The 51,133-nt window shown below is 73.1% G+C and carries 41 protein-coding genes and 2 pseudogenes; 16 read left to right on the forward strand and 27 right to left on the reverse strand.

The window, feature by feature from the left end; genetic code table 11:
* The 5 genes and pseudogenes from AB0F18_RS19125 to AB0F18_RS19145 all read right to left on the reverse strand — a co-directional run.
* Positions 1 to 506: pseudogene (locus tag AB0F18_RS19125) on the reverse strand (hypothetical protein); the annotation flags it as partial.
* Positions 507 to 635: 129 nt separating this feature from the next.
* Entirely contained in the window at positions 636 to 962 is a 327-nt protein-coding gene (locus AB0F18_RS19130; RefSeq protein ID WP_362061942.1) for a putative quinol monooxygenase, read from the reverse strand.
* 118 nt (positions 963 to 1,080) lie between these two features.
* Positions 1,081 to 1,827, reverse strand: coding sequence for an IclR family transcriptional regulator C-terminal domain-containing protein (locus tag AB0F18_RS19135; protein WP_362061945.1), 747 nt, complete (start codon positions 1,825 to 1,827; stop codon positions 1,081 to 1,083).
* A gap of 79 nt (positions 1,828 to 1,906) precedes the next feature.
* Positions 1,907 to 2,224, reverse strand: a complete 318-nt coding sequence (locus AB0F18_RS19140) for a hypothetical protein (RefSeq protein ID WP_362061948.1) — start codon at positions 2,222 to 2,224, stop codon at positions 1,907 to 1,909.
* Positions 2,225 to 2,407: 183 nt separating this feature from the next.
* Positions 2,408 to 4,843 (reverse strand): SpoIIE family protein phosphatase, encoded by a 2,436-nt coding sequence (locus tag AB0F18_RS19145; protein WP_362061951.1) that lies wholly within the window; start codon positions 4,841 to 4,843, stop codon positions 2,408 to 2,410.
* A gap of 202 nt (positions 4,844 to 5,045) precedes the next feature.
* Between AB0F18_RS19145 and AB0F18_RS19150 the strand changes: the two genes are divergently transcribed.
* Genes AB0F18_RS19150 through AB0F18_RS19160 form a run of 3 tightly spaced genes read left to right on the forward strand, consistent with a single transcriptional unit; the run spans position 5,046 to position 8,630 of the window.
* Positions 5,046 to 6,410, forward strand: coding sequence for a uracil-xanthine permease family protein (locus AB0F18_RS19150; RefSeq protein ID WP_362061954.1), 1,365 nt, complete (start codon positions 5,046 to 5,048; stop codon positions 6,408 to 6,410).
* A gap of 55 nt (positions 6,411 to 6,465) precedes the next feature.
* Entirely contained in the window at positions 6,466 to 7,923 is a 1,458-nt protein-coding gene (locus AB0F18_RS19155) for an amidohydrolase family protein (RefSeq protein ID WP_362061957.1), read from the forward strand.
* Positions 7,920 to 8,630 carry a sulfite exporter TauE/SafE family protein gene (locus AB0F18_RS19160; RefSeq protein ID WP_362061960.1) on the forward strand — a complete coding sequence of 237 codons (711 nt, stop codon included), beginning with the start codon at positions 7,920 to 7,922 and terminating at the stop codon, positions 8,628 to 8,630. The genes AB0F18_RS19155 and AB0F18_RS19160 overlap by 4 nt, the downstream gene beginning before the upstream one ends.
* Here AB0F18_RS19160 and AB0F18_RS19165 read toward each other — a convergent pair.
* Entirely contained in the window at positions 8,614 to 9,693 is a 1,080-nt protein-coding gene (locus tag AB0F18_RS19165) for a LacI family DNA-binding transcriptional regulator (protein WP_362061963.1), read from the reverse strand. The genes AB0F18_RS19160 and AB0F18_RS19165 overlap by 17 nt on opposite strands.
* A gap of 258 nt (positions 9,694 to 9,951) precedes the next feature.
* On the opposite strand from AB0F18_RS19165, the gene AB0F18_RS19170 reads away from it, so the two are divergent.
* The 3 genes from AB0F18_RS19170 (at position 9,952) to AB0F18_RS19180 (ending at position 12,408) form a co-directional block, all read left to right on the forward strand.
* Positions 9,952 to 11,382, forward strand: a complete 1,431-nt coding sequence (locus AB0F18_RS19170) for an amidohydrolase family protein (RefSeq protein ID WP_362061966.1) — start codon at positions 9,952 to 9,954, stop codon at positions 11,380 to 11,382.
* Between the two features lie 156 nt (positions 11,383 to 11,538).
* Positions 11,539 to 11,793, forward strand: coding sequence for a hypothetical protein (locus AB0F18_RS19175; RefSeq protein ID WP_362061969.1), 255 nt, complete (start codon positions 11,539 to 11,541; stop codon positions 11,791 to 11,793).
* Positions 11,794 to 11,997: 204 nt separating this feature from the next.
* A complete protein-coding gene (locus AB0F18_RS19180) occupies positions 11,998 to 12,408 on the forward strand; it encodes a hypothetical protein (RefSeq protein ID WP_362061971.1) in 411 nt (136 codons plus the stop codon).
* A gap of 94 nt (positions 12,409 to 12,502) precedes the next feature.
* Here AB0F18_RS19180 and AB0F18_RS19185 read toward each other — a convergent pair whose 3' ends face one another.
* Positions 12,503 to 13,243 carry a class I SAM-dependent methyltransferase gene (locus AB0F18_RS19185; protein ID WP_362061974.1) on the reverse strand — a complete coding sequence of 247 codons (741 nt, stop codon included), beginning with the start codon at positions 13,241 to 13,243 and terminating at the stop codon, positions 12,503 to 12,505.
* Positions 13,244 to 13,537: 294 nt separating this feature from the next.
* Between AB0F18_RS19185 and AB0F18_RS19190 the strand changes: the two genes are divergently transcribed.
* Together AB0F18_RS19190 and glpK are read left to right on the forward strand one after the other, a co-directional pair.
* Positions 13,538 to 14,386: an MIP/aquaporin family protein gene (locus tag AB0F18_RS19190; protein ID WP_362061977.1), complete on the forward strand. Its 849-nt coding sequence runs from the start codon at positions 13,538 to 13,540 to the stop codon at positions 14,384 to 14,386.
* Positions 14,387 to 14,424: 38 nt separating this feature from the next.
* A complete protein-coding gene (gene glpK, locus AB0F18_RS19195) occupies positions 14,425 to 15,942 on the forward strand; it encodes a glycerol kinase GlpK (RefSeq protein ID WP_362061979.1) in 1,518 nt (505 codons plus the stop codon).
* Positions 15,943 to 15,965: 23 nt separating this feature from the next.
* On the opposite strand, the gene AB0F18_RS19200 is transcribed toward glpK, so the two are convergent.
* From AB0F18_RS19200 to AB0F18_RS19260, 13 genes are all read right to left on the reverse strand, one after another.
* Positions 15,966 to 17,582 (reverse strand): metallophosphoesterase family protein, encoded by a 1,617-nt coding sequence (locus tag AB0F18_RS19200; protein ID WP_362061982.1) that lies wholly within the window; start codon positions 17,580 to 17,582, stop codon positions 15,966 to 15,968.
* 58 nt (positions 17,583 to 17,640) lie between these two features.
* Positions 17,641 to 18,858, reverse strand: a complete 1,218-nt coding sequence (locus AB0F18_RS19205; RefSeq protein WP_362061985.1) for an MFS transporter — start codon at positions 18,856 to 18,858, stop codon at positions 17,641 to 17,643.
* Positions 18,818 to 19,369, reverse strand: a complete 552-nt coding sequence (locus AB0F18_RS19210) for a GNAT family N-acetyltransferase (protein WP_362061988.1) — start codon at positions 19,367 to 19,369, stop codon at positions 18,818 to 18,820. The genes AB0F18_RS19205 and AB0F18_RS19210 overlap by 41 nt, the downstream gene beginning before the upstream one ends.
* A 3-nt stretch (positions 19,370 to 19,372) precedes the next feature.
* Positions 19,373 to 20,695, reverse strand: coding sequence for a DUF6271 family protein (locus AB0F18_RS19215; RefSeq protein WP_362062057.1), 1,323 nt, complete (start codon positions 20,693 to 20,695; stop codon positions 19,373 to 19,375).
* 14 nt (positions 20,696 to 20,709) lie between these two features.
* Complete coding sequence (locus AB0F18_RS19220) at positions 20,710 to 21,789, reverse strand: phytanoyl-CoA dioxygenase family protein (protein ID WP_362061991.1); 1,080 nt, start codon at positions 21,787 to 21,789, stop codon at positions 20,710 to 20,712.
* A gap of 96 nt (positions 21,790 to 21,885) precedes the next feature.
* Positions 21,886 to 23,397, reverse strand: coding sequence for a glycoside hydrolase family 3 protein (locus AB0F18_RS19225; RefSeq protein ID WP_362061994.1), 1,512 nt, complete (start codon positions 23,395 to 23,397; stop codon positions 21,886 to 21,888).
* A 133-nt stretch (positions 23,398 to 23,530) separates the two neighbouring features.
* Positions 23,531 to 24,835 carry an extracellular solute-binding protein gene (locus AB0F18_RS19230; RefSeq protein ID WP_362061997.1) on the reverse strand — a complete coding sequence of 435 codons (1,305 nt, stop codon included), beginning with the start codon at positions 24,833 to 24,835 and terminating at the stop codon, positions 23,531 to 23,533.
* An 18-nt stretch (positions 24,836 to 24,853) separates the two neighbouring features.
* Positions 24,854 to 25,609 (reverse strand): methyltransferase domain-containing protein, encoded by a 756-nt coding sequence (locus AB0F18_RS19235; RefSeq protein WP_362062000.1) that lies wholly within the window; start codon positions 25,607 to 25,609, stop codon positions 24,854 to 24,856.
* A 27-nt stretch (positions 25,610 to 25,636) separates the two neighbouring features.
* Positions 25,637 to 27,313, reverse strand: a complete 1,677-nt coding sequence (locus AB0F18_RS19240) for a WD40 repeat domain-containing protein (RefSeq protein WP_362062003.1) — start codon at positions 27,311 to 27,313, stop codon at positions 25,637 to 25,639.
* An 84-nt stretch (positions 27,314 to 27,397) separates the two neighbouring features.
* Entirely contained in the window at positions 27,398 to 28,738 is a 1,341-nt protein-coding gene (locus AB0F18_RS19245) for an MFS transporter (RefSeq protein WP_362062006.1), read from the reverse strand.
* Positions 28,735 to 29,385, reverse strand: coding sequence for a GTP cyclohydrolase II (gene ribA, locus AB0F18_RS19250; protein ID WP_362062009.1), 651 nt, complete (start codon positions 29,383 to 29,385; stop codon positions 28,735 to 28,737). Before ribA ends, AB0F18_RS19245 begins: the two co-directional genes overlap by 4 nt.
* A 129-nt stretch (positions 29,386 to 29,514) precedes the next feature.
* Positions 29,515 to 30,708 carry a hypothetical protein gene (locus tag AB0F18_RS19255; RefSeq protein WP_362062012.1) on the reverse strand — a complete coding sequence of 398 codons (1,194 nt, stop codon included), beginning with the start codon at positions 30,706 to 30,708 and terminating at the stop codon, positions 29,515 to 29,517.
* Positions 30,705 to 31,862: a glycosyltransferase family 2 protein gene (locus tag AB0F18_RS19260; RefSeq protein ID WP_362062015.1), complete on the reverse strand. Its 1,158-nt coding sequence runs from the start codon at positions 31,860 to 31,862 to the stop codon at positions 30,705 to 30,707. Before AB0F18_RS19260 ends, AB0F18_RS19255 begins: the two co-directional genes overlap by 4 nt.
* A gap of 323 nt (positions 31,863 to 32,185) precedes the next feature.
* On the opposite strand from AB0F18_RS19260, the gene AB0F18_RS19265 reads away from it, so the two are divergent.
* Positions 32,186 to 33,337, forward strand: coding sequence for a dihydrofolate reductase family protein (locus tag AB0F18_RS19265; protein ID WP_362062018.1), 1,152 nt, complete (start codon positions 32,186 to 32,188; stop codon positions 33,335 to 33,337).
* Positions 33,338 to 33,355: 18 nt separating this feature from the next.
* Here AB0F18_RS19265 and AB0F18_RS19270 read toward each other — a convergent pair.
* The 7 genes and pseudogenes from AB0F18_RS19270 to AB0F18_RS19300 all read right to left on the reverse strand — a co-directional run.
* Positions 33,356 to 33,469: pseudogene (locus AB0F18_RS19270) on the reverse strand (GNAT family N-acetyltransferase); the annotation flags it as partial.
* A gap of 11 nt (positions 33,470 to 33,480) precedes the next feature.
* On the reverse strand, positions 33,481 to 36,291 hold the full coding sequence (locus AB0F18_RS19275; protein WP_362062059.1) for an NHLP bacteriocin export ABC transporter permease/ATPase subunit: 2,811 nt from the start codon (positions 36,289 to 36,291) through the stop codon (positions 33,481 to 33,483).
* A gap of 73 nt (positions 36,292 to 36,364) precedes the next feature.
* Positions 36,365 to 38,482, reverse strand: a complete 2,118-nt coding sequence (locus AB0F18_RS19280) for an NHLP family bacteriocin export ABC transporter peptidase/permease/ATPase subunit (protein WP_362062021.1) — start codon at positions 38,480 to 38,482, stop codon at positions 36,365 to 36,367.
* A gap of 110 nt (positions 38,483 to 38,592) precedes the next feature.
* A complete protein-coding gene (locus AB0F18_RS19285; RefSeq protein ID WP_362062024.1) occupies positions 38,593 to 39,399 on the reverse strand; it encodes an HlyD family efflux transporter periplasmic adaptor subunit in 807 nt (268 codons plus the stop codon).
* 81 nt (positions 39,400 to 39,480) lie between these two features.
* Entirely contained in the window at positions 39,481 to 39,699 is a 219-nt protein-coding gene (locus AB0F18_RS19290; RefSeq protein WP_362062027.1) for a hypothetical protein, read from the reverse strand.
* A gap of 710 nt (positions 39,700 to 40,409) precedes the next feature.
* Positions 40,410 to 41,702 carry a serine/threonine-protein kinase gene (locus AB0F18_RS19295; RefSeq protein ID WP_362062030.1) on the reverse strand — a complete coding sequence of 431 codons (1,293 nt, stop codon included), beginning with the start codon at positions 41,700 to 41,702 and terminating at the stop codon, positions 40,410 to 40,412.
* Between the two features lie 75 nt (positions 41,703 to 41,777).
* Positions 41,778 to 42,209, reverse strand: coding sequence for a hypothetical protein (locus AB0F18_RS19300; protein WP_362062033.1), 432 nt, complete (start codon positions 42,207 to 42,209; stop codon positions 41,778 to 41,780).
* A gap of 306 nt (positions 42,210 to 42,515) precedes the next feature.
* Here AB0F18_RS19300 and AB0F18_RS19305 point away from each other — a divergent pair, with 306 nt between their 5' ends.
* The 7 genes from AB0F18_RS19305 (at position 42,516) to AB0F18_RS19335 (ending at position 51,129) form a co-directional block, all read left to right on the forward strand.
* The gene (locus AB0F18_RS19305) at positions 42,516 to 42,878 is read left to right on the forward strand and encodes a DUF1304 domain-containing protein (RefSeq protein WP_362062036.1); all 363 of its coding nucleotides are present in this window, start codon (positions 42,516 to 42,518) and stop codon (positions 42,876 to 42,878) included.
* A gap of 5 nt (positions 42,879 to 42,883) precedes the next feature.
* Positions 42,884 to 43,441 carry a TetR/AcrR family transcriptional regulator gene (locus AB0F18_RS19310; RefSeq protein ID WP_362062039.1) on the forward strand — a complete coding sequence of 186 codons (558 nt, stop codon included), beginning with the start codon at positions 42,884 to 42,886 and terminating at the stop codon, positions 43,439 to 43,441.
* Between the two features lie 953 nt (positions 43,442 to 44,394).
* Positions 44,395 to 45,774: a CHAT domain-containing protein gene (locus AB0F18_RS19315; protein WP_362062042.1), complete on the forward strand. Its 1,380-nt coding sequence runs from the start codon at positions 44,395 to 44,397 to the stop codon at positions 45,772 to 45,774.
* Positions 45,775 to 45,791: 17 nt separating this feature from the next.
* Positions 45,792 to 46,154: a hypothetical protein gene (locus tag AB0F18_RS19320; protein ID WP_362062045.1), complete on the forward strand. Its 363-nt coding sequence runs from the start codon at positions 45,792 to 45,794 to the stop codon at positions 46,152 to 46,154.
* Positions 46,155 to 46,156: 2 nt separating this feature from the next.
* Positions 46,157 to 47,158 carry a hypothetical protein gene (locus tag AB0F18_RS19325; RefSeq protein WP_362062048.1) on the forward strand — a complete coding sequence of 334 codons (1,002 nt, stop codon included), beginning with the start codon at positions 46,157 to 46,159 and terminating at the stop codon, positions 47,156 to 47,158.
* A 48-nt stretch (positions 47,159 to 47,206) separates the two neighbouring features.
* The gene (locus AB0F18_RS19330) at positions 47,207 to 49,546 is read left to right on the forward strand and encodes a hypothetical protein (protein ID WP_362062051.1); all 2,340 of its coding nucleotides are present in this window, start codon (positions 47,207 to 47,209) and stop codon (positions 49,544 to 49,546) included.
* 140 nt (positions 49,547 to 49,686) lie between these two features.
* A complete protein-coding gene (locus AB0F18_RS19335; protein ID WP_362062054.1) occupies positions 49,687 to 51,129 on the forward strand; it encodes a hypothetical protein in 1,443 nt (480 codons plus the stop codon).
* Positions 51,130 to 51,133 lie beyond the last annotated feature (4 nt).

Genomic DNA, 51,133 nt, shown 5'->3' on the forward strand with positions numbered 1-51,133 from the left:
GTGGGGGCCGCGGGGGCGCCGGGCGACGCGGGGGCGGTGGGGCTCGCGGCGGCCTGCGGCTGGAGGGTGGCCGGGTCATGACCCAGCTGCCGGCCCACGACGACCCCGCCGACGGCGACCACCAGAACGCCGCCGATGACCAGGGCCATGGTCTTCATCTTCTTCTTGGCGCGCTTCTGACGCGCCTTCGTGCCCGGATGTCCGGTGCGCCCGCCCTGAACGATGATGCCCTTGCCGATGGCGCGCGGGTCGTCCTGCTTCGGGCCGATCGCCCGGGGGTCGTCCTGCTTCGGGCCGATCGCCCGGGGGTCGTCCTGCTTCGGGCCGATCGTCTGCGCCGAGTCGTGCGAGCCGGGAGCCGTGCGGCCGCCCTGGACGATGATGCCGTCCCCGCCCGGGGTCGGGTCGGTGAAGCCTCCGCCGGGGTCCGGGGTGGTCCCGTGGGCCGTGCTCGACGCTTCGTTCTCCGGACGGGGCACGTCCGGTCCACCTCTGCCGTCACTCATGGCGCGCAATCCCCCTGTGGTCAGGTGCTGGACGACGGGAACGGCCTCGCGCCGCGGGCGTGTCCCGCGACGGCGAGGCTGCTCCTACTGAGCCACTTTTCGGCCACGGGGTCCATCCCCGTGCGGGGGTCAGTCGCGGGGCGACAGTTCGGCCATGGCGCTCCAGCCCTGGCCGGGCACCTCGACGTGGATGATCTCCGGGGTCTTGGCGATCGCTCCGGCGAGGGTCTCCATGCCGGCCTTGAAGTGGTCCGAGGCGACGTGCGCGGCGCCGGCCTCGGCGTCGGTGAACGCCTCCAGCAGGGTGTACTTGTTCGGGTCGTCCACGCTGCGGGACCAGTCATAGAAGAGGTTGCCCGGCTCGGACCGGGTGGCGCGGGTGAAGTCGTCGACGAGGGTGAGCCAGTTGTCGCTGTGCTCCGGGCGGACGTCGAACCTGACGGCGATGAAGATCATGCGACCACCCTGGCACGGGGGAAGGGCCGGCCGCACGCCCGACGCCCGCGATTCCGACAGGGCCGGAATCCCCGCGCGGCGCCTGACAGTCGGGGACCCGCCCTCCGCCTCCCCCGCCTCAGATCCGGCCGGCGGCCGCCTCCGCCAGTGCGGCGCGGATCGCCTCCGGGCGCCGGCGGAACTCCCGCGTCGGCACCGACACGGACAGCGCGTGCACCGCCTCCCCGTCCTCCGGCTCTCCCGCCCGGGGCAGGGAGACCCCGACGCACGTCCACGCCGGATCGGCCTCCCCCACGGACACCGCGAAGCCCGTGGCGCGTACCCGCAGCAGCTCCGCCTCCAGCGCCTCCGCGCTCGTGATGGTCGCCGTGGTCAGCCGGGCCATCCCGTGCTCGGCGAGGTAGCGCCGCCGCGCCCGCGGGGTCAGCCGGGCGAGCAGCGCCTTGCCGTGTGCGGTGGCGTGCGCGCGGGTCTCGCGGCCGGGCGCGAACGGGTTCGCCGTGTCCGTCACGGGGGCCGTGGTGTCCACGACCGTGATCACCCCGCCCCGGTACGCCGTGTAGTACGTCTCGCCGCCGGTCGCCCGCCGCAGCCGGGCGAGCAGCTCGGCCATCCCGGGCGCCGGGGCCAGCTGGTGCAGGAAGCTGCGGTGCAGCCGGGGCAGCGCGGGCCCCAGCACGTAGCCCCGTGCCGTCCGCGCCAGGTAGCCGCGCTCGGTGAGCGGGCCCAGGAGGTGGTAGGCGGTCGACAGGGAGCAGCCCGCCAGGCGGGCCAGGGCCTTGGCGCTCACCGGGCCGGGTGCTCCGGCCACGGCGTCGACGAGGGCGAGCGCGCGGTCGAGGGACTGTGGACCGGTGGACGGCATGGTGCTGGTGGTTCCCGGTGGTGGGCGGCAGGACGTGCTCCAGCCTACGCCGGGCGCGCCCGGCCCCGTCGACGGGCCGTCAGGTCCGGCGGCGGCGGGAGCGGGCGATCATGACGACGACCGCGGCCACGACCAGCAGCAGGACCAGGACGCCGACCACCAGGGCGGCGGTGCCCAGCTTGCCGAAGAGGCCCTTCTTCTTTTTCTTGGGCTTCTTCTTCACGTCCTTCGACGCGGGCGCCGCGACCTGGTGGCCGGAGGCCTGGCCGTGCGCGGCCGCCTCCCGGACGGATCCGGCCGGCGCGGCCGCCGCGGCCTGTCCGGCCCGGTGGGCCGTGAGGGGCTCCGCGGCGTTCGCGGGCAGGGGGGCCAGGAACAGCCCTGCCAGGAGGAACATGGGTACCACTCTGGCGATCACACTCGTCTTCACATGCTCTCCCTGTTCTCGACGGCCGGTACGGGCGCTGTCCGTGCCAGGGCTCTCGTACCCCCGGGCGCCACGCATACGCGCGATCCGGCCATCCGTACCGGCCGGGCCGCAGGAGCCTACCCCGAACTTCCCGCAGCTCGGTCGCCGGCGTTACGTGGAGCGTGCAGGCTCCGGGGGCAGGTGGATGTCCAGGACGCAGATGTCGTCGCGGTGGGGTGCGCGGCCCGCCGCCAGGGTGCGTGCGAGGGTTTCGTCCCCCTCGCGCGCGAGGCGGGCCGCGGTCGCGGCGAGGGCGGTGAGGCCCTCCTCGATGTCCACCCCCGGGTCTTCGACGAGGCCGTCGGTGTAGAGCAGGAGGTGGTCCCCCGGCAGGAGGTCGATCACCTCCTGCCCGTACTTCACGTCGGCGCAGGCGCCGAGGAGGCTGCCCTCGGGCTGCGGGAGGAAGCGCGCTTCGCCGGCGCGGATCAGCAGGGGCGGCAGGTGTCCCGCCCGTACCCAGCTCAGCCGGTGGCCGGCGGGCCGGTAGCGGGCCATCACCATGGTCGCGGTGGCGCCGGCCGGGTCCGCGGCCGTGTGCAGCAGGAGCGTGTTGAGGCGGCTCAGCACATCGGGGAGCGCCGATCCGGTGACCGCCATGCCCTTGGCGGTGAAACGGAGTTGGGCCATGGTGCCGACGGCGGCCAGGCCGTGGCCGGCGACGTCCCCGACGACGAAGAGGGCGCCCCCGTCGGGGAGCGGGATGGCGCTGTACCAGTCCCCGCCCACGTTCACCCCGGCGTCGGCGGGCAGGTACGCGAGGTCGATGCGCAGGCCGGCGAGCTCCAGGGACTGTTCGGGGATGGGCAGGAGGGTTTCCTGGAGCCTTGCGGCCAGGGAGCGTTCGGCTTTGAGCATGCCCCGCTGGAGGATGTTCGCACGTTCGCTCTCGCGCAGGGCGGTCTCGATGTCGCGCTGCGTGGTGAGGTCCTGGACGAAGCCGTGCACCTCAACCGGTGTGGCGTCCGCGTCGACCTGGGCCTCGGCGACGATCCGCAGGTGCCGCACCCCCTGGGCGGTGGCGATGCGGAAGGGCTGGTCGATGGCCGTACCGCCGTCGAGCAGCCGCCGGACGGCCCGGCCGAGCACGGGCTGATCGTCCGGCACCACATGGCCGGGGAGTTCCTCCAGGGTCACGGGCCCCTTCGCGGGATCGCGCCGGAAAACGGCGTAGACCTGGTCGGACCAGGTGATGGTGCCGGTGACGAGGTTCCAGCTGGCCCACCCGAGGTTGCCGAGGCGCTGCAGGTCCTCCAGGCGGCGGGCCTCCAGGTCGCTGGTGTCGCGGCGGATCCAGGAGACCACCAGCCGTTCCCCCAGGCGGGAGGCCCGGACGGAGTAGACGGACTGGTGCGGGACCCGTGCGGTGACCTCCTCGTAGGTGAAGGGAAGCCCTTCGTAGACGGCCCCGGTCGCGAGGGTGTCCAGATAGCCCTTCCACAGGGCGGTTCCGGCCACCGTCGGATAGGTCTCCAGGACCATGCGGCCGACCAGTTCCCTGCCGCGCCGGCCCGCCACGTCGACCGACTCCGCGGCGGCCGCGTCGATCCGGAAGTCCTCCACCGACCCGTCCGCCGAGCGCACGGGGGTGAGCAGCACGGCGGGCCCGGGCAGGGTGTCGAAGACCTGCTGGACCGCCGTGGCCTGCTCGTCCGCCGGCTCGGCGGTCTCCGGGGCCCCGGGCGCCCGCAGCGCCCCGCCGCACAGCCGGACCGCCCGGCGCAGCAGGCGCCGCGTATCCGTGCCGAAGGCGCCCGGCCGGGTGCGGAAGAACCCGACGGCGGTGGTCGGGGGCTCGCCCGGTGCCGGGATCCAGGCGCGTGACGGCCACCGTCCGGGGTCGTCCCCGATGAGCAGGTAGCCGTCCGCGTCCCGCTCCGGGCTCTCCAGCCACACCGGCCGCTCCTCGGTCAGGGCCTCCAGCGCCGCGACGCCGGCCAGCGGCGGGACGTGGCTCCACCGCTCGGCCGTGGCGCCGTCGATCCCCGCGTGTCCGGTCAGCTCCAGGCTTCCGGCGGCCGTCCGGGTGTAGATCATGACGGCCTCCACCTGCTCGGATTCGCCCAGGACCGACCGCAGCAGCTCCGCGACCCCGCCCGGGCCGCTCGTGGTCGCCAGGGCCCGTGCCAGGCGGGCCAGGAGCGCACGCCGGCCCTCGTCGGACGCGCCCTCCCCCGCGTCGCCGCCGGTACGGGACACCGCCATTGCCGGCGCATCCCCGGGCGGCGCCACCGCCGGCGTCTCCCCGGGCGGCGCCACCGTGCGGACCGGCGTCGGGTCCACGGCGCCCAGGGCGAGCCAGCACTCCTCGGCCAGCGTGCACCCGTGCCCCTCGGCGCGGCGCCGCAGCAGCTCGTACGCCCCTTGCTCGGGCAGGCCTTCCTGTGCCATGAGGACGCCCTTGGCCCGCTCCAGGACCGCCGACATCGCGGCTCCGGCCTCCAGGTCGTCGACCTCGGCCCGCAGCCTGGCCACCACTTTGGCCAGGGCCAGCACCTCGGGGGCCGTCCCGTCGGCGGCGGCCGGGAGTACGGGTTCATCCTCCATGCATCGAGAATGCCACTCCCCCGCCGCGCGCGGCCGTCTCCCCCTGCCGGTCAGAGCGAGTGGAAGCGATGCGTCCGCAGCCCTTGACGGGCCCTCAAGGCCCTCACATACTGGCGGCCAAATCGATTTGGCCACCATGATGCGGATCCTGCCCGGAGCCGTATCGAGGCCGAAGCCGGAGCGAGCCGAACGGAGCTCGAACGTGTCCAGTCCCCGCACTCTCCCCCACCCCGTGGACCAGTCCCGCCCACTGAGCCGGATCCTCCTGTTCGGTGTCCAGCACGTCCTCGTCATGGCGGCCACCCCCGTCTCGGCGATCTTCCTGATGAGCGCGACCCTGCACCTCGATCCCGGACTCACCGTGGACCTGCTCTCGGCGGCCTTCGTGCTCTCCGGGATCGGTTCCCTGATCCAGTCGCTGGGCCCCTGGAAGTTCGGGCCCCGGCTGCCGTTCGTCATGCTGCCCGGAGGGGCCCCGCTGGTCCTCTTCCTGGCGATCGCCGAACAGCACGGGGTACGCACGGCCACCGGCGCCGTGATCATCAGCGCGGCCTTCTACTTCGTCGTCCTGCCCGTCTTCTCCCGCCTGCTGAAGTTCTTCCCCGCCCTGGTCATCGGCACGATGATCGTCATCGTCGGGGTCAACCTCGTGAAGGTCGGCGCCCTGCTCGTCACCGGCCGCCCCGGCCAGCCGGGCTTCGCCGACCCCGCCAACCTGGCGCTCGGCCTCGCGACCATCGGCTTCACCGTCGCCCTCTACTGGCTGTCCAGCGGCGTCGTACGGCAACTCGCCGTGATGCTGGGCCTGATCGCCGGAACCGTCCTGGCCTTCGCCCTCGGCCGGGTCGATTTCGGCGGCATCACCGAGGGCGGGCTCCTGAGCGCCCCCCAGCTCATGCCGTTCGGCACGCCCGAGTTCCACCTGGCCGCCGCGCTGCCCCTGATGCTGTACGGGCTGGCCTCGATGGCGGAGGCCACGGGACAGACCGTCATCAACGCCGAGACCGTCGGCAAGGAGATCGACCCGCGCACCGAGGTCCCCCGGACCATCCGCGGCGACGCCCTCGTGTCCGTCCTGGCCGGCTTCCTCGGGCTGCCGCTGATGGTGACCAGCGGCGAGAACATCGGCATCGTCCGCGTCACGGGCGTACGCAGCCGGTTCGTCACGGCGGCCGCCGGCGTGGTCCTCATCGCCGTCGGCTTCCTCGCGCCCGTCATCCGCGCCATCAGCGTGATCCCGTCCGCCGTCGTCGGCGGCACCGCCATGCTGGTCTTCGCGGTCATCACGGTGCTCGGCGTCCAGATGCTGGGCAGGGCCGGACTCGACCAGCACTCGCACGCTTTCATCTGCGCCGTCGCCATCGCGCTGGGGCTCCTGCCGATCCTCGTTCCCGGCGTCTACGCGGGACTGCCGTCCGGTGCGCGGATCCTGCTCGAAAGCGGCGTGGCCGTCGGCGCGTTCACCGCCGCCATCCTCAACGTCCTCTTCCACCACGTCCGGCCCCGCCTGGCCCGCGGCGGCGCCGCGCGGCCCACCCCCGCCACCGCCTCCGCCGACGCGGGCTGAAACCGCACCCCGCCCCACGCAAGTCCCGTACACGAAGGACGAGATGACCCACCCGATGAGACACGACGCCACCGCCGGCGACGGCCCCGCCCCGAACCGCCCGCTGGACGCACGGCAGCTGACCGGCGAGGTCCGACTCCTCGCCCCCGACCTCGTGATGACCCCCGAGGGGCCGATGGAAGGCCACGCGGCCGTCGTCGCCGACGGCGTCTTCCGGGCCGTCGGGCCGGCCGCCCGGCTGGAACGCGAACACCCCCACCTGACCCCCGTCCGGCTGCCCGGGCACATCCTGATGCCGGGGTTCGTCGACGCGCACCACCACCTGACGCAGAGCTTCGGCTCGGCCCTGGCCTTCGGCGAGCCCTCCGAGATCTTCCGCCGCGTGTGGGTCCCCCTGGAGGGGGCCCTGGACGAGGAATCCGCCTACGTCGCCGCCAAACTGGCGGCACTGGAATCGCTGCGGGGCGGGTTCACCACCGTCGCGGACGCCGGGACCCGGGCCCCGGTGGACGTGGACGTCGTGGCCGCCGCCACCCGCGACGCCGGGATCCGCTGCGTGCTCGGGCTCGTCTGCAACGACGCCGCCGACCCTGGAAGCACCGGCGGCGGCACGGACGACGCGGCCGGCGCCGCCACCCTGGCCGCCGCCGAGAAGCACCTCGCCCGGTACTCCGGCGCCGAACTGGTCCACCCGTCCCTGGCGGTCTCCGTCCCCGAGGCCGCGACGGCGCGGACCCTGCGGGACACCGCCCGGCTCGCCGCCGAAGCGGGCGCCGTCGTCCAGATCCACGTCAACGAACACCTCGCCGCCGTGGAACGCTCCCTGGTCCGGCACGGTCTGCGCCCGCTGGAGTACCTGCGCGAAGTCGGCGCCCTGGGGCCCCAGTTGCTGGCCGCCCACGCCACCCTGGTCACCCCCGCCGAGCTGACGCTGCTCGCCGACACGGGCACCGCCGTGAGCTACAACCCCGTGGCCAGCGCCTGGAAGGGCAACGCCGTGGCCCCGGCCACCGCCATGGCCGAACGCGGGATCCGCTTCGGCCTGGGCACGGACGGCACCCGCGGCGACGCGCTGCGCCTCGTGGAGGCGGCCGAGTTCGCCCAGCGCCTCGCCCACGGCCTGGCCACCGGGGACTCCTCCTGCGGCGCGGGCTGGACCTGGCTGGACCGCGGGGCCGCGGGCGGCGCCGACGCCGTCGGCCTCGGTGCGCTCACCGGCCGGATCGCCCCGGGGGCGGCCGCCGACTTCCTGCTCGTCGACGTCGGCGGCCCCGAGATGCGCCTGTCCTGGGACCTGCCGTGGGAGCTGGTGCGGCGCGGCAACCGGGACCAGATCACCGCCGTGTTCGTGGCCGGCCGGATGCGGATGTGGCGGGGCCGGCCCGTCGGCTGGGACGATACCGCGCTCGTCGACCGGGCCGCCGAGCTGTCCCGCGAGGTGGTCGCCCGGGCCGGGGTGACCCGCGTGCACCCCACCTCCACGCAGGCCCGGGCCGGGAGCGCCGTACGGTGAGCGCCACGACGGTGGCGGTCCTGGCCCTGGTCGTGGCCGCCGCCGCGTTCGTCCAGGGCACCAGCGGCCTCGGGTTCGCGCTGGTCGTCGCGCCGGTGGCCGGGCTGCTCGAACCCGCGCTGCTGCCGGTGTTCGTCCTCGCGTCGATGATCCCGCTGAACGTCTACGTGGCCTGGCGCGAGCGGCACTCCCTGGACCTGCGGGGCGCCGGCTGGATCACGGCGGCCCGGCTCGCGGCGACCCCCGGCGGGCTGCTGCTGCTCTGGGCGGTGCCCGAGCAGCGGCTCGGCGTGGTCGTCGGCGCGGCGACCGTACTGGCGGCGGCGGTGAGCCTGGCGGCGCCGGCCTTCGTGCCCGGCCGGGCCGCCTACCTGGGGGCGGGGGTGGTCACGGGGCTGACCGAGACCGCGACCGGGGTGGGCGGTCCGCCGCTGGCCCTGGTCTACCAGCACCGGCCGCCGGCGGAACTGCGGTCCACGGTCGCCCTGTGCTTCCTGGTCGGCGAGGTCGTCTCGCTCGCGCTGCTCCTCGCGACCGGCCGGGGCACCCCGGCCCAACTGGGCTGGGCGGTCCTGCTGCTGCCCGCGCTGGCCGTCGGGGCGTGGCTGAGCCGGCTGGCGCACCACCGCGTCGACGCCGCGCGGATGCGCCCCCTGGTCCTGGCCTTCGCACTCGTGTCCGGTGCGGTGCTCATCCTGGCGCCGTGACGCGCAGCGACGAGGCCCGCGCGACGAGGCGGGGCTCGGGCGCCGGCACCGCCGCCGCGGACGTTCCCGGGGCGGCGGAGCCGGTGCCCAGGCGGGAGAGGAGCAGCTCCACGGCGTCGGTGGCGGCCCGGTCCAGCTGGAGGTCGACCGCCGTGAGCGGGGGCTCGCAGGTGCGGGCGCGCGGGCCGTCGTAGCGGGTCACCACCATCACGTCCCCGGGCACGCTCCGGCCGGCGTCCCGCACCGCGCGGACGGCGCCGACGGCGAACACGTCGACGAGCGCGCAGACGGCGTCGATCTGCGGGTGTTCGGCCAGCAGGGCGGTGCAGCGCTCGTAGCCGGCCTCCTCGCCGCCCTCCTCGGGCGCCGTGGCGACCAGGGGCGTCCAGCCGTGTTCGGCGGCGGCCCGTTCGTAGGCGGCGCGGGCGTCGACGGAGGAGTGGCGGGTGCCCGCGCCGATGATCAGGGCCGGATGCCGGGCGCCCTGCTCGCGCAGGTGCTCCAGCAGCAGTTCAGTGACCCTGCCCGCGCGGAGGTCGACGTACGGGGCGTCCGTGCGCGGCGACACCTCGCGGCCGAGCGCCACGTACGGCAGACCCCGCTCGCGCAGCTGCGCGACGGCCGGGTCGTCCTCACCGGGCTCGACGACGATCGCGCCGTCGATGTCGAGGGAGAGCAGCGCCGCTCCGGACCGCACGGGCGGCACCAGGACCAGCGCATAGCCGTGGACCATGGCCCGCTCGGCCGCGGCGGCGGCGACCTCCATGTAGAAGCCGAGCCGGGAGGGGCCGCCGGCCACCGCGAGGGGCATGGAGGAGGCGAGGGCGATGGTCTTGGCCTGTCCCTGACGGAGGCGCTGCGCGCGGAGGTTGGGCCGGTATCCGAGCTCGGCGGCGATCTGCTTGATCCGCTCGCGGGTCCGGGGGTCGACCTTGCCCAGCCCGTTCAGGGAGTGGGACACGGTCGTCGGCGACACCGAGGCGGCCCGGGCGACGTCGGCAATCGTCGGCGGCCGCCGGCGGGGCCCGTCGGCGGAGCCGGACGCGGAACCGGAACTGGACATCGGGGCGGACGCTCCTCGCTCGCTCGGTCGGGACGCTGCCATCTTCGCCGACCCGGCGCCCGTCCTCCAGCCCCGCCCCGTCCGGTGACGAGCGCCGGCTCGACCTCCCGGCTGCGCGGAAAAAGTTTTCCACTGCCGTCTATCGAATGGTCATGCGATGGGAATGCTGAGTGCAGTTCTCCCGCCCCGGCCCGACGCCCCGTCCCGTCGTCCCGCCCGGGCGGGCCTTCCGTTCTGAGCCTCGGGAGGTAACACGCCATGCAGTCGCTCCCCACTCCGCCGGCGGCCCCCAGCCGCCGTGAGCTCCTCGCCGGCCTCGGTCTGGCCGCCGCCACCCCGCTCGTCCTCGGCGCCACCGCCCGCCCCGCCCGCCACGACACCCCCTCCCGCCCGCCCCTCGAAGCCGGCCGGCCGGTCCTGCTCCGCCGGGCCTCCCTGGTCCTCACCATGGACCCCGCCCTCGGCAGCGGCCCGCTCGGCGCCGTCGAGGACGCCGACCTGCTGATGCGCGGCGGCGCCGTCGCCGCCGTCGGCAGGGGCTTACCGACGCCGCCCGGCACCCGGGTGCTGGACGCCTCGGGCAAGCTGGTCATGCCGGGGTTCGTCGACACCCACAACCACCTCTGGCAGGCGATGATCCGCGGCGGGTGCACCGACCGCGACCTGTTCGGCTGGTTCCGGGGGTGTACCGCCCCCCAGCGCGGCCGCCTGACGCCGGAGGCCCTCCACAGCTTCGTACGGCTCGCGGCCCTCGACGCCGTACAGTCGGGCGTGACCACGCTGGTCGACTGGGTGGACATCTTCTCGTACGACCTCGTCGAGAGCTACGTACGGGCGCTGGCCGGCACCGGGCTGCGGTTCACGTACGCCATGTACCCTCCGGCGCCCGACGGAGCGCTGGCCGTGAAGGTGAAGAAGGAACTCGTCGACCCGGTGCCGCTCGGCTCGTTCCAGATCGCCACGCACGCGGCCCGGGCCGCCGCGTCCGACAACCGCGCCCACTGGGAGACCGCCCGGGAGCTGGGGGTCATGCTCAACTCCCATGTCCTGGAACGCCCCGAGCAGCGCGCCGACGACCCCGTCGGCGTCCTCGCCGACATCGGCGCGCTGGGCCCCCGGCTCCTGATGAACCACGCGGTCCACCTGACGGACGCCGAGATCGCCGCCGTCGCCGAGCACGACGTGCGCGTGGCCCACTGCCCGCTCAGCAACATGCGGCTGGCCTCCGGCATCATGCGGCTGTCCGAACTCGGGCGCAGGGGCGTCAAGGTGGGGCTCGGCCTGGACGGCGGAACCAACGACACCTCGGACTTCCACGCCCTGATGAAGACGGCCATCGGCCTGCAACGCGCCCGCACGACCGAGGCCGACGTCTTCCCGCAGGTGAGCGACGTCCTGCGGATGGCCACGCTGGGCGGCGCCGAGGTCCTCGGCCTCTCGGACCGGATCGGCTCCCTCACCCCCGGCATGCGGGCCGACGTGGTGGTCGTCGACCCGGCCGCCCTGAACTTCGCCCCGCGCTTCGACTGGACCGGCCAGATCGTCTTCAACGGGCGGCCGGAGAACGTCGACGCCGTGTTCGTGGACGGGCGGGCCCTGAAGCTCGACGGCCGGCTGGTCGGCGTCGACACCGACCGCGTCGTACGCGAGGCCGAGTCGGCCGCCACCCGCCTGCGCACGGCCGGCTAGCCCGTCAAGGGGTCCGGGCCGGACGGGGCAGAGCCCGGAACTGGACACTCCGGCACACGTCCGGTGCGCGCGGCCGCCGGGATCCGGCAGGATCCCCGCCGCCAGATCGTTCCGCGCGTCCGCACGCACCCACGTACCGGGAAGGAACCCCACCCCATGAGCAGCAAGCTCGGCAAGCGCGTCGCCCGATTGGCCGCCACAGCCGCCACGGCCGTGGCGCTCCTCGCCTTCGGCACCGCCGGCGAGGCGTCCGCAGCGGCCCTCTCGGGCCCGTACCTGATCTTCAACAACTGGACCGGCAAATGCGTCGACATCCCCGGCTACGGCAAGGGCACCGTCGACGGCGGGGTCTACGAGTACACCTGCGACGGCAGCGACAACGACGACCACCACCACTGGTCCCTGGCCTGACACCCGCCGGGCGTTCGTCGGTGCGGGATTGCAACATGCAGATCCACTGGATGCGAGCGTCGAGGAGCGCGCTTGAACGCGTTCAAACTCTGTGCCAGGGTTCGGCATGAGTTCCTGAGCCCATCGGTCGCGCCCGCGGCCCGCGGAACCCGCTAGGGGTGGAGTCTGTTGCGTTCCCGTCGTACTGCGCTGATCATGCTCGGCATGTCCCTCGCCCTGACGGCCTGCGGCAGGCTCACCGTCATGCCGCCGCCCGAGGGCGAACCGGTCGCTCTGACGTCTGCCGAACTTGCGGCCACGTGGACCGATGCCGAGGGCGGCACCCTCACGCTGAAGCAGGACGGGACGTTCATCGCCGACAAAGTCTGCGTCGCCGCCGGTTGGTACGAAGGCCTGGCCTGGTCCGGAACAGGCACCTGGAAACAAGGCTCCAACAAGAAGCAGAGCTTCGTTCGCGTGACCTTCGACGCCGATCACCCCGAAGTGCGAGGGCGGAAGCCCGACGCCTACGGCGCCTTGAGGCGGGGCAAGACCCTGAAGCTCTGGGCCGCCGTCGGCGATCCGGACAACGACTATCCGAACTGCGTCCTGACCCACCCGGCGAACTCGGAGTAGGGGGCGGTAGGCGGACATGCGGGCGGGCGGGGTCTCCCGGTGGTCGGCCTGTGGCCGGCCGGGAGGCCCCGCCCGTGTTGTTCGCGGACAGCCGTCAGGCGGTGCAGCGGAGCATGGTCAGCGGCGGGTTGCCGTTGTAGTCCGCCCAGTACTCCTCGCCGAACTCCTCCACGCCCGCGGCCGAGACCTCCAGCGGGACCCAGTCGATGCCGGTGAATCCGGCCGCCTTCAGGGTCTGCTCGTACGTCTGCTTCGACGGCACGGTCGCCTCGAAGGAGACCGGCGGGTCGAGCAGCGCGGTGAGCCGGATTCCCGGGCCGATCTCGTTGTCCTTGCCGGTGGACTCGCACAGGAACCCGTACTTGTCGAGCGACGGCCCGCCGAAGTCGAAGGCCGGGTTCTGCACGAACAGGAAGAACTCGCCGCCGGCTACGAGGCTGCGCCGGATGTTGCGCATCATCTGCTCGATCTCGGCGACTTCACCCGCGTAGTTGAACGCCTGCACGGCGATGGCGACGTCGAACGGCTCGTCGAAGTCCCGCAGGCTGGCCGTGTCGGCGACCTCGTACGTGACGCCCAGGGACTCCGACCGCTCGCGCGCGGCCGCCGCGTCGATCATCGCGCTGGAGATGTCGAACCCCAACACCCGGGAGGCGCCCCGGCGCTTGAGCTCCCGGCTGTAGAAGCCGGTACCACAGGCGATGTCGAGTACGGATTTGCCCGTGACGTCGCCGACCAGGGCGAGAAAGCCCGGCACTTCGGCGTAACGGATGATGGGCAGGGTCTTGAAGCCTTCGAACGCTTCGCCGATCCCGTCGTACAGCTGACCACTCATCGTGGTGTTCCCCCTCGATTTGTGGCGTCGGCTCCCTGAACGAGCCGCGGCCCTCGGTGGAGAGTCTCCTGCCTCGTCCGCGGCGCTTCGTACTGGCGGAAACCACGAAGATCTTCAGGGTTTCCCCGAGATGAATCCAACAGTCGCCCCCCGGCCACCTCCGGTTCGTTTCGATTCGCAAGTCGAAACCAGGCGCCGTGTGCCCGCGCCCGATGCCCCTGCCGGACTTACGATGTCGCTAGAGGACTCGGGGCAGTCGACGGCCGGTCCATGGCCGGCGGGAAGCGGGCACCCATGGCTCAGCGGCTCAAAAGGTCGGGACTGATCGGCGAGCTCTCGGCGGAGTTCGCCGGGACCATGATCCTCATTCTTTTCGGCTGCGGCGTGGTGGCCCAAGTGGTCGCCGGCGGCGGTCTCACCAACCCGCCGGGCGGCCTGGGGAACCATGACAGCATCGCCTGGGCCTGGGGCCTCGGCGTCACCCTCGGCGTCTACGTCGCCGCCAGGCTGAGCGGTGCGCACCTGAACCCCGCGGTGACGGTGGCCCTGGCGGCGTTCAAGGGCTTCCCGTGGAAGCGCGTGGCCCCGTACGCGCTGGCCCAGACGGCCGGCGCCTTCGTGGCGGCCCTCATCGTGCGCTGGAACTACAGCGAGGCACTGGCGAAGGCGGACCCCACCCACACCATCAAGACGCAGGGCGTCTTCTCCACCCTGCCGGCCAACGGCAACACGAACCTGCCGGTCACCGAGTGGGGCGCGCTGCGCGACCAGGTCATCGGCACGGCGCTCCTGCTCCTGCTGATCCTCGCCGTCACGGACCTGTTCAACACACCCCCCGGCGCCAACCTCGGCCCGTTCATCGTCGGCCTCATCGTGGTGGCGATCGGCATGGCCTGGGGCACCGACGCGGGCTACGCCATCAACCCGGCACGTGACTTCGGCCCGCGGCTGGCCAGCTTCCTCACCGGATACGGCGGGGCGTGGCGTGATCAGTACGGGCACTTCTACTTCTGGGTGCCGATCGTCGGTCCGCTGATCGGCGGGCTGCTGGGAGCGGCTCTGTACAAGTTCCTCATCAGCCGGTATCTGCCGACCGCCGAGCCGGAGCCGCCCGGACAGGTTGCGACACCGGACGAGAGCTGATCCGACCCGCAGAACGGGACCAAGAGAGGCGGCAACCCATGGCTGACTTCGTCGGCGCAGTGGACCAGGGAACCACCAGTACCCGTTTCATGATCTTCGACCATGCGGGCAGCGAAGTGGCCAGGCACCAGCTGGAGCACTCCCAGATCCTCCCCCGCTCGGGATGGGTCGAGCACGACCCGGTCGAGATCTGGGAGCGCACCAACTCCGTGATCCAGAACGCCCTGCGGCACGGAAACCTCTCCGCGACCGACCTGGCAGCCATCGGCATCACCAACCAGCGGGAGACGACCGTCGTCTGGGACCCGCGCACCGGCCGCCCCTACTACAACGCCATCGTCTGGCAGGACACCCGTACCGACTCCATCGCCGCCGCGCTGGAGCGCTCGGGCCGGGGTGACGTGATCCGGCGCAAGGCGGGGCTGCCGCCGGCGACCTACTTCTCCGGCGGGAAGATCCAGTGGATCCTGGAGAACGTCGACGGGGTCCGCGAGGCCGCCGAGCAGGGCCACGCCCTCTTCGGCAACACCGACTGCTGGGTGCTGTGGAACCTCACCGGCGGCCCCGACGGCGGCATCCACGCCACCGACGTCACCAACGCCAGCCGCACGATGCTCATGGACCTGGAGACCCTCGACTGGGACGACGAGCTCCTGGGCTTCTTCGGCGTGCCGCGGTCGATGCTGCCGGCCATCAACCCCTCCTCCCACCCCGAGGCGTACGGGCAGGCCCGCACGTCCCGGCCCCTGCGGGCCGCCATCCCCATCACCGGGGTGCTCGGCGACCAGCAGGCGGCCACCGTCGGCCAGGTCTGCTTCGCCCCGGGAGAGGCCAAGAACACCTACGGCACCGGCAACTTCCTGGTGCTCAACACCGGCACGGAACTGGTCCGGTCCCGGCACGGCCTGCTGACCACCGTGGCGTACCAGTTCGCGGGCCAGCCGGCGGTCTACGCCCTCGAAGGCTCCATCGCGGTCACCGGCTCCGCGGTCCAATGGCTGCGCGACCAGCTGAAGATCATCAACGACGCCGCCGAGACCGAACGCCTGGCCGCTACCGTCGAGGACAGCGGCGGCATCTACTTCGTGCCCGCCTTCTCCGGCCTGTTCGCCCCGTACTGGCGCTCCGACGCCCGCGGCGCGATCGTCGGCCTGGCCCGCTACCACGACAACGGCCACCTGGCCCGGGCCACCCTGGAAGCCATCTGCTACCAGAGCCGCGACGTGGTGGAGGCCATGGAGCAGGACTCCGGGGTCCACCTCGACGTGCTCAAGGTGGACGGCGGCGTGACGGCCAACGACCTGTGCATGCAGATCCAGGCCGACGTCCTCGGCGTACCGGTCAGCCGTCCGGTGGTCGCCGAGACGACCGCGCTCGGCGCCGCCTACGCCGCCGGCCTGGCGACGGGCTTCTGGCGGGACACGGACGAACTGCGCACCCACTGGCAGGAGTCCAAGCGCTGGGAGCCCCGGTGGTCCGAGGAGCAGCGGGCCGAAGGCTACGCGGGCTGGAAGAAGGCCGTGGAGCGCACCCTCGACTGGGCCACGGTCGAGTAGCCGCCACGGGTCACCGCCCGGCGTCAGTGCCGGGCGTCCGCGCGGGGGCGTTCCAGGGTGAAGGTGTCCACTGGGGTCAGTTCTCCGTAGGGGCCGTCGAAGGTGTAGTACGTGACGTGCATCCGGGTGCGCCCCGTGCCGCGGGTGCCCGGGTCGACGTCGAAGGCGGCGAAGCCGTGGGCGTGGACGCGGTCCTGGACGGCGCGCCAGGGGGCGTCCTCGGTGAGGTAGACCGGCTTGCGGTGGCGGCCCTCGGGTTCCTTGCTCACGTCGACCACCACGCGGCCCTTGGGTTCCTCGAACAGGTCGTCCTGGGTGGTGGCGAAGTTGCCGCCGCCACCGATGATCATGTGCACGGTGCCCTTGCCGGTGTCGGCGACGTCGGTCGCGCTGGAGACCGGGACCGGGGTGCGGGTGTCGTTCGGCAGGGTGCCGCGGACCGGGAGCGAGCGCTCGTAGTAGTGCTCGTGGCCGCAGAGCACCAGGTCGACCCCGTACGCGTCGAAGAGAGGGCCCCAGGCCTCGCGGACCCCGAGGTCACTGCCGCCGCTGCGGTGGCTGGAGATCATCGGATGGTGCATGAAGACGACGATCCAGTCGACACTTCGGTCGGCGCGCGCCGCCTTCAGCTCCCGTTCCAGCCAGCGGCGTTGGGCACCGTCGGAGTATCCGCGCAGATAGAGGTCGCCGGTGTCCACGATGGCCACGTCGTCGTTGGCGAGGCTGATGAAGCGGACCGCGCCGACGGTGAAGGCGTACCACAGGCCGCGGGTCTCGGGGTCGGTGGCGTTCGTCGCGCCCGGCAGGGTGAAGTAGGTCTGGTAACCCGTCAGGCCCAGGGGGCCGTTGCCCTTCTCGGTCTCGCCGTTGCCGACGCAGGGCATCCAGGGGCGCAGTCGCGCCGAGCGGCTGTTGCCGATGAACCAGTCGGCCCAGGTCGCCACGCGGTCCTCGCCGATGGCGCCGGCCACGCCCGCGTAGCACAGGTCGCCGTTGACCAGGTTGAACAGCGGGCCGACCCGTTCCACCGCGGCCACGATGTCGGCGGAGGCCTCGGTGCCGCCCTGGGTGCTGGTGTGGAGCAGGAAGGGGCCCAGGGGCGGCGGGGTGTCCTTCGTGGGCCACTTGAGGGTCCGGCGCAGGTTGGGCGTGCCCTGGTCGCCGAAGCTGGTGAAGGTGAACGCGGCACGTCCGCGGGGCGCCGTGGTGAACGACCCGGTCTCCTGGGCGGCGCCGTCGTGCCCGGCCGAGTACAGGTAGGTGGTGTCCGGCCGCAGCCCGGTGAGGCGGGCGTGGTGGACGTACACCTCGTGCTGGGAGAGCCCGTCACGGTAGGTACGGGTCTCGGCGTCCACTGCCCTCCCGGCGCCGCCGTCCGGTGACCCGAGGTGCACCCGGGGGCGCCGGACGGACTGGGGGCTGATCCAGGAGACGGTCATCTCGGTGGCGGGATCGGACCCGAACTGCAGGTGCAGCCCGGCCACACCGGGCACCCCGATGCGGCTGGGCGTGCGCTGCAGCAACGGCGACCCCGCGCCCGCCGCCGGCCCGGCGGCCTCGGCACTCCCCGCACCCCCGACGGCGGCGGCCGCCGCACCGGCCGTCGAGCCGGTCAACAAGGTCCTGCGCGCAATGGACATGCAACGCCCGCTCTCTCGTTGGAAGTTGATCGCGTGAACCCTAAGCGCAGCCGGCCGCTCATTCGCCTGCGGGCACCACTTTTGAACGAAAGTTTTCCGGCGCGGGCCGCTGCCATGTGATGCGGGTGGCGCACAGGGTCACGAGGAGGGCCGAGGCGGCGACCGCCGCCATGCCCCAGACGAGGTTGCCGGCGCTCGCGATGAAGCCGATCAGCGCCGGTCCGGCCAGCAGGCCGGTGGTTCCCATGGCGGCGACCAGGGCGAGGGCGTCCGGGCCGCGGCGCGCGGCGGCCACGTAGACGCACGGGGTCACGGCGGCGGCTCCGAGGCCGACGCAGGCGAATCCGATCAGGGTCGCCGTGATCCCGCCCGTCAGCAGCGCGAGCGCCAGCCCCGTGCCGGCGAGGGCGCTTCCGACGCGCACGACGCGTCCGTCGCCCCAGCGGCTGCGCAGGCCGTCCGCGAAGAGGCGGGCGGTCACCATCGTCACGGAGACGACGGCGATGCCCAGCGGTGCGACCTGCTCGGAGGCTCCGGCCACCGAGTCCAGATAGAGCGCCGACCAGTCGTTCATGGCTCCCTCGGTGATGGTCGCGAAGGCCATCGCGGCTCCCATCCACAGGGCCGCGGCGGATGCCACGGCCCTGGACCTGCGGGTCTTCTCCCCGCCGCGGTGGGATTCGTCCGGCAGCAGCCGGGGCCGCGCCCAGGCCAGTGACAGCAGGAGCAGGACGCAGGCGAGCCCGAAGTGGGCCGGCAGGTCCGACGTGAAGGTGGTGACGCCGGAGGCCAGGAGCGAGGCGAGGAGGGCTCCGCCGCTGAACGCCGCGTGCAGGCGTGCCATGGCGGTGCGGCCGTGGGCCGCTTCCAGGGCGGCTCCCTGCGCGTTCATGGCGACGTTCAGACAGCCCACCGCGATCCCGTCGCAGCAGATGACCACCAGAGCGGCGGGGTAGTTCGGGGCCAGCGCGAGGGCGGGCAGGAGCAGCGCCAGGACCGGGGCCGACAGGAGCAGGAGGCGCCGGGAGCCGAGACGTTCCATCAGGACGGTCACGAGCGGGAAGGAGGCCGCCGCGCTCGCCCCGCAGGCCATGAGCAGCAGGCCGAGCCGTGCCTCGGACAGGTCGAGCCGCGCGGTGAGGGCGGGAAGCCGGGACGCCCAGGTGGCGTACTGGAATCCGAGGAGGCAGAACACCGCCGCGATGCCCAGCTGGGCGCGGTGGAACGGGATCGGGTCAGGCGTGGCTGTCGTGTGGGGCTGCGGGCTGCTTCGCACCGTGGTGTCGACCCTCCTTGAGCGTCCTGGACATGTAGACGGCGTTCCCGCCGTAGTGCGGTGGTGGTGTGACCTCGTCGTGGGGGCGATATCCGCGGGCGGCCCAGAAGGTCTCCATGCCGGAGACGGCGACCAGGGAGATCCTCCGGTATCCGGCCGCCCGCGCCGTGCCCGAGAGGTGGTGCAGGAGGGTCCTGCCGTACCCCCTGCCGCGGAGGTCCTCGGCGACGACGATGTCGTGCAGGTGCAGGTTGTGCGAGCGGTGGACGGTACGCTCCGGCCGCAGGAGGTCCGGGCAGCGGTCCGCCGGGTAGGGGAAGGCGAGGACGTATCCGGCCAGTCCCCGGGCGTGGTGGAGGGCGAAGCAGGTGGCCGGCGAGACCCTGCCCCTGGTTTCCAGGGCGGCCCGCCCCTCCGAGAGGCCCCGGGGTCCGTACACCGCGGCCTCCAGCGTCGCGACGGCGTCCCAGTCGGCCGTGGCGATGCCGCGTATCCATGTCTCGGCAGCCATGGGCTACGCCTCCCGGTGGTGCGGGGGGTGGAGCGGTGTGGCCCGGCACGCGTGCACCAGGGCCGCCCACGAGTCGACGAGGTACGCGAAGTCCTCCATGTCCGCGCGCGCCTCGTCCAGGAGGCGCGGGCCTCGCAGCCGCAGGTGTGCGGCGAACTCCGCGTAGGCTCCGCCCACGGTGCCGTAGGAGCGGGTGAGGGTCTCCAGACGCCAGAGGTTCTCCGCGTCGTCGAGGCCGGTGCTCTCCCGGACGAGTCCGGCGACCCGGTCCGCCCGGATCCGGTGGTGCGCGTCGAGGAGCGAGGTGCCCGCCTGCGCCATGCGCTCGTACAGGAACCGGAAGTGGAGCATGGACAGCAGGAACTTGGCGTACCGGGTCTGGTAGGCCGTGAAGCCCGGGCCGGTCTTCCGTTCGTCGGTGTGGTAGTTCACTATGTGCCGGTTGTGCAGGACGCCGGGCAGGCCGGCGTGGTACAGCAGGTGGAAGAGGAAGTAGTCGCTGCCGATGGTGTCGGTTGCCGGGGGCAGCGGGACCCGCTCGTGGACCTCGCGGTGGAAGGCGATGTTGCACATGTCGACCCGCATGGGGTCGACGGGGGCGAGCACCGTGTGGTCATGGGTGAACGGCTCGGTGCCGGCGCCCTTGAACGACTCCTCCACCAGTGCGGCCCGCTCCCGGTCCGACCAGGCGGAGGGCGCCCACAGGCCGACGACCTCGCGGTGGACTTCGGGGGCGCGGCGCTGGAGGTCGGCGAGGTCGACGGACGGTACGCCCACGAAGGAGCCCCCGACCATGGCCACCGGCCGGCCGGCCTGCTCCGCGGTGAGCACGTTCTCGGTGACGGAGGCGGTGGCCTCGCCCGCCCGCTTCCCCAGGAAGGCCAGTTCGTGGCGGATGGGGAAGACGGGCTCGCCGTCGTGCTCCTGGTAGCGGCTGTCGGAGTCCCGGCGGTGCACCGAACGGCAGCCCAGCGCGGCGGCGATGAGGAAGGCGCGGTTGGTGCAGGCACCGTAGGACACCGCGGACGGCAGCATGAGGCCGAGCATCCGGTCGGGCTCGGCGAGGCCGGCCCGGTCGATCGCCGCGCGCAGGAAGGCCTCTTGATCCTCCTCGCCCAGGTGGTGGGCGACCACGCCCGGTGCGTGCCCGGCCGTGCGGACGGCCCGTGCGTGGGCTGCGAACTCGGGCCGGGGGGCGGAGTCGAGGACCAGCAGGTGGACCTCGGCTCCGAAGTGGCGTGCTGCGTGGGCGGCCTCGCGGCCGACGGCCTCGATCGTCTCGGCGCAGGCCCGGTTGGTGGGGAGGGTCAGGCAGATCTTGTCCACGTCGTTCCTTGCGTTCACCGCGCCGGCGTCCGTGCGGCGTCGTTCCAGGACCGGAGCCCCAGCAGCCTGCTGCCGAGGTCGTTCAGGGCGGCCCTGCCGTAGCGGAGGGATTCGTGCCGTGTGGCGTCGCCGACCAGGGTCCCGTTCCAGTCGGGGGTGGCGAGCCGGCGCCAGGACTCGATGCGGGAGTGCCGCAGCCGGGCGTGTTCCTCCAGTGCGGGCATCATGGAGAGGTACTGGACGGCCCTGGCCCGGTCCGCCGAGGTGTTGGGTGCGACGCCGTGTGCCAGGTGTCCGTTGAAGATGAGCAGGTCGCCGGCGGCGAGTTCGGGCCGGATCACGGGGAACTCGGCGCGGTCGATGGCGGGCCTGATCGGATCCCGGTCGGCCGGCTGGGTCGCCCGCCACTGGTCGAACCGTCGGAACAGCTCCGGCGCGCACTGGAAACCTCCGGTCTCCGGGTGCGTGTCGTCGAGCGCGATGATTCCCTGGACCCGCTGGGGCGGCACGCCGAGCGTGCTGTCCACGTCCCAGTGGAGGTCGATGTCGAAGCCCCGGTCGGTCGGTTCGATGAGGGCGCGGTCGCGGTTCTTGACGTTGGGCGGGTTGAGGTTGAGGCGGTCGAGGGTCACCCACAGCTCCTCGCAGTCCCAGACGTCGACGAAGGCGTCGTAGACGCGCTGTGTCTGCCGGCTGTCCCAGATGAACTGGTGGTGGTAGGCCTCGACGAATCCGTAGATGTAGAGGTGCCGGTCCAGTTCCGAACGGAACTCGCGCTCCGGGTACCACCCGTCCGGCCGGCCGGGGTCCAGTCCCTGGAACTCCCACGCGAATTCCAGGAGGCGTCGCGCGGCGTCGGGGGATATGGCGTTCCTGACGATCACGTAGCCGTCGGTCTGCCACGCGGCGAAGTCCTCCTCGGACAGCACCCGTAAGGGGCGGGTCTTGCGCAGGTCCCGCAGCCGGACGGGCGAGAGGTAGGTCTCGCCGTCCGCGCTGAAGTACGGGAGGTCCGAGACGGCGCGGTACAGGTGGCCGGGACGTTCGGGAGGCTCGGGATGGACGGGGTGTTCGAGGGTGTCGGGGGTCGTCATGCCAGGCTCCAGGGTGCGCACGGTCCGGGGTGAGCGGACGGGCCGCTCCCCCGGGGTTCCTCGTGTTCGTTGTCGGTCGCTTCTCGCGGGTGCGGCTCAGACGGCGCCGAGCAGCACCTCGGCCGCGGCGATCCCGGAGACGCGCGTGGCGCCGTGCGTGTGCAGCAGCACGGCCGCGGGTGCGGCGTCCGACGGGACGCCCATCTCGACGACCACCGCGTCGGGGCGGCTGCGCACCAGTCCGTCCAGGGCCCGCTCCATCCAGGAGTGCCGGGCCGCGTCGCGCACCACGACGACCAGGGCGCGTCCCTCGGCGGGGGCCAGCGCCGCCCGGTCGAGGGCGTCACCGTGCGCCAGGTCCGCTTCCCCGAGGCGTACGGAGGTGGTGTCCGGGCGCAGGGCGCGCAGCGGGTCGGCCACGCCCCAGGGGGTGCCGCCGTCGATGGCGAGGTGGGTCGCAGGCGCCAGCTCGACGACGTGGGCGGCACCGGTCAGCGGCAGCGGAGTGCGGGCGCCGGGCCGCTGGTGCACCCGGACCGCGCGGCGGGCCGCCGCCAGTCCGGTGTCGCGGTCCGCGTCCCCCTCCGACGCGGCCTGCGGGAGCCGCCTCGACCAGGCGGCGAACTCGGTGACGCGTCCGGAGGCTTCGCGCAGCCGCTCCTCCGGCAGGACGCCGTCCTGCACGGCACGCGCCAGGGCGTCCGCGAGTGCGGCGGTGGTGGCCTCGTCGGCGCTCTCGCCCCCGACGCAGACCGCGTCCGCTCCGGCGGCGACGGCCTTGACCGTGGCGCCGGTGATTCCGTAGAGGTCGGATACGGCGCCCATCTCGATGCCGTCGGTGATGACCAGGCCGGTGAACCCGAGTTCGTCGCGGAGGAGGCCGCCCACGATCCGGGGGCTGAGGGTGGCGGGCAGCACCTCGTCGTAGGCCGGAATGAGCATGTGGGCGGTCATCACGCTGCGCACGCCCGCCTCGACGGCCGCCCGGAACGGCGGCAGGGCGACGCGGGCGATCGTCTGGGCGTCGGCGTCGAGGCGCGGCAGGCCGTGGTGGGAGTCGACGCTGGTGTCGCCGTGGCCGGGGAAGTGCTTGGCGCAGGCGGCGACGCCGGCGGACTGCAGTCCTTGGATCCAGGCGGCGGTGTGGCGGGCCACGGTCTCGGTGTCCGCGCCGAAGGAACGGACACCGATCACCGGGTTGAGCGGGTTGGAGTTCACGTCGGCGCTCGGCGCGTAGTTCAAGGAGACGCCGGCCGCGCGCAGTTCGCGTCCGAGCCCGTGGGCGACCCGGAAGGTCAGGGCGGGGTCGTCGACGGTGCCCAGGGCGAGGTTGCCGGGCCGGGAGGATCCGGTGTGCCGCTCCAGGCGGGTGACGTCGCCGGCCTCCTCGTCGACGGCGACGATGAGGTCCGGGTTCTCGGCGCGCAACGAGGCGGTGAGCTCGGCGACTTGTTCCAGGCTGTGGATGTTGCGTCCGAACAGGACGACGGAGCTCAGGCCGTCGGCGATCCTGCGGAGCACCCAGTCGGGTGCGGAGGTGCCCACGAAGCCCGGCTGGAGCACGGAGTTGGCGAGGCGGGTGAGTTCGGGGTGGCGGTGGTCCGGCATGGAGGTCCTTGCGGGGAGGGGGGTGGGGAGGTGGTGCGCGCCGGTGCGGCCGGCGGTCCCGCGGGGCGGGTGGTGGGTGGTGGGGGCCCGGAGGACCGGGCCCCCGCGCGGTGCCGGGTGGTGGCGGTCCGCGCTACGGACGCGTGGCCCGTGCGGCGGTGTTCCCGTCCGGCGCCGGGCCGGCGTTGAGGCGTTCCTCCAGCACGGTGTCGGCCCGGCGGCCGGCGACCCGGGCCGGTGTGCCCGTCAGGACGTCGGTGAGCAGGGTCTTGACGGGGTTGGGTGCGGCCTCGACGGTGGGCCAGCGGGGGTCGACCGGGGTGGTGTGCCCGTTGGCCGCGGCCTGCGCCTGTACCCGGACCCCGGGGTCGTCGATCGTCCGGGCGAGGGCGAGCCGGTTGGGGAGCACCCCGTTCGCGGTCGCCAGGCGCTCCTGGCAGGCGGGGCCGGTCAGCAGGGCGACCCAGTCGGCCGCGAGGCCGGGCTGTCGGCCGCGCTGGGCGACGGCCAGGTGCGATCCACCGAGGAAGACGCTGCCGGGGCGGTCCGCCGAGGTGCCGGGGACGGGGAACATGCCCAGCTTGCCGCGCAGTTCGGGGTTGATGCGTTCGGCGTCGGCGAGTTCCCAGGGCAGGCCGATCATCTGGGCGGTCTGCCCCTTCGCCAGCACCTCGTACTGGAAGGGGTGGGCTTCGTCCTGGTCCTTGGGGGCCAGGGAGAACGACTGGAGGGCGCCGTAGTACCTCAGGGCCTCCGCGGCGGGCCGCGTGCTCAGGCCGCCCCGCCACCGGGTGCCGTCGTACTCCGCGATGCGCCCGCCGCGGTCGTGGAGGAGTCCGGAGAGCACGTACCAGTTCTGGCCCGGGAGGTGGATCGCCTGGAACCCGGGCTCCGCCCGGTGGGCGCGTGCGAGGCGTTGGGTGGTGCGCAGCCATTCCTGCTGGTCGCGCGGCTGTGTGAGGCCGGCTTCCGCGAAGAGGTCCTTGCGGTAGATCACCACGCGTGAGGCGGCGTACAGCGGGACGCCGTACTGGCGCCCCTGCCAGTTCCCCGACTCGCGCAGGGAGGGGATCCATTCCCCCGCGCCGAGCCGGTCGGACTGGTCGGAGAGGTCCTTCAGCAGTCCCTTGGCGGCGAAGTAGGGGGTGGTCGTGGTCCCGGTCTCCACGACGTCCGGTGCCTCGTCGGAGTTCAGGGCCGTTTCCAGGCGTTCGTCGATCCCCGGCCATCCCTGCATCCGCACGTTCACGGTGACGCCGGGGTGGTCCTTCTCGAACTCGCCGGTGAGCCACTCCAGTTCCGGCTGGGGGACGGATCCCCACATCAGCCAGACGGTGAGTTCCCGGGCCGGGGAGGGCGCGGCGTTCGCCGCGGCCGCCGGGCTCAGCAGGAGCAGGCCGGCGAGGAGGGCCGCGGCGTGTCGCAGACGTCGTCGCATGTCGTTCCTCTCTTGGGTTCAGGCGGTCGGTTTGCGGGCTTGGAGCACGAGGTACGTCGGGACGGCCCGGCGGGCCGCGCTGGTCCGCCGGTCGCGGAAGTTCTCCGGCCGGGGACGGCCTTCCGACAGTCCGGTCAGCGGCAGCCCGGCCTCGCCGAGGGCCCGCACGTACGTCTCCACGGTGCGGTGGACCTTGCGCACGGAGGCGCCGAGCCACGCGCAGTCGCGCGGGCCCTCGTCGAAGTAGCCGCGCACGCGCATCTCGGACGGCACCCCGTCCTGCCAGTCCCCGTCGTAGGCGCAGGTGACCACGGGGTGTTCCACCGAGATCACCAGGGTTCCGCCGGGGACGAGGCAGCGGTGGACCTCGCGGAGCAGCGCGGGCAGGTCGTCGAGGTAGTGCACGACCATGCGGGCGGTGACGACGTCCCAGACGCCGGGTTCCGCGGACGTCCAGGTGGTGAGGTCGGCCTTCTCCAGCGTGCCCGGGTCCAGGCGGGTGGCCGCCAGGGCGAGCATCCGGGTGCTGCCGTCGACGCCCCGGTACCGGCGTGCCCCGGCGGCCAGGGCGGACGCGCCGAACCGTCCGTCGCCGCAGCCCAGGTCCAGCACGGCCTTGCCGCGCAGGTCCCCGGCGAAGTCCGCGACGTAGGGCTCCTCCAGGGTGGCGTTCCCCTCGTCGGTGGCCGCCCGGGCTTCCTGGTAGCGGGGGAAGACCTGCTCGTCGTCGTAGAAGTCGGGGCCGTAGCCGTAGGTGTCGGGCGTCGTGGACACGCGTCCTCCGTGGCGTCGGGGTGGGCGTCAGTGGGAGACGGGGTGGACGCGGCCGTCGTAGGAGCCGGCGAGGAAGCGACCCGTTCCGGTGTCGTAGGTGAGGGAGGAGATGCCGGCGGTGGTCACCCGGGTCGCGGTCCAGGTGCCGAGGGTCACGTCGTACACGGCGACCAGGCCGTGGTAGGAGCCGGTGGCGACGAACCGCCCGTCGGGGGTCGCGGCGACGGACTTGATCGAGTGGTCGTGCGGCGTGGTGACGACGGTGGGTTCGAAGCCGCGCCACAGCCGCAGCTTGTAGTCACGGCTGACGCTGGCGAAGTCGCCGTCGGGAAGGGCCGCGCAGCCGTTGGCGATGCGGTCGTGGGCGTCGTCGACGTGGTGGAGTTCGGTGAGGGTCTCGACGGAGAACCAGGTGGCGCTGCCGTCGGCGCAGACGGAGAAGATCCGGTCGCCCGACACGGCGACGCCCTTGACGGCGTTGCCGTGGAGCTTGAGGGTCGTCTCGTGCCGGAAGGTGCCGTCCGCCGCCACGGAGAAGACGAGGCCCTCGCCGGTGTAGGCCCCGACGATGACGTGCGGGACGCCGTCGCGTTCGAAGGCGGCGCCGCAGTTGAGGGGCGAGCGGTGCTGGTGGAGCACCTCGCCGGTCATGGCGTCGAAGACCTTGCCCATCTGGCCGCCGGTGACGACGCGGCCGCCGACGGGGGTGAGGAAGTTGCACAGGCTGCCGGTCTCGCTGTGCGGGGTGCCGTCGACCCACAGCACTCCGGCGTCGCCGATGGTCAGGGTGCGGCCCCCGTCCACGTGCACCGCGTTCACGCACGGGGTGCCTTCGATGCCGTCGAGGTCCCATTCCTCCGCCGCGATGCGGTAGGTGGCGTAGGAGGACCCGAAGGTGGCGAAGGCCAGGGTGTCGCTGTCGAGGAAGGCGCAGGACCGCGGCCAGACCTCCGGCGGCAGCGAGGACGTGGCCACGGGGGCGAGCTGTCCGGAGGTGTCCCAGACGCGCAGCGTGCGGTCGTAGCTGAGGCTGACCAGCAGTTCCCGGTCGGCGTTGTACACGAGCCGCTTGATGCCCGCCTCGTGGGCCGGGTGGGTGGTCGTGGTGCCGTCGGTGATGGCGATGATCTCGCCCTCGTCGTTGCCCGCGTAGATGGCGCCGGAGCGGGTGATGGCGACCGTGTCGGTCTCCACTCCGTCGAGGTCGATCTCGGCGAGCATGCCGCCCGTCTCCAGGGACCACCGCTTGATGGTGCCGTCGTCGCTGGAGGAGACCAGCTCGTCCGTGCCGGTGACCCACTCCACGGAGATGACGTCCGCCGTGTGGCCGGTGAAGGTGGCCCGGAGCACGCCGGCGAAGTCGAAGACCCGCACGTGGTGGTCGCGTGAGGCGGTGGCGATCAGCTGCTTGGAGGGGTGGAAGACGGACATCTCGACGTCGTCCTTGTGGTCGGCGAGTACGGCGACCAGCCGGAGGTCGGGGACCGACCACAGGCGGGCCGAGTAGTCGCTGGAGGAGCTGACCAGGTGGCGGCCGTCGGGGCTGAACGCCGTCTGGTTGCTCAGGTGGTCGTGGGTGGCCCGGGCGAGGGCCTGCTTGCCGGCGGCGTCCCAGAGGATGAGCTGGTTGTCGTAGCCGGCGGTGGCGACGTACCGGGTGCCGTAGGCGGCGACGCCGCTGATGGGGCCGTAGTGACGGATCACGTGAATGTCTCCCTCGGTATGCGGAGTTGGACTGATGAAGGCAGAAGGGTGCTCGGAGGGTGTCCGGTGCGTGGGCGCCGGCGGTCAGGCGTCGGCGGACCGGGGGCGCGGACTGCCGAGCCGGTGGGGCGCCAGGCCGCCGGTGAACCGATAGCCGAGGCCGCCCAGGGCCACGAGGCAGGCGAGCACCGCCCACAGGAGCGCGGCCTGCCGCTCGATCAGCGCCCCGACGAGCGCGGGCCCGGTCGTCGCGGACACCGTCCAGGTGAGGTTGAACAGGGACAGGAAGCGGCCGCGGGCCCCTGGCGGGCCGAGGGTCGCGGAGAGCGCCACGATCGCCGGAGTGGCGGTCATCTGCCCGGTGGTGAAGAGGAGCACGGCGCCCAGCACGAGTGCGATGGAGACCGCTCCGCCGGTGAGCGGAAGGAGGGCGAGCAGGCCCACGGCGGCGAGTATCAGCACCGCCGCCCGGGAGATCACGCGGCTGCGGGCGATGGTCCCGAGCCGGGCGGTCAGGGTGGACTGCGCGGCGACGATGAGGAGCGCGTTGACGGTGAGCGCGGTCGACGGCAGCCACGCCGGCAGGTCCTGCACCTCGACGAGGTAGACCGGGAGGATGAGGGTGGGAATGAGCCAGCCGAAGGCGAGCGCGGTCTGGGAGGCGAGGACGCAGAGCAGGATCCGGTCGGCGAAGACGGCCCTCCAGCCGGACCGGCCCGGTGCCGGCTGCGGCTCCGGAGCCTGCGCCCGGTCCGGTCCCGGTGGCGCCGCCGCCTCGTCGTCCGGTGCCGGCCGCATCGGCTTCGCCGGTCGTACGGGCTTCCAGAACAGCAGGGCGGTCAGCACGCTGGTGGAGGCGTTGATGACGACGATCAGCACCGCGGCGCCGGACCAGCCGCCGGCCAGCAGCAGGCCGCCGGCGACCCCGCCGACGGCCACGCTGGCGTTCTTGCCCGCCGCCGTGAACGCGTACCACCGGTCGAGCTCGGCGCCCTCGGCGAGGTCGGCGACGAAGGCCGGCCAGGCGGCCCAGTACATGCGGTCCGCGCTCAGGACCACGAGCATGCTCGCCACCAGGGCGGGGAGCGAGTCGACCAGGAGGTAGCAGAGGTAACCCGCGGCGGCGAGCAGGTTGTTGGAGATCAGCGACACCCGGGGGCCCCACCGGTCGACCGCCATGCCCGCGACCGGGGTCAACGGTATGGACAGCAGCGTCGCCACGCTGGTCCCCAGCCCCACCTGTGCCACCGTCAGGTCGGTGGTCATCAGGAAGAACAGGAAGGACAGCGGGGTGAACATGCCCGCGCCGAAGGTGTCCAGCGCCGTGGCGGCGACGATCCTGCCCTGGCCCGACAGGTCGGGAACCCCCAGGGCGCGGCGCCACCGCGCGGGCGCGGCGGGCGCCGCCGGCGTCGGCCGGCTCACGCCGGTGCCACCTCGGTCAGGGCGATGCGGTGGCCGGCGTGCAGGACCTTGGCCTCGATGTACCGCCGGTTTCCGGAACCGAGGAACACGCCGGTGCTCACCGATTCGTGGACCGTGATGCCGGAGGCCGCCAACTGGGCCGCCTTGTCGGGGTTGTTGCTGAGGAGGCGGATGCCGTCGACGCCGAGCGCCCGGAGCATCTGCGCGGCGACCCGGTAGTCGCGCTCGTCGTCCGCGAAGCTCAGCCGGCGGTTGGCCTCGAAGGTGTCGAGCCCCTGGTCCTGGAGGACGTAGGCGTCCAGCTTGTTGTAGAGGCCGATGCCGCGCCCCTCCTGCCGGAGGTAGAGCAGGATGCCGCCCTCGGCCAGCCGGTCGGTGGCTTCCCGGAGTTGGGGTCCGCAGTCGCAGCGGCCCGAGCCGAACACGTCGCCGGTGAGGCACTCGGAGTGCAGGCGCACCAGGGGCACGGGGGCCGGCTCCTCGCCGAAGACGAGCGCGAGGTGTTCGCGGCCGTCGACCAGCCCGGAGAAGGTGATCATGCGGGCCGTCAGCGTACGTCCGCCCGCCTCGATCGGGACGGGGACCTCCGCGCGGATCTCGCAGCGGGGGACGTCGGATTCGGGGGTTTCGTCAAAGGCGATGGCCATCAGTGTTCAACACCCTTCATGCGGTTCGTGCGGTGTGGTTCCGTGGGGGTATGCGGCGGCCGGGCCGCGCCTCGGGCACGGGGACGGGACCCGTGACCGGGGCCGGGTGGCGGGCTCGGCGCGGTGGGTTCAGGTGGAGAGGGCGAGTTGGGGCTGTCGCCAGATGTGCCGGGCCGCGGGCAGGCCGGCCAGCCGCTCGCCCGGGAGGGCGGGCACCGGCCCGTGGGTGCGCCGGTCGTCCCGTCCGGCCGCGAAGGCCTGCTCGGCGAGGCCGGTGAGGCGGGCCACCCGCTGTTCGATCCACAGCCGGTGGTCGGGGTTGCCGGCCGTGCCGCCGAGGATCCAGCTGCGCAGGGAGACGCGGATCAGGGCGGGAGACGGCGGCCGGCCGGCGGGCGGGGTGTGCAGGCCCAGCAGGTAGCCGCCGTGCCAGATCTCCTCGCACAGCCACAGCAGTCCGTCCGGTACGCGCAGTCCCGACAGGCCGGCCCGGGCCCGCGTCCACAGCTCCTGTGCGCGCTCGGCGGCGGGTGTGCCGCGCAGGTACGCCTCGCGGGAGAGGAACAGCGGCTCGGCGTCCGGGCCGTCCGGTGCGGTGAGGACCACGTGGGCGTGGCCGTGCGGGCGGTGGACGAGCACCGGCGGGGGTTCCGCCAGGGTGCCGCCGGCGTCCGGACGGCCGCCGGCCGCGTCCTGGACGTCGTCGGCGAAGCAGGCCGAATGCCGGGGCCCGAAGCGGTCGTTGCCCATGATGCTGGGTGCTCCGACGTGCTCCACCAGGTGCGGGACCGAGATCAGCACCCCGCGGCCCCGTGCGGCCAGCTCGCGGGCCACCACCACGTCGTCGGGTTCCGGCTCGGCGTCCTCCTCGGGCACCGCGGAGAGCAGCGCCGCCACGTCGTGCCGGGGCAGGAGCAGCGCCAGGGTGGGGACCCACTCCCCGGGTACGGCGGGCACCCAGGAGGCGCCCTGGAGGGCGGCGGCACGGGTCGCGGCCCCGTTCCACGAGTTCCAGTTCGCGTAGAAGGCGAGCGGCGCGTCCGGGTGCTCCGCGACGGCCGCCTCCACGCGTCGGACGAAGTCCCGGCAGGGCTCGACGTCGTCCTGGAGGACGAGGTGGTGGGTGGCTCCGGCGCCGATCCGGGCCCAGGCCGCGCGGGCGGTGCGCAGGGTGGTCGGCGGCCCGTGCGGGTCGGGGTCGACCGCGATCGCGGCCTCCCAGGGGCGCAGGGCGTCCGCGAGCCGGCCGGCCTCGGCCAGGCGCCGGGGATGGGCCATGATCGCGGCGCTGATCACGGGCGCGCGCCCGGTGCCGGGGCTCATCGGGACGCCCCTTCCCCATGTTCCGGGGCGGTGGGCGCGGCGTCGGCGGTCTCGCGGACGCTGTGCCAGCCCCGGTCGCCCCGCGCCCATTCCCACCCGGCGCGGTAGACGGCCAGGGCGCCGACCAGATGCCAGGGCACGACCAGGGCCCAGGCCAGGCCGTCGACCCGGTCGCGGTACTCGGGGCTGCGGCGGGCTCCCAGGACGCAGGCCACGTCCGCCAGCACCACGGCGGCGGCCGCCTTGCGCGCCCGGGGCGAGACGACGGCGGCGGCGAGGAGGGCGGGCATCACGGCCCTGGCCGCCATGCTGCCCACCGTGACCGCCCCCAGCAGGCGCCCGCGCGGGGAGAGTTCGGGCCAGTTCACCGCCACGGCCCGCAGCTGTCCGCGGGCCCACCGGGCGCGCTGGCGCAGGGCCGCTGCGGGCCGGTCGGTCGAGCTGACGCGCGACGGCTGCCGCAGGAAGCCGGTGGCGGCGCCCTCGCTCATCAGCCGCAGGGACCAGTGGTAGGACTCCTCGACGTCGTCCTCGCGGATGGGGCGCACCCGGTCCCAGGTGGCGCTCCAGGCGTAGACCGAACTCCCCGCGACGACGTGGACGCCGGCGGCCCGGGCCAGTCCCCGCACCGAGGCGTGCCACACGGTGTCCTCGGCGGTCTTCACGCGTGAGGTCAGCCGAGGGCCGGGCTCGCCGACCTCCTCGGCCTGGACGAGCGCGTAGCCCTGCTCCAGGGCCCACACGGCTTCCGTGGGCTGGCCGGGATCGGGTACGACGTCGGCGTCGACGACGGCGACGACCTCGCCCTCCGCGTGCGGGAAGGCGTGGTTCAGGGCGGCACCCTTGGGCCGCATGCCCGGCAGGCGCAGGATCCGCCAGTCCAGTTCCGGGCGGCCTGCGGCGGCCCGCGCGTTCTCGGCCTGCTCCGCCTCCCGTGCGTGCTCCGGGCCGTCGGCGACGAGCCACAGCACCTGGAGCAGTTCCGCGGGGTAATCCAGTGCGGCCACGGCCCGCGCCGAGCGGGCCAGCGTCGCCTCCGTCTCACGGTGGAACGGCATCAGGAGGGTGAGGCGGCGGGTGGGCCGCCAGTCACGCGGGGGCGGGGGCGCGGCGTACGGGCGTAACGGCCAGGTGGGGACCAGGATGTCGGTCATCGGAGCCTCGACACGGACAGCGGCGAGGATAAACGTTTACTCTTGTTCGCTCTTGACCGAGACAAGATGATTCCTCCGTAAATGACTGTCAGATTCCGGCTGTAGGTTGGTCCGACGGTGCACCGGATCCGCTCCGGTGGAGGGCTCCGCAGAGGGCGGACACGCAGATCGACTGGCCGTCGAAACCGGTTGGCTCCAAGATCGACGGCACGCATTGGACTGTACCAATGGCCCGGCGTCTGGCCAACCCTGTTCTTCGGGCCGTGCAGCCGCCCCGTTCCCCCTCGCATCCCCACCTCGCACCCGCTTCGAGGAGCCTTCCCATGCCCCGTCCTTACGTCCTGCTCTCGGCCGCCGTCTCCCTGGACGGCTGTCTCGACACCCCGCCCGGGCAGCCGCGCCTGCTGCTCTCCAACGAGGAGGACTTCGACCGCGTCGACTCCGTGCGCGCCTCCTGCGACGCGGTCCTCCTGGGAGCCGGCACGCTGCGCGCCGACGATCCCCGGGTTCAGGTGGCCTCCCCCGACCGGCGGGCGGCCCGCGTCGCCGCCGGACTCCCCCCGCACCCGGCGAAAGCCACCGTCACGCGCAGCGGCGACCTCGACCCGCGCCGGCGGTTCTGGCACCACGGGGGCGCCAAGGTCGTCTACGCGGTGGGCCGCGCCGCCCGGGACAGGGCCGCGGCGGCCCTCGGCGACCTGGCGACGGTCCACCAGGTGGCGGAGGACGACGTATGGCCGCAGGTCCTCGACCACCTGCACGGCCTCGGCGTGCGCCGGCTGATGGTCGAAGGCGGTGGCCGGATCCACACGCAGTTCCTGCGCCAGGGGCTGGCGGACGAGCTCCAGCTCGTCATCGCCCCGGTCATCGTGGGCCGGCCGGACGCACCCCGGATGTTCGGAACCGGGGACTACCCGGGCGGCCCGGAGCACCGGCTGACGCTCGCCGGGACCGAGAGGATCGGTGACGTCACCCTGCTGCGCTACGCCACCCACCGCCGCCCGGGAGCCGGGGCGCGGGCCACCGCCGCCGACGCGGCCTGGCTCGGGGAGGCCTGCGCGCTCGCGGCGGCCTGCCCGCCCTCCACCACGGCCTTCTCCGTCGGGGCGATCGTCGTCGCCGCCGACGGCAGCGAGCTCGCGCGGGGCCACTCCCGCGAAGGGGGCGATGCGCACGTCCACGCGGAGCAGGCCGCGCTCGCCAAGGTGCGCGGCAATCCCGGCCTGGCCGGTGCCACCGTCTACAGCAGCCTGGAGCCCTGCGGACAGCGCGCCTCGTACCCGCACCCCTGCGCGGAACTGATCGCCGAGGCCGGGATCCGGCGCGTGGTCACGGCCTGGCGGGAGCCCGACACCTTCGTGCCGGGCGCGAACGGCACCGAGAGGCTCCGGGCGCGGGGCATCACGGTGGTGGAGGCGCCGGAGTACGCGGAGGCGGCCCGGTCGGCCAACGCGCACCTGTCACCCGGTAAGTGACGCGGGGACGGCACGCCGATCGTCCACCTCGGCCCAGGCCGAGGTGGTGCCGTCGCGGTGCAGCGGGCCGAGCGCGTGGGCCGGCAGGGCCCGCCCGACGCCGTGGCGCCGGCGGGCGGCCCGCACGGCGACGAACGCCGTGGTCAGTTGAGCTGGCGGCGGACCAGTTCACGGAAGGGGCCCGCCGGGTCCGCGAGGAGTTCGGCCGGTGGGCCCTGCTGGGCGATGCGGCCGGACGACATGACGATCACCCGGTCCGCGTCCATGACGGTGGAGAGCCGGTGGGCTATGACCACGCGGGTGCAGCGAAGGGCGCGGGTGGAGTCGGTCACGACGCGTTGGGCCTCGTTGTCCAGGGCGCTGGTGGCCTCGTCCAGGAAGATGACGCGCGGCTTGCGGATGAGGGCCTGGGCGATCATCAGGCGCTGGCGCTGGCCGCCCGAGACGGTGCCGCCGCCGTCGGAGAGCATCGTGTGCATGCCCATCGGCATGGCCTTGATGTCCTCCGCCAGGCCCGCCATGGCGGCGGCCTCCCACGCTTCCTCCAGCGAGTACGTCTCGGCGCCGCTGATGCAGTCGAGGATCGAGCCGGAGAAGGGCTGGGCGTTCTGCAGGACGACCCCGCACTGGCGGCGGACGGCCGCCTGGTCGAGGGTCGCCAGGTCCTGGCCGTCGTACAGGACGCTGCCTGCGGTCGGCCGGTCGAAGCCGATCAGCAGGCGCAGCAGGGTGGATTTGCCGCAGCCGCTGGCTCCGACGATCGCGACGAACTCGCCCTGCCGGATCCGGAGCGACACGTCGTCGAGGGCCAGGGGGCCGTCGGCGGTGTAGCGGTAGGAAAGGTTCTTCACCTCGATGGCGCCGGTCAGCTCACCGGGCGGAGTGGAGGACCCCCGGACCTCGGGGGGCTCCGCGAGGAGCGGCTTGATCTGTTCGAACATCGGCTGTACGGCGGCCGCGGAGAGGAGCGCGCCGGTCAGCTGGGTGACCGCGGACAGCATCATCGTCACGGCGGTGCTGAAGGTGAGGAATTCACTGGCGGACATACCGCCCCGGGCCGGCCCGGCCACCAGCATGAACATCACGAGGGTGCACAGCGGCAGACAGACCGCGTTGAGCACGGTGACGGCGTTCTTGATCCGGCCGATGCGCTGCTGGAGCTCGCGGGTGCGCGCGAACTCCTTCGCCCAGGCGGCGTAGGCGAAGCTCTCGGCCATCGCCACGCGCAGCTTGGGCAGCCCGCGCAGGGTCTGGAACGCCTGGTTGTCGAGCCTGTGCCCGAGCTCGATCAGCTGTCGCTGGTAGCGCAGCTGCCACAGCCCCAGGCCCAGGAACACGGCGGCGATGACGAGCAGCATGGCGATCGCCACCAGCGCCAGCGGCACGCTGAACACGAGGAGCAGTACGAGGTTCATCGCGGCGACGGCACCGGCCTGCACGGACACCGAGCCGATGCCGGACAGGGCGCTGCGGATGGCGCCGATGCCCAGGGCGGCGCCGGCCAGTTCGCCGGTGGAGCGGCCGGCGAAGAAGGTCACCGGCAGCCGCAGCAGCCGGTCCCATACGGCGGGCTGCAGGGTGGCCTCGATACGGCCCTCCATGCGCAGGACGGAGACGTTCTGCAGCAGCATGAAGGCGGCCGAGACGAGGCTGGTCGCGATGAGCGCCAGCGCGCTCTGCACGATGAGGCTGTCCTCGGCGCGGGGTACGTACTCGCCGAGCACCTTTCCGGTGGCCAGGGGTACGAGGGCTCCCAGGCCGACCGCGACCAGCCCGCCCAGGAGCAGGCCGCGCAGCTCCCGGCCGGTGCCGCGCAGGCTGAAGCGCAGCAGCCGCCGCAGGCTCGGTTCCCCGTCGGGCAGCGGACGGTAGAACATGACGGCGCGCGCTTCGAAGGCGGACGCGGTGTCCTTGTCCACGCGCTCCCGCGTCCCGCGGGCCGGGTCGACGGCCTCGTAGCCGCCGCGCCGCCACAGCAGGGCCACCGGGGTCCCGTCCGCCTCGCGCCGGCCGACCAGGGGCCCGCTGTCCTCCCGCCACCACCGGCCGCTCAGCCGGACCGTACGGGTGCGGATCCGCGAGGCGAGCGCGAGGCGCTCGACGGGATCGGTGCGTCCGGAGCCGGAGGCGGCGGAGCCCGTCGCACGCCCCTCGGACAGGGCGATGCCGGCCGTGGCGGCGACCAGGCGGCACACGGCGAACGTCGCGTCGTCGCTCGCGCCGCGCCGCGGACCGCGGCCCGAGCGGCCGATGGACGCCAGCAGCGTGCGGTCGGCGCGGGTACGGGCGGCCTCGCCGGCCCGGATACCGGCCGCCGCGCGGTCCTCGTGGGCGCGTTCGAGCTGCTCGATCCAGTCGCCGAGGGCGTACAGCAGCCGGTGCTGCTGCTCGACCATGCCCTGCCACAGCGTCGCGTCGAGGAGGAGGGCGCCGGTGGCGTCGTACCCCTCGTACGCGGCGCCGTACGCCACGCTGCCCGGGCTGATCGGGATCCACAGGATGTCGTCGTCGGTCCCGCCCCCGGAGGCGCCGGCCCGGTTTTCCAGCGGTGCCTGGTAGAGCACGCGCAGGCCACGGCCGACGCCGAGCGCGAAGGCGTACTCAAGGGGGCTCAGCGGCGCGGCGTCGTAGGGTGCGCCGTACTGGCCCTGGTCGTACGCCCACGGGTCGGCGTACGGCGTGCTGCGCAGCTCGTGGAGCTCGATGCGGTGCAGCCGGCAGCCGTGCAGGGGGCGGCCCACCAGCGTGTGTCCGGGGCCCTCGGCCGGGCCCAGCAGCAGGGTGCCCGCCTCCAGCCGGCCCAGGAAGTGCCAGTGTCCGGCCTGGGCAGCGTCGACGGCGAACAGGTCCAGGTCGCCCTCGACGACGAGCCACAGGACGAGCGGCCCCTCCAGGGACAGACTGCGCACACCGGCGCAGTCGACGGCCGCGCCGAGTCCGCCCAGGGCCGCCACGACCGGGTCCGGGGCGAGGACGGGTACCGGATGGGCGTGGGCCGGGTACGGGGTCGGGGACGGGGTTGCCACCTCAGTGCTCCTTGACCAGTTCGGCGTACGGGCCGCGCGCGGCCAGCAGCTGTTCGTGCCGCCCGCGTTCGACGACCGTCCCCCGGTCGAGTACGAGGATCTCGTCGCTGTCGCGCACCGTGCTCAGCCGGTGGGCGATGACCACGCACGCACAGCCGCGTCGCCGCAGGTTGTCCATGACGGTCTGCTCGGTCGCCGCGTCCAGGGCGCTGGTCACCTCGTCCAGGACCATGACGCTGGGGCGGCGCACCAGGGCCCGGGCGATCTCCAGGCGCTGGCGCTGGCCGCCGGAGAAGTTCCGGCCGTCCTGCTCCACCCGGCTGTGGATGCCGCCGGGGCGCCGCGCGACGACCTCGTACACGGCCGCGTCCTCCAGGGCGGCGATCACGGCCTCGTCCGGGATGGAGGGGTCCCAGAGGGCGACGTTGTCGCGGACCGTGCCCTCGAAGAGGAAGACGTCCTGGTCGACGAAGGAGACCGACGCGGCCAGCGCGCCGCGCGGGATGTCCTCCAGGCGCATGCCGTCGATGCGGATCGTGCCCTCCCAGGGGGTGTACAGGCCGGATATGAGCCGGGAGACGGTGGACTTGCCGCTGCCGGAGCCGCCGACGAGCGCGACCTGCCGGCCGGGGCCGACCGACAGGGAGAATCCCTTCAGGAGCGGGGCGTCCAGCGGGCTGTATCCGAAGGTGATGCCCTCCAGTTCCACCCGGCCGTGGAGGCGGCGCGTCGCGGCGGGGGGCTCACGGCGGGTGTAGAGCGGGTCGACGGGGAAGTTCTCGACGTCATTGAGGCGGGCGACGTCGGCCGCGAAGTCCTGGATCCGTCCGGCCACGCCGTTCAGCCGGGTGATCGGCGCGGTGAAGCTCGTCACGAGTGCCTGGAAGGCGACGAGCAGGCCGACCGAGAGGTGTCCCTCCACCGCCCGCAGGCCGCCGATCATCAGGATCAGCGCGCTGTTGAGCGCCGCCAGCGTGGGCGCGACGACCGCCAGCCACGCGCTGGGCATGCCGAGGCGCTGCTGCACGTCGAGGGTGACGGCGTGCCGGCCGGCCCAGCGGCGGAAGAAGCCGTCTTCGCCGCCGGTGGCCTTCATCGTTTCGATGAGCTGGAGACCGCTGTAGGAGGTGTTGGTGAGCCGGGCGTTCTCGGCGCGCAGCTTCTGGGTGCCGGTGGCCCGTACGCGGATGACGATGCGCATGGCCACGAGATTGAGCAGTGCGACGCCGATACCGACGACGGTGAGCTGCGGATCGTACGTCCACAGCAGCACCGCGTAGAGGACCACGACCACCGCGTCCACACCGGCTGCGGCGAGGTCCCTGGCCAGGGTCTCGGCGACCGCGTCGTTGGACTGCAGGCGCCGGACCAGGTCGGCCGGGCCGCGCTGGGAGAAGAAGGCGACGGGAAGCCTGAGGAGGTGCCGTAGGAAGCGGGCGCTGCCGAGGGTGGAGGAGATGATGCGCCCGCGCAGCAGGTTGGCCTGCTGGAGGCCGGTGAGCACGGCCGTCAGGAGCAGGGTGACCGCCATCGACGCGAAGAGCACGCCCAGGAGCGAGGTCTGTTCACCGATCAGGAACATGTCGATGTACGTACGGCTCAGCGCGGGCACCGCCGCGCCGACGACCACCAGCAGGAGGCTGGAGAGCACGGCCGCGAGCAGGGTGCCCGAGGTGCCGCGCAGGCGGGCCGGCAGGGCGTCCAGGACGCCGGGCTTGCGGCCGGTGCGGCGGAAGCCGGGGCCCGGTTCGAAGGTGAGGACGACGCCGGTGAAGGCGGTGTCGAACTCCTCCATGGGAACGAAACGCCGGCCCTTGGCCGGGTCGTTGATGTGGACGCCCCGGCGGCCGAAGCGGCGGCCCATGCCCTCGTAGACCACGTAGTGGTTGAACTCCCAGAAGAGGACGGCCGGGGGCCGCACCCCGGCGAGCGCGGCCAGGTCCATCTGCATGCCCTTGGCCGCGAGCCCGTAACCCCGGGCCGCCTTGAGGAGGTTGCTCGCACGGGAGCCGTCGCGGGAGACCCCGCAGGAGACCCGCAGCTCTTCCAGGGGGACGAAGCGGCCGTAGTGGCCGAGCACCATGGCCAGCGCGGCCGCGCCGCATTCCACTGCCTCCATCTGGAGCACGGTGGGGGTGCGTACGGTCCGGGGCGTGCGGCCTCGCGGGGCGTTCACGGGACGGCGGCGCGAGGAGCGGCGGCCGGCGTCGCCCCGCCGCTGCGGGGCCGTCACGGCAGCAGCCAGTCGATGGGGCGCTGCGCGGGGAGGTGGACGGCGCCGGTGACCGGCGTCGTGGAGTCGACCGGGTACGGGGGGCCGTCCTGGGAGGACCACCGGTAGCCGGACGTGGTCGCGGAGGAACGTTCGAGCCGCACGACCACGGCGACCGGGTTGCCCTGCCGGGTGAACTGTGCGGCGAGCCGGGCGTCGCCGAGGAAGCCGCCGATCTGCGCCGCCGTCTGGGGGGCCCGGCCGACCGTCTGGACGCGGCCGCGGAGCACCCCGTACCGGGGCTGGGGAACGGACTGGACGGTGAGGTCGACGGGGGCGCCCACCGTGATGGCCGCGCCGCTCGGGCCGGAGACGTAGAGCAGGGCGGTCAGCGGCTCGGCGGGGTTCTTCACGCGTTCCACCGTCGCGACGTCCGCGCCGGTCGTGAGGACCGAACCGGTCTTGGCGGCCAGCGTCGTCACCCGCCCGCCCGCCACCAGGCGTACGACCTGCTCGCCGCGGTCCGTCGCGACCCGGAGCAGGGGCGCGCCGGAGGCCAGCAACTGGCCCTCTTTGGCCAGGGCTTCGATGACCTGTCCCGCGTACGGGCTTTGCAGCAGGTAACTGCCCTCGGGGTGGGTGAGGATTCCGGGTGCGCTCAACTTGGCGGACACGGTTCCGGCGCACGCCCAGGTACTCGCGGCGGCCATGACGACCACGGTGACGGCCAGCACGAGCAGGCCCTGCGGGCGTGCGAAGCGTACGGGCAGATCGAGTTCTTCGGGCGATTGCAGCTTGGAAAGCGCCTTTTGGCGGAACTGCACGGACTATTCCTTCGACTGCGCGGCCGCCGTGAACCCCGGAACGGCTGCGTTCCGGGGTTCACGGGCGACAGCTGGCCGTACTCAGAGACCGGCGACGCCGACCTGCACGCCGGCGATGCCGGTGACCTGGCCGGGCAGGGCCGTGGCGGCCTGGACGGTGTCCAGGGAGGTCACGACGCCCAGCACGGTCTGGACGTCGCCGAGGACGGCACCGGCGAGACCACCGGAAATGGCCACACCGCCGGCAACGGCGTCCAGTTCGGTGTCGGCGATCTCGCGGGTCTCGATGTCGTTACGCATGGTGGCGCACCTTTCATTCATTCGAATATTCGTCAATTGCCGTGGTCCGGGCGGGAAAAGCGGTTACGGACACTCCCGCAGAGCAGCCCGGCGCAAACCGAGCAGCGCTTCCGGGAACCGCGGCGGTGGGCAGATGTAAGCACGCGAACGAGTGGCCGGGCCAACTGCGTTGACGCCCCATCCCGCCCGGGACGTGAACTCGGGCGGAGGACCTCCTCATTCATTCGCCGGATCGTCGCAACCCCTTCACAAGATCGAGTAACGAATACGCGAGGTCCGCGACCCTCACTCGACATAAGGGGACACACGACCACCAAACGCCTGGGGCATTACGGGCATATCGCCGCGCGAGGCGAGCAGGGGCACCCTGCCGGTCGCAGCTGTGAAGATTTGCGGAAGTACCGCACCGTGACGGCTTGGCGGGCGGTGGTTGTGCTCGGCGCTACTCGGGGTCGCCGCACAGGTACGTGCCCATGAGATGGGCACCTGCGCTCGGGTCGCCCACGGTGCTTCTCACGGTGAGCCAGATCCTTTGCGATCCGTCCGGGCAGCTGCTCGACGTGGTCCCCACCACACTCGCCGGACCGGTGCGTACCTTGTACTGGCTGGCGCCGGACCAGCAGGGCACCTTCACCAGCACCCCCTCGGCGTCCTCCCGTACCCCCGTCGCCTCCGGATTCCCCTTCTCCCGAGTGTCGCGGTACACGCAGTCACCGGCCTGGACCGACGAGGCGGAGCCACCGTTCAGAGCGTGGCTGACCCAGCCGGAGAAGCCCGAGTGGTCTCGGCGGCACTCCGTCGCCGAGGAGGTGCAGCACCTCGCCTTCCTGGCGGACGGTTACCTTCACGGCGCGGCCGGCCGCCAGTTGCAGCACGCGTGACACGGTGGCGTGCCCCTGCGCCTTCACCCGCATGGTGCGGGCGGCGGTGGGTTCGACGTTGTGGATGGCTGTGGTCGCGGTGTCGACGCTGCCGAGGGCCTCCGTGCCGAGGTGGATCCGGACCGGGCCGGCGGTCTCGTTGGTGACCACGAGCACCGCCTTCTCGGAGCCCTCGTCCTCGTCGGGCTCCTCCGGCGGTGTGACGGCCTCCGTGGGGGCGTAGGGCGCCTGCGGCTTCGCCGCCTCCCGCAGCAGGGTCAGCGCCCGGTCGATCGTCGGGCGGGCCTGCGGGTCCTTCGCCAGCAGGGTGGCGATCAGGGACTGCAGGGCGCCCGCGCGCCGCATCGGCGGGGCCGGCTCGTACTTCACCGCGTGGGCGGAGGCCAGCCAGGAGTCCCGCAGGAACGGTGAAACGCCCTCCACCGCCTCGTACAGGGTCGCGCCCAGCGAAAACAGGTCGCTGCTCGCCCTCCCGGGCTTGCCGTCGGCCCGCTCCGGCGCGAGGTAGGGCGCGGAGCCGACGACGACCCCGGTCGAGGTGATCCCGGTGCCGGTCTCGGGCGCGGCGATGCCGAAGTCGGCGAGCAGGATGTGACCGTCGTCGGAGAGCATGACGTTGGCGGGCTTGACGTCCCGGTGCACGATGCCCAGCCGGTGTGCGGCGGCCAGCGCGTGCAGCAGCGCCTCGGCGACCCGCTGCACCTCCGGTACCTCCAACGGCCCTTGCTGAAGCCGCTGCTGGAGAGTACCCCCGGAAACCAGCTGCATCACGATCCAGGGGATGTCGTGCTCGACGACCACGTCGTGGACGGTCACGATGTTCGGGTGGTCGCGCAGCCTGACCGCACTGAGCGCCTCCAACTCGGCCCGCTTGACGAGCGCGGCCCGCTGCTCGGGCGGCATCGGCCCGATCAGCCACAGCTCCTTGAGCGCCACCTCGGCCTGGAGCCGGCTGTCGTACGCCTTCCAGACGCGGCCCATGCCACCCGAGGCGATCAACTGGACCAACTCGTAACGACCCCCGACGATGTCGCCGGCTCGTGCCCCCTCTGCCACTCTGCCCCCGCTCGGCGCACCCGTACGACCGAAAACCTGGCACGCGGAGGACCCCCGCACCCACACCCCACCGCAAGCATCACGGCAGGCGGTTGACTCCGCAACTCACCGTACTGTTCCTCGAATTCGAAGGACCACTGGTCAGGTCGCGGTGGGAAGGTGGCGTGCCGCTGCGAGACCCGCCATCGTCCGGATTTTCGCGAAGTAGGAGGCGCAGTACTCCGAGTTGATCAGGGGCACGACCTTGTCAAGGTCGGTGATGCACGCCCACAGGTTGGCGATGCCCAGGTCGTCGAGCCCGCCGTTCAGTTCCCTCTGGACGAGGCCGGCGACCTCCGCGTCCAGGAGGATCAGGCTCACGCCCTCGACGTCGACGCCGCGGAAGCTGTCGGGGTACAGGGCGCGCCGGTGTTCCTCCCACAGCCGGGCGAGTCGGCCTGCCGTCGGTGCTCCGCTCACGTCGACGGCTGCCGGTTCCTCCACGGATGGCGGGCGGAGCAGCAGGGAGACGGCGTCGAAGACGGCACGTACCAGGGCAGTGGCCCCGACCGGGCCGAGGGCGGCGCTCGTCACGGTGCCCTGCGCGAGTTCTTCGCGCAGACGTCGGCCGCGGTCGAGTTCGGCCGCGAGTCCGACCGGGATCAGCCGGGCACCGGCGGCCCGCTCGATCAGCGCCTGGAGCGGTTCGTCGACGGCCAGGCGCTCGGCGAGGACGTGCTCCAGGCCGGTTCACCGGTGGAGTCTGGCCGCCGGAGCCTTCCGGCGCCACGGGATTTGCCTGTGGTGGGCACACATCACAGGCCCGCGGCTGTTCATTGGACAGGTGTCCAGATATTCTGGTCACCTGTCCAGGAACGACGAAGAGAGTGGGCTAAGCCGATGGAGACGACCGCGATGGTGCTGGTGGGCCTGGTGGCCGCGCTGCACGTGTACATCCTGGTGCTGGAGATGTTCCTGTGGGAGCGCCCGCCGGGCCGCGGGCTCTCCGGCTTCGATGCGGAGCTCGCCCGCGCCACCGCCCCCCTCGCGGCGAACCAGGGCCTCTACAACGGCTTCCTGGCGGCCGGCCTGCTCTGGGGCCTGTTCGCCGGTGACCCCACCGCCTTCCAGGTCCGGGTCTTCTTCCTCGGCTGCGTGGTGGTCGCCGGGATCTACGGCGGCCTCACCGCCAACCGGCGCATCCTGATCGCCCAGGCCCTGCCCGGCGCCCTGGCACTCGGCGCCGTCCTGCTGGCCGGGTGACGGGCGTGCCGGAGGACCCCCGCACCGAGCGGACCAGGGCCCGGTTGCGCCAGGCCCTGCTGGAGGAGTGCGCGAGCCGGCCGCTGGAGAAGGTCGGCGTCTCCGCCGTCGCACGGCGGGCCGAGGTCGGCCGGGCCACGTTCTACCTCCACTACGCCGACCTGGAGGCCCTCGCCGTCGACACCTGCGCCGAGATCGTCCGCGAGGCGGTGGACGCCCTGCACGCCTGGCGCGGCCGCCCCGACCCGGCGAACCCGCCACCCGCCCTGCTCGACTTCTTCGACCGCCTCCCCCGGCACGCCGGGCTCTACCGGGAGCTGCTCCGCGCCGGCGGCGGCGGACCGCTCGGCCAGGCCCTCCACAGGGACCTGCGCGCCCGCAGCCGGGCCGAACGCGCCCTGGCCGGCGCGCCGGAGCCCGACCTGATCGCCTCGGCCGTGGCCTCCGCCTTCGCCGGGGTACTCGCCGACTGGCTGCACGGCCTCATCGAGGCCACCCCCGCCGAGATCGCCGGACGCGTCTGGCGTCTGCTGATCAACCTCCACCGCACCCCTCTGCCCTGATCCGGCACGGTCGTCCCGTGAAGAATGATTCGCCGTCCGGGGAGCGACTTCAAGGGCGACGGCAAGACTGACGGCTGTGACCAGCACGTTCACCCCTGAGGGGCAGCTGTGCTATCCAAGACGTGTGGCCGAGTATCCCGCAGCTCCCGGCATGGCTGGTCAACTCGGATGGCTGGCACTGCCCACGGTTCCCGAAACACTGGCCCCGATGGTCGAGCGCACCGATGAACTGCTGCTGGCGTGGTGGCGGGACCAGCACCTGGACGACCTGGAACGGCTCGTCTCCGTCTGGTCGGAGCTGTTGGGGCATCCCGACTTCGCCGCCGCCGAGCCCGAGTTCCGGCTCCGGTGCGAAGACCGTGCCGCGATGGCCCTGTGCTGGCAGGGACTTGAGACGGGCCGGCCGGAGACGGTGGACGAGGCCCATACCCGCCTGGAGGCGGTCCTCTCCGCGTCCCCGCCGTGGGTCGCCGACGTGCAGTACCACCTGGGCGTCGTCGAGAGCGTGCGGGCGCAGCTGAGCAACTCCATGGACGACACCCTGGCCGCGGAGCGCCGACTGCGCACCGTGCTGGCCGCACTCCCCTCCGATGAGCGCAGACTGCGCCCGCGCTGCATGGACGTCCTGGCCCGCACCATCCTCTCCCTGCACGCCCGTGATCGCTCCCGTGGCAGCGCGAACGAGGCCGTCGCCCTGCTCAGGGACGCCGTCGCCCTGATCGCCCCGGACAGCTTCTACCGCGACCTGGTTCTGGTCATCCTGGCCTCGTCCCTGCTCTCCCGCTTCAAGGCGACCGGGAGGCTCGCGGACATGACCGAAGCCCTGGCCCTGCTGGAAGACGTCGTCGCGAGGGTGCGGTTCGCCGGCATCGCCGCCCCCGCGCACACCCGGCTCGGCATCGCGCTCCGCGAGCGGAAGGTGGGCGACGGTCTGCGGCAGGTGGCGGGAGGCCGTGGAGGCGTACGAGCTCGGCGTCGGCGCGATCGAGGCCCTGGTCGGCCGCCAGGGCTCCCGGTTGGACAAGGAGGCCTGGCTGCGCACCGCACAGGGCATGCCCGCCCGCGCCGCCCATGTCTGCGCACGCGCGGGACTGCCCGAGCGGGGCGTCCTGTTGCAGGAACGCGGCCGGACCCTGCTCCTGGCGGAGGCGCTCCGGATGCGGGGCGGTGCGCCTCCCGAGCTGCCGTCGATCCGCGCCGTCGCGGGCCGCCGGACCCTGGTGTACCTCGCCGCGGCGGATACCGGAGGGGTGGCCCTGATCCTCGCGCCGGGCGCGCGCAAGGTGCGCTCCGTGGAACTTCCCGGGCTCACCGAAGACACCGTCGATCCGCGCGTCGACCGGCTGGCCCGGGCCTACCGGCAGCGGCACGGCGACCCGGCTGCGTGGCGCGACGAACTGGACGCCACCGGGCGTTGGGTCCACGAAACGGTCTTCGACCGGCTGCTGCCCCGTCTGCCGAGGACGACGGAACACCTCGTCCTCGTGCCCGCAGGCCGGCTGGCGCTGCTCCCCCTGCACTCCGCGTGGGCTCCGGGGCCGGACGGCGTCCGCACACACCTCGTCGACGATCTGGTCGTCACCTACACGCCGACCGCGCAGGTGCTCCGGCCCACGTCCGACGCGCCGCTCCTGCGTGAGGCGCTCGTCGTCGACGATCCTCGCCCGGTCTCCGCCTCCCCGCTGCCCTGGTCGGGTACGGAACGAGCGGCGGCCCTCGCCGCCGCGCGCACGGGCACCGTGCTCGCGGGCCCGGCCGCCACGCGCACCGCGGTCCTCGGCGCACTGGCGGGGCCCAGCCTCCTGCACCTTTCGTGCCATGGCGCCGGCCGCAGTGACGCTCCGCTGCAGAGCGGAATGCTGATGGCCGGAGACGAGCCGCTGACCGTTGCCGACCTCATCGCACTGGACGGCAGGATCGAGGCCGAGCTCGTCGTCATGTCCGCGTGCGAGACCTTCCAGGTGGGAACCGTGCTCCCCGACGAGGTGGTGAGCCTGCCGACCGCCCTGCTGCAGCTCGGCTGCCGTGCGGTGGTGGCGACGCAGTGGGCGGTCTCCTCCCTCACCGCGGCCCTGGTGATCGCGGCGTTCTACCAGCGGTGCGCCGACGGCTCCCCGCCGGCGGCGGCGCTCCACTCGGCCGTCAACCGGCTCCGGCCGCTCACCCACGCCGAACTCTCCGCCCACCTCAAGCCCGGAGCGGCCGGCGACCTCTTCGCCCTGCCGCCCGACGCCGCACGCCCCCTGTGGCGGGCCCTGCGCCTTCGCGACCCTGGCGGGCGGCCGCTTGCCCATCCCGCCGAGTGGGCAGCCTTCGGGTTGGTCGGCGGATGACTCCGGGGAGACGGCGCATGGACGACGATGAGCTGCTGGAACGGGCGACGGCCCTGGAGCCCGAAGTGGCCTCGCTGGCCGGCCGGGTGGCGGCGGAGCGGTTCGCCGCACTCGTGGCGGCCCTGCGCGACGGTCTGCCCGTCGGGGACGAACTGTTCGAGCTGCTGACCGGGGTCCCCGCTCTGCGTGACCGGGTCAACGCCCTGTTCCCGCCTGCCGAGGACGGCGAGAAGGGCTATCAGGAGCTGCCGGGCAAGGGGGAGATCATCGCCCCGCTCGTCTACGCCTGTCCCCGGGGCGACTACCGCCACCCGGTCCAGGAGGTGGGTGAACCGGTGCCGCGGTGCCCGGCACACCACATCGCCCTGGTCTTGGAGTAGCCGTGCTCACCAAGCTGTGGACCGGTCTGGACGGAAAGCTCGCGGAACGCCTCGTGCTCGTGCTGTTGTCCCCGGCGGCGACGTTCTGGTCGGCGGGAGCCCTCGCGCGCCTCGACGCCCTCCCCTCCGTCGGCCACTGGCGGACCGAGCTGGACGAGGCCGGCCGGCAGATCAGCGCTCTGCCCGCCGCGGCACAACTCCTCCTCGTCCTGGGCGCCATCGGACTCCTCACCGTGAGCGGTTCGCTCGTCAACGCCCTGTCGCTCCCCGCGCTGCGCCTGATGGAGGGCTACTGGCCCGGCATCCTGGCCGGGCCACGGCGCATCCTCGTGGACCGTCAGGCACGACGCCGGGCGTCCGCGGCGAACCGCTGGCGGGCCCTGTTGCTCAGGGGCGAGGAATCACTGAGTCCGGAGGAGACGAACGAAGCGATCCGGCTCGACCACCTCGTCAAACGCATCCCGCCGACTCCCGCGCAGCAGATGCCGACCAGGCTGGGCAACGTCCTGCGCGCGGCGGAGTCCCGCCCGGCCCGCAAGTACGGCCTCGACCCGGTGGTGTGCTGGCCCCATCTCTGGCTCCTCCTGCCCGACACCGTGCGCGAGGAGATCGCCCTCGCCCGGGCCGCTCTCGACAGGGCAGCCACCTGGATGATCTGGGGTCTGCTGTTCCTGGTGTGGACGCCGTGGAGCGCCTGGGCCGTTCCCCTCGCACTGGTGGTGCTCACCCTCTCCTACCTGAGCACCCTGCGTGCCGCGACCGCGTACGCCGACCTCGTCGAAGCCGCCTGGGACCTGCACCGCTCCGCCCTGTACTCGGCCCTGCGCTGGCCCCTGCCCGACAACCCGGCGAGCGAGTTCGCGGCGGGCAGGGCCGTGACGACCTACCTCCGCCGCGGTGGGCGCGGACCACTTCCCCGGTTCGGCCAGGACCCTTCGGAGGTGGCGCCGCCGCACGGCGGAGCGCCCGAAGAGACCGGTAATCGTCGCAGTCTGGCTGGATAGGCAACAACCCTTCACTTTCTCACCGCGTCGCGCCACCATGGGCCACATATGCGACTGACGAATGACACCGGTACCTCGGATCGGGTCTGGCGGCCGTACGTGGACCCTCCTCTGCTCAGCCCCGAGCTGCTCCGCGCGTCGAACGTGCGGGCCCATCCGGACTTCGAGCAACTCCGCCGGTACGTCTGTGCGTTCGCCGCATGCCGGACCGCACCCGTGCACACCGCGGTCGCGTTCAACGCGGTCTACTTCGGGTACGACACCGAGGCCGGCGGCTACGCCGGAGGGCCGCTGGACATCGGGGACTTCCCGTCCGTCGCCCTCGGGGACCGGGTCGAGGCCCTGCCGGTCGGAGCGATGATCAACATCCGTACCGGGGGCGACCTGTTACCGGCGGAGGTCGTCTACAAGGAAGGTGCCCACCCGGCCGTCGGGAGCACCGGAGACACTCCCGCCTGGCTTTCCGGGGCTCCCGCGGGCGCGCGGGGGCCTGGGGAGCACGAGCCGGCCGACCCGACGGCCCTGCACGAGCGGATGGTCTTCGACACCGAGGCGTTCGGCCAGGGCCTGGCCGCGACCACCGATCGGCTGAACAGACTGAGCCGCCGCGGAACGACCGACGCGTACGGACACCTGCTCGTCGAGGCCCGGTACACGGGGTCCGAAGCCGACCTGGACGACGGGACGTACTACGCCCGCTACCTGATGACGCGCGGGCGGAACCAGCTCACGAGCTCCCTCGCCCCCGTGCCGCTGCCGGTGATGCTGCCGCCCGGCACTGCTCCGGCGGAGACGGCAGCCGCCCTGCTCCGGCTGATGTCCGTGGTCCGACAGGCCCTGGCGTCTTCGCCGGAGCTCCGGATGTGGGGCGACTACGCCTTCACCCGGACGTCCATGGCCGCCCGCCTCACCGACCGGGGGCCGCTGGGGCGCGACGCCCTGGAGGCGCTGGCGCAGTCGGTCGCACGGTCGGCCGCACCGATCGGCCGCCGCCGGGCGGCGGCACGACCGAAGGCGGTCCACACGGCCCTCGGCCCCGCGCTCCGAGCGCTGCCACAGTCCTTCGGATCCTTACGCGGCACGGCGTACCCCCTGGCCGTCGGCCACGCCAACGTTCTGCTGGCGGACTACGTACGGGGCGAGACCGACGAGGAAACCGGCCTCCTCCCGAACGGCGTGCACCTGGCCCAGGACGACCGCTGGCAGAGCGGTGGCGTATGGCGCGCCGAGTACCGGGCCGGAGACGCCCCGGCCGGCACCCGCCACGGGGCTCCCCCGCCGCCACCCGATCGGGCCCGGCCGGACGCCGAGCCGCCCCCGCCGGCTCCGGAACCCGGCACCACCGGTGCTGCGGAGCACCCGGCCACGCCCGACGAGGGCCAGTGGTGGCCGGACGACCTCGGACTGGGTGATGCCGTCAGAGGTCCGGACCGGCCGGACCGCGTCGAGTGGACGCAGCCCCTCAGGGCCCCTGACCTGTCGGGCGGCCGGCTGCCGCTGCCCCGCGACGTCCTGGACGGCCTCGCTCCCGGCCGCTCGACCGCCGGGGACGATGCGGCGCACCGCGTACGGCTCCTGCTCACCCATGACGGGGCGGACCTGCCACCCCACCAGGCCACCCAGAGCGCGGAGTGCGACGGGGAGGGCTCTCTCGCGGGCCTGGAGTGGCCCGCCGGATTCTTCCCCGGCATCCTGCTCCTCCTGACCTGGCACCGGGCCGGCCGGGTCATCCAGGCCCGCACCGTCCGGCTGCCCCACCCCCAGACGGTCGACGGCGAGCCCGTGGCGCACCGCTACGACCGGCGGGTCCGCACCCGGGACGGCGGCGGGGGCCCGCCGGGCCGGGGACCCGCGCACAGCGCCGCCGACGGCGCCGAGGCGCTCGTCATGACCGCCGTCCGGCGTCTGGGCCTGCTCGACGCCTACGGCCGCGCCCTGCTCGCCCGCGACCGCCTGCACACCGCGGTACGCCTCGTCATGACGGACGTACCCGGCCACCCCGCCGAGCCCCAGGTGGAAGCCGCCCTCCAGGAACTGCTCAGCGCGGCCCGGCTCACCCTCACCCGGGGCAGCCGCGGCCCCGACGGCCGGGATCACTACCCGCAGCGGCCGCGCGAGACCACGCTGGAACTGGTCTGTTACACCCCCCTGGTGGTCGAGGCCAGACCACGGGGCTCCGACCCCTCGGACGAACCCGTCGACACCGGCCGGTCCGTCCACGGTCACCACGTTCCGGGATTTCTCCGCTTCATAGGCCATTTGGGCCACGAAGCGAGCGAAGAACAACGACGCTTGTTCCGGCAGGACTTCCTCACCTTCGGCCTGGCCGGCTCGCCCGAGCTGCCCCCGGGCTACACCTACGTACGACCGCACCACCGAGGTACCTGACCTGATCCCCGCCCCGGCGGGACCGGGGACCTCGGCACGGAACATGAACCACCGGTACCGACCAGTTCGCAGGAGACCGCGTGACCTCACCCCGCCGGCGGCGTGGCCAGCTGTGCGAAGAACCCGACTCACCTTTCATCGTGGGCGAAGGACCCACCGCCGTGCTGGCACCCGTACTCGTCGATGCCCTGGAGGCCCAGGCACACGCCCTCAACTCGCTGCCCTCACCCATTGGCTCCGCCGTGAAACTGCTCCAGCAGGCGGACGTGGAACACGCCTTGAACTCGATGTCGGTGCAATGGCGCCGCCACCTGCTCGGCACTCTGCGCATCTCCATTGCGGGCACCAGGGTGAGCCCCGCGCTGTGCCGGGACGTCCTGGCCCGGATGGCGCGCGACCCCGACTCCGCCAAGGCACGCCACGCGGCCGCGCACCTCACCCAGCCGCTCCTCCACGACCTGCTCACGGCCGTCGGGTCATCGGAGCCCCTCACCCGGCGCTGGAGCCCCGCGCTGCTGCGCCTGGCCGCGTGGTCCCTCCTGCGCGTCAGCACGGAGGACGCGCCGGTCTGGCTTTGGGCACTGGACCAGCCCTGGATGACCGACGAGTCGTCTCCGACGGACATCGCCGCCGTACGCGAGTCGGTCGAGCACCTGGTGAGCCTGCTCCAGCAGCCCCGGCGCGAGGCCGAGAAAGAAGACGAGACGGACATGGGACCCGACGGGGCAGCCGCCTCCCCCTCTCCCTCGGACGACGCGCCCCCCGCCCCGGACGCAATGCCCGAAGACGATCTGTTCACCGCCCGCCTGGAGCGGATCGAGCGGGCCCTCGACGCCGCGACCGGATCCGTGCGGCAGGTCGCCCGGGCCCTGGCAGCGCAGTCCAGGCCGGACGACGCGGACCTCGGCACGCTCATCGAGGTGGCACTGTCCTTCGACGAACTCCTGGACGCGCTCAGCCCGCACGGCCCGGCCCCCGAACGAATCGACCTGCCGAGCCTGCGGGAGCGGACCGCCCACGCGATCGAAGCGATAGGCAGCGGACAACTCCGTACTCGGTTACGGCTCATGTCCTGCCTGACCCGCAGCAACGGCTCGGCGCTGCCGGCCGAAGCGCTGTCAGGCGCACAGGAGAGGGCGGAGGCGCTCCGGGCCCAGGAGGTCTGGGACACACAGGACCGCGCCGATGCCGAAGCACTCGACATACTCCTCACGATGGTGGAGCTCGCGCAGGGCAGCCAAGACCGGCCCGCGGAGATCCTCGAACTGCTCGGAGCGATGTCGGCCAAGGCGCCCACCCCCGCACTGGTGATGCTGGCCGCGCAACACGCCGGCCTCACCCTCACCAGCGCACCGGAATCCTGGAGCGGCCCTGAGGAGCGCCTTCCCGCCGACGCGGAACCGGTCACCGGCCCCGCGTCCCCGGAGCGGAAGACCGCCCAGGCCCTGCCCGTTGCACCCGCATCGTTACCCGTACCGGCCTCGGTGTCCGAGCCGACGCGTGCCGTCGCCGGGTCTCCGGCACCCGAGTGGTTGCTGGTGGCGCCGACGTACAGGTTGAGCAGGCGGGAGAGCGGGAGGTAGACGT

The organism is Streptomyces sp. NPDC029216, from assembly GCF_040648015.1.
In the GTDB taxonomy this organism is placed as follows: Bacteria; Actinomycetota; Actinomycetes; order Streptomycetales; family Streptomycetaceae; genus Streptomyces.

Coding starts and splice junctions, on each gene's coding strand:
- AB0F18_RS19170 (WP_362061966.1), top strand. CDS start 9,952: ATGCAGTCGCTCCCCACTCCGCCGGCGGCCCCCAGCCGCCGTGAGCTC.
- AB0F18_RS19220 (WP_362061991.1), bottom strand. CDS start 21,789: ATGACGACCCCCGACACCCTCGAACACCCCGTCCATCCCGAGCCTCCC.
- AB0F18_RS19200 (WP_362061982.1), bottom strand. CDS start 17,582: ATGTCCATTGCGCGCAGGACCTTGTTGACCGGCTCGACGGCCGGTGCG.
- AB0F18_RS19145 (WP_362061951.1), bottom strand. CDS start 4,843: ATGGAGGATGAACCCGTACTCCCGGCCGCCGCCGACGGGACGGCCCCC.
- AB0F18_RS19305 (WP_362062036.1), top strand. CDS start 42,516: ATGGAGACGACCGCGATGGTGCTGGTGGGCCTGGTGGCCGCGCTGCAC.
- AB0F18_RS19185 (WP_362061974.1), bottom strand. CDS start 13,243: ATGAGTGGTCAGCTGTACGACGGGATCGGCGAAGCGTTCGAAGGCTTC.
- AB0F18_RS19255 (WP_362062012.1), bottom strand. CDS start 30,708: ATGAGCCCCGGCACCGGGCGCGCGCCCGTGATCAGCGCCGCGATCATG.
- AB0F18_RS19165 (WP_362061963.1), bottom strand. CDS start 9,693: ATGTCCAGTTCCGGTTCCGCGTCCGGCTCCGCCGACGGGCCCCGCCGG.
- AB0F18_RS19280 (WP_362062021.1), bottom strand. CDS start 38,482: ATGGAGGCAGTGGAATGCGGCGCGGCCGCGCTGGCCATGGTGCTCGGC.
- AB0F18_RS19135 (WP_362061945.1), bottom strand. CDS start 1,827: ATGCCGTCCACCGGTCCACAGTCCCTCGACCGCGCGCTCGCCCTCGTC.
- ribA (WP_362062009.1), bottom strand. CDS start 29,385: ATGGCCATCGCCTTTGACGAAACCCCCGAATCCGACGTCCCCCGCTGC.
- AB0F18_RS19225 (WP_362061994.1), bottom strand. CDS start 23,397: ATGCCGGACCACCGCCACCCCGAACTCACCCGCCTCGCCAACTCCGTG.
- AB0F18_RS19190 (WP_362061977.1), top strand. CDS start 13,538: ATGGCTCAGCGGCTCAAAAGGTCGGGACTGATCGGCGAGCTCTCGGCG.
- AB0F18_RS19140 (WP_362061948.1), bottom strand. CDS start 2,224: ATGTTCCTCCTGGCAGGGCTGTTCCTGGCCCCCCTGCCCGCGAACGCC.
- AB0F18_RS19210 (WP_362061988.1), bottom strand. CDS start 19,369: ATGGCTGCCGAGACATGGATACGCGGCATCGCCACGGCCGACTGGGAC.
- AB0F18_RS19155 (WP_362061957.1), top strand. CDS start 6,466: ATGAGACACGACGCCACCGCCGGCGACGGCCCCGCCCCGAACCGCCCG.
- AB0F18_RS19320 (WP_362062045.1), top strand. CDS start 45,792: ATGGACGACGATGAGCTGCTGGAACGGGCGACGGCCCTGGAGCCCGAA.
- AB0F18_RS19230 (WP_362061997.1), bottom strand. CDS start 24,835: ATGCGACGACGTCTGCGACACGCCGCGGCCCTCCTCGCCGGCCTGCTC.
- glpK (WP_362061979.1), top strand. CDS start 14,425: ATGGCTGACTTCGTCGGCGCAGTGGACCAGGGAACCACCAGTACCCGT.
- AB0F18_RS19180 (WP_362061971.1), top strand. CDS start 11,998: ATGTCCCTCGCCCTGACGGCCTGCGGCAGGCTCACCGTCATGCCGCCG.
- AB0F18_RS19265 (WP_362062018.1), top strand. CDS start 32,186: ATGCCCCGTCCTTACGTCCTGCTCTCGGCCGCCGTCTCCCTGGACGGC.
- AB0F18_RS19130 (WP_362061942.1), bottom strand. CDS start 962: ATGATCTTCATCGCCGTCAGGTTCGACGTCCGCCCGGAGCACAGCGAC.
- AB0F18_RS19290 (WP_362062027.1), bottom strand. CDS start 39,699: ATGCGTAACGACATCGAGACCCGCGAGATCGCCGACACCGAACTGGAC.
- AB0F18_RS19330 (WP_362062051.1), top strand. CDS start 47,207: ATGCGACTGACGAATGACACCGGTACCTCGGATCGGGTCTGGCGGCCG.
- AB0F18_RS19175 (WP_362061969.1), top strand. CDS start 11,539: ATGAGCAGCAAGCTCGGCAAGCGCGTCGCCCGATTGGCCGCCACAGCC.
- AB0F18_RS19260 (WP_362062015.1), bottom strand. CDS start 31,862: ATGACCGACATCCTGGTCCCCACCTGGCCGTTACGCCCGTACGCCGCG.